48 protein-coding genes and 5 pseudogenes (1 of these 53 cut by a window edge) are annotated in these 57,050 nt (G+C 71.4%); 27 read left to right on the top strand and 26 right to left on the bottom strand.

The genetic code is table 11. The features are described from left to right. From VM636_RS30175 to VM636_RS30155, 5 genes are all read right to left on the bottom strand, one after another. On the bottom strand, positions 1-718 hold the 5' portion of the coding sequence (locus VM636_RS30175; RefSeq protein WP_053914762.1) for an NAD(P)-dependent alcohol dehydrogenase. The gene continues 383 nt to the left of window position 1, outside the view; 718 of the gene's 1,101 nt are visible here — the first part of the coding sequence; the start codon lies at positions 716-718; the stop codon falls past the left edge of the window. Between the two features lie 796 nt (positions 719-1,514). Further along, positions 1,515-1,820, bottom strand: a complete 306-nt coding sequence (locus tag VM636_RS30170) for a hypothetical protein (RefSeq protein WP_159042151.1) — start codon at positions 1,818-1,820, stop codon at positions 1,515-1,517. A 15-nt stretch (positions 1,821-1,835) separates the two neighbouring features. Continuing rightward, on the bottom strand, positions 1,836-2,546 hold the full coding sequence (locus VM636_RS30165; protein WP_053914763.1) for a hypothetical protein: 711 nt from the start codon (positions 2,544-2,546) through the stop codon (positions 1,836-1,838). 437 nt (positions 2,547-2,983) lie between these two features. Beyond that, positions 2,984-3,541, bottom strand: coding sequence for a hypothetical protein (locus VM636_RS30160; RefSeq protein ID WP_053914764.1), 558 nt, complete (start codon positions 3,539-3,541; stop codon positions 2,984-2,986). Between the two features lie 13 nt (positions 3,542-3,554). Then, positions 3,555-5,798: a helix-turn-helix transcriptional regulator gene (locus tag VM636_RS30155; protein ID WP_053914765.1), complete on the bottom strand. Its 2,244-nt coding sequence runs from the start codon at positions 5,796-5,798 to the stop codon at positions 3,555-3,557. Positions 5,799-6,459: 661 nt separating this feature from the next. Between VM636_RS30155 and VM636_RS30150 the strand changes: the two genes are divergently transcribed. After that, positions 6,460-6,648 carry a hypothetical protein gene (locus VM636_RS30150; protein WP_234340505.1) on the top strand — a complete coding sequence of 63 codons (189 nt, stop codon included), beginning with the start codon at positions 6,460-6,462 and terminating at the stop codon, positions 6,646-6,648. Positions 6,649-7,846: 1,198 nt separating this feature from the next. On the opposite strand, the gene VM636_RS30145 is transcribed toward VM636_RS30150, so the two are convergent. The 5 genes from VM636_RS30145 to VM636_RS30125 form a co-directional block, all read right to left on the bottom strand. Continuing rightward, entirely contained in the window at positions 7,847-9,268 is a 1,422-nt protein-coding gene (locus VM636_RS30145; RefSeq protein WP_053914766.1) for a VanZ family protein, read from the bottom strand. Positions 9,269-9,343: 75 nt separating this feature from the next. Then, positions 9,344-9,760 (bottom strand): hypothetical protein, encoded by a 417-nt coding sequence (locus VM636_RS30140; RefSeq protein ID WP_159042153.1) that lies wholly within the window; start codon positions 9,758-9,760, stop codon positions 9,344-9,346. 1,060 nt (positions 9,761-10,820) lie between these two features. After that, complete coding sequence (locus VM636_RS30135; RefSeq protein ID WP_159042154.1) at positions 10,821-12,785, bottom strand: ATP-binding protein; 1,965 nt, start codon at positions 12,783-12,785, stop codon at positions 10,821-10,823. Beyond that, positions 12,782-13,192 (bottom strand): hypothetical protein, encoded by a 411-nt coding sequence (locus VM636_RS30130; RefSeq protein ID WP_234312751.1) that lies wholly within the window; start codon positions 13,190-13,192, stop codon positions 12,782-12,784. Before VM636_RS30130 ends, VM636_RS30135 begins: the two co-directional genes overlap by 4 nt. Before the next feature lie 102 nt (positions 13,193-13,294). After that, positions 13,295-13,606, bottom strand: a complete 312-nt coding sequence (locus VM636_RS30125) for a hypothetical protein (protein ID WP_158786516.1) — start codon at positions 13,604-13,606, stop codon at positions 13,295-13,297. A 490-nt stretch (positions 13,607-14,096) separates the two neighbouring features. Between VM636_RS30125 and VM636_RS30120 the strand changes: the two are divergent. Continuing rightward, positions 14,097-14,312, top strand: a pseudogene (locus VM636_RS30120) (transposase); the annotation flags it as partial. 124 nt (positions 14,313-14,436) lie between these two features. On the opposite strand, the pseudogene VM636_RS30115 reads toward VM636_RS30120, so the two are convergent. Beyond that, positions 14,437-14,628 (bottom strand): annotated as a pseudogene (locus tag VM636_RS30115) (IS5/IS1182 family transposase); the annotation flags it as partial. Between the two features lie 384 nt (positions 14,629-15,012). Here VM636_RS30115 and VM636_RS30110 point away from each other — a divergent pair. After that, positions 15,013-15,345, top strand: a complete 333-nt coding sequence (locus VM636_RS30110; protein ID WP_030422250.1) for a putative quinol monooxygenase — start codon at positions 15,013-15,015, stop codon at positions 15,343-15,345. 120 nt (positions 15,346-15,465) lie between these two features. Here the strand turns inward: VM636_RS30110 and VM636_RS30105 are convergent. Further along, positions 15,466-16,008 (bottom strand): annotated as a pseudogene (locus VM636_RS30105) (IS5 family transposase); the annotation flags it as partial. Here VM636_RS30105 and VM636_RS30100 point away from each other — a divergent pair. After that, positions 16,007-16,249 carry a hypothetical protein gene (locus tag VM636_RS30100; protein WP_107091438.1) on the top strand — a complete coding sequence of 81 codons (243 nt, stop codon included), beginning with the start codon at positions 16,007-16,009 and terminating at the stop codon, positions 16,247-16,249. The pseudogene VM636_RS30105 and the gene VM636_RS30100 sit on opposite strands and share 2 nt — an antisense overlap. 390 nt (positions 16,250-16,639) lie before the next feature. Here the strand turns inward: VM636_RS30100 and VM636_RS30095 are convergent, their stop codons facing one another. The 3 genes from VM636_RS30095 to VM636_RS30085 all read right to left on the bottom strand — a co-directional run bounded on the left by VM636_RS30095 (position 16,640) and on the right by VM636_RS30085 (position 18,001). Next, a complete protein-coding gene (locus VM636_RS30095; protein ID WP_030422248.1) occupies positions 16,640-17,140 on the bottom strand; it encodes a hypothetical protein in 501 nt (166 codons plus the stop codon). Between the two features lie 106 nt (positions 17,141-17,246). After that, entirely contained in the window at positions 17,247-17,690 is a 444-nt protein-coding gene (locus VM636_RS30090) for a transposase family protein (RefSeq protein ID WP_078962855.1), read from the bottom strand. A 47-nt stretch (positions 17,691-17,737) separates the two neighbouring features. Beyond that, a complete protein-coding gene (locus VM636_RS30085) occupies positions 17,738-18,001 on the bottom strand; it encodes a metal-sensitive transcriptional regulator (protein WP_030422246.1) in 264 nt (87 codons plus the stop codon). A 493-nt stretch (positions 18,002-18,494) separates the two neighbouring features. Between VM636_RS30085 and VM636_RS30080 the strand changes: the two genes are divergently transcribed. From VM636_RS30080 to VM636_RS30050, 7 genes and pseudogenes are all read left to right on the top strand, one after another. Continuing rightward, complete coding sequence (locus VM636_RS30080) at positions 18,495-19,883, top strand: MBL fold metallo-hydrolase (RefSeq protein ID WP_053914770.1); 1,389 nt, start codon at positions 18,495-18,497, stop codon at positions 19,881-19,883. A gap of 149 nt (positions 19,884-20,032) precedes the next feature. Beyond that, on the top strand, positions 20,033-20,608 hold the full coding sequence (locus VM636_RS30075) for a rhodanese-like domain-containing protein (RefSeq protein ID WP_030422244.1): 576 nt from the start codon (positions 20,033-20,035) through the stop codon (positions 20,606-20,608). Continuing rightward, the gene (locus VM636_RS30070) at positions 20,605-21,507 is read left to right on the top strand and encodes a sulfite exporter TauE/SafE family protein (RefSeq protein ID WP_053914771.1); all 903 of its coding nucleotides are present in this window, start codon (positions 20,605-20,607) and stop codon (positions 21,505-21,507) included. The genes VM636_RS30075 and VM636_RS30070 overlap by 4 nt, the downstream gene beginning before the upstream one ends. Before the next feature lie 51 nt (positions 21,508-21,558). Beyond that, positions 21,559-22,059 (top strand): annotated as a pseudogene (locus VM636_RS30065) (rhodanese-like domain-containing protein); the annotation flags it as partial. A 107-nt stretch (positions 22,060-22,166) separates the two neighbouring features. Further along, a complete protein-coding gene (locus VM636_RS30060) occupies positions 22,167-22,532 on the top strand; it encodes a rhodanese-like domain-containing protein (RefSeq protein WP_030422241.1) in 366 nt (121 codons plus the stop codon). Further along, positions 22,529-23,255: pseudogene (locus VM636_RS30055) on the top strand (TSUP family transporter). The gene VM636_RS30060 and the pseudogene VM636_RS30055 overlap by 4 nt, the downstream one beginning before the upstream one ends. 106 nt (positions 23,256-23,361) lie before the next feature. Beyond that, complete coding sequence (locus VM636_RS30050) at positions 23,362-24,654, top strand: MFS transporter (RefSeq protein ID WP_030422240.1); 1,293 nt, start codon at positions 23,362-23,364, stop codon at positions 24,652-24,654. A gap of 634 nt (positions 24,655-25,288) precedes the next feature. On the opposite strand, the gene VM636_RS30045 is transcribed toward VM636_RS30050, so the two are convergent. The 3 genes from VM636_RS30045 to VM636_RS30035 form a co-directional block, all read right to left on the bottom strand. Continuing rightward, positions 25,289-25,831, bottom strand: a complete 543-nt coding sequence (locus VM636_RS30045; RefSeq protein ID WP_159042156.1) for a hypothetical protein — start codon at positions 25,829-25,831, stop codon at positions 25,289-25,291. A gap of 490 nt (positions 25,832-26,321) precedes the next feature. After that, a complete protein-coding gene (locus VM636_RS30040) occupies positions 26,322-27,746 on the bottom strand; it encodes a sugar porter family MFS transporter (protein ID WP_053914772.1) in 1,425 nt (474 codons plus the stop codon). Positions 27,747-28,133: 387 nt separating this feature from the next. After that, the gene (locus VM636_RS30035) at positions 28,134-29,435 is read right to left on the bottom strand and encodes a DUF1479 domain-containing protein (RefSeq protein ID WP_030422237.1); all 1,302 of its coding nucleotides are present in this window, start codon (positions 29,433-29,435) and stop codon (positions 28,134-28,136) included. Positions 29,436-29,525: 90 nt separating this feature from the next. Here VM636_RS30035 and VM636_RS30030 point away from each other — a divergent pair, with 90 nt between their 5' ends. Further along, entirely contained in the window at positions 29,526-30,665 is a 1,140-nt protein-coding gene (locus VM636_RS30030; RefSeq protein ID WP_030422236.1) for an ROK family transcriptional regulator, read from the top strand. Between the two features lie 669 nt (positions 30,666-31,334). Here the strand turns inward: VM636_RS30030 and VM636_RS30025 are convergent. The 4 genes from VM636_RS30025 to VM636_RS30010 all read right to left on the bottom strand — a co-directional run bounded on the left by VM636_RS30025 (position 31,335) and on the right by VM636_RS30010 (position 34,024). Further along, positions 31,335-32,552 carry an IS110 family transposase gene (locus VM636_RS30025; protein WP_338483161.1) on the bottom strand — a complete coding sequence of 406 codons (1,218 nt, stop codon included), beginning with the start codon at positions 32,550-32,552 and terminating at the stop codon, positions 31,335-31,337. A 283-nt stretch (positions 32,553-32,835) separates the two neighbouring features. Further along, entirely contained in the window at positions 32,836-33,126 is a 291-nt protein-coding gene (locus VM636_RS30020; protein WP_234340506.1) for a DUF202 domain-containing protein, read from the bottom strand. 44 nt (positions 33,127-33,170) lie between these two features. Next, positions 33,171-33,527, bottom strand: a complete 357-nt coding sequence (locus VM636_RS30015; RefSeq protein WP_030422234.1) for a DUF202 domain-containing protein — start codon at positions 33,525-33,527, stop codon at positions 33,171-33,173. Further along, a complete protein-coding gene (locus VM636_RS30010; RefSeq protein ID WP_053914780.1) occupies positions 33,527-34,024 on the bottom strand; it encodes an LLM class flavin-dependent oxidoreductase in 498 nt (165 codons plus the stop codon). The genes VM636_RS30015 and VM636_RS30010 overlap by 1 nt, the downstream gene beginning before the upstream one ends. 188 nt (positions 34,025-34,212) lie before the next feature. On the opposite strand from VM636_RS30010, the gene VM636_RS30005 reads away from it, so the two are divergent. Beyond that, positions 34,213-35,169 carry an ABC transporter substrate-binding protein gene (locus tag VM636_RS30005; protein WP_030422232.1) on the top strand — a complete coding sequence of 319 codons (957 nt, stop codon included), beginning with the start codon at positions 34,213-34,215 and terminating at the stop codon, positions 35,167-35,169. Positions 35,170-35,209: 40 nt separating this feature from the next. On the opposite strand, the gene VM636_RS30000 is transcribed toward VM636_RS30005, so the two are convergent. Continuing rightward, the gene (locus VM636_RS30000; protein ID WP_338486247.1) at positions 35,210-35,875 is read right to left on the bottom strand and encodes a hypothetical protein; all 666 of its coding nucleotides are present in this window, start codon (positions 35,873-35,875) and stop codon (positions 35,210-35,212) included. Between the two features lie 1,164 nt (positions 35,876-37,039). Here VM636_RS30000 and VM636_RS29995 point away from each other — a divergent pair. From VM636_RS29995 to VM636_RS29985, 3 genes are read left to right on the top strand one after another with little or no spacing between them, the layout of a single operon-like run. Continuing rightward, positions 37,040-37,948, top strand: coding sequence for an MBL fold metallo-hydrolase (locus VM636_RS29995; protein WP_051821498.1), 909 nt, complete (start codon positions 37,040-37,042; stop codon positions 37,946-37,948). A gap of 1 nt (position 37,949) precedes the next feature. Continuing rightward, positions 37,950-38,963 carry an ABC transporter substrate-binding protein gene (locus tag VM636_RS29990; RefSeq protein ID WP_051821497.1) on the top strand — a complete coding sequence of 338 codons (1,014 nt, stop codon included), beginning with the start codon at positions 37,950-37,952 and terminating at the stop codon, positions 38,961-38,963. Positions 38,964-39,006: 43 nt separating this feature from the next. Then, complete coding sequence (locus tag VM636_RS29985) at positions 39,007-39,792, top strand: cyclase family protein (RefSeq protein WP_030422227.1); 786 nt, start codon at positions 39,007-39,009, stop codon at positions 39,790-39,792. Positions 39,793-39,893: 101 nt separating this feature from the next. On the opposite strand, the gene VM636_RS29980 is transcribed toward VM636_RS29985, so the two are convergent. After that, positions 39,894-41,390, bottom strand: a complete 1,497-nt coding sequence (locus VM636_RS29980) for an aldehyde dehydrogenase (protein WP_030422226.1) — start codon at positions 41,388-41,390, stop codon at positions 39,894-39,896. A gap of 213 nt (positions 41,391-41,603) precedes the next feature. Here VM636_RS29980 and VM636_RS29975 point away from each other — a divergent pair, with 213 nt between their 5' ends. After that, positions 41,604-43,229 (top strand): AMP-binding protein, encoded by a 1,626-nt coding sequence (locus VM636_RS29975; protein ID WP_338486244.1) that lies wholly within the window; start codon positions 41,604-41,606, stop codon positions 43,227-43,229. A gap of 48 nt (positions 43,230-43,277) precedes the next feature. On the opposite strand, the gene VM636_RS29970 is transcribed toward VM636_RS29975, so the two are convergent. Then, positions 43,278-44,171, bottom strand: a complete 894-nt coding sequence (locus tag VM636_RS29970; RefSeq protein ID WP_030422224.1) for a PaaX family transcriptional regulator C-terminal domain-containing protein — start codon at positions 44,169-44,171, stop codon at positions 43,278-43,280. Positions 44,172-44,299: 128 nt separating this feature from the next. Between VM636_RS29970 and VM636_RS29965 the strand changes: the two genes are divergently transcribed. The 10 genes from VM636_RS29965 to VM636_RS29920 all read left to right on the top strand — a co-directional run bounded on the left by VM636_RS29965 (position 44,300) and on the right by VM636_RS29920 (position 55,676). Then, the gene (locus VM636_RS29965; RefSeq protein WP_030422223.1) at positions 44,300-45,160 is read left to right on the top strand and encodes an ABC transporter permease; all 861 of its coding nucleotides are present in this window, start codon (positions 44,300-44,302) and stop codon (positions 45,158-45,160) included. Next, positions 45,157-45,993, top strand: coding sequence for an ABC transporter permease (locus VM636_RS29960; RefSeq protein ID WP_234312747.1), 837 nt, complete (start codon positions 45,157-45,159; stop codon positions 45,991-45,993). The genes VM636_RS29965 and VM636_RS29960 overlap by 4 nt, the downstream gene beginning before the upstream one ends. Before the next feature lie 30 nt (positions 45,994-46,023). Continuing rightward, the gene (locus VM636_RS29955) at positions 46,024-46,830 is read left to right on the top strand and encodes an ABC transporter ATP-binding protein (RefSeq protein ID WP_051821496.1); all 807 of its coding nucleotides are present in this window, start codon (positions 46,024-46,026) and stop codon (positions 46,828-46,830) included. After that, positions 46,827-48,479: a thiamine pyrophosphate-binding protein gene (locus tag VM636_RS29950; RefSeq protein WP_199809437.1), complete on the top strand. Its 1,653-nt coding sequence runs from the start codon at positions 46,827-46,829 to the stop codon at positions 48,477-48,479. Before VM636_RS29955 ends, VM636_RS29950 begins: the two co-directional genes overlap by 4 nt. Further along, positions 48,476-49,564, top strand: coding sequence for a carbon-nitrogen hydrolase family protein (locus tag VM636_RS29945; protein ID WP_199825526.1), 1,089 nt, complete (start codon positions 48,476-48,478; stop codon positions 49,562-49,564). Before VM636_RS29950 ends, VM636_RS29945 begins: the two co-directional genes overlap by 4 nt. Beyond that, on the top strand, positions 49,561-50,670 hold the full coding sequence (locus tag VM636_RS29940) for a cupin domain-containing protein (RefSeq protein ID WP_053914777.1): 1,110 nt from the start codon (positions 49,561-49,563) through the stop codon (positions 50,668-50,670). Before VM636_RS29945 ends, VM636_RS29940 begins: the two co-directional genes overlap by 4 nt. Before the next feature lie 86 nt (positions 50,671-50,756). After that, on the top strand, positions 50,757-51,659 hold the full coding sequence (locus VM636_RS29935) for a fumarylacetoacetate hydrolase family protein (RefSeq protein WP_030422217.1): 903 nt from the start codon (positions 50,757-50,759) through the stop codon (positions 51,657-51,659). 43 nt (positions 51,660-51,702) lie between these two features. Beyond that, a complete protein-coding gene (locus VM636_RS29930; RefSeq protein ID WP_053914776.1) occupies positions 51,703-52,458 on the top strand; it encodes an Asp/Glu racemase in 756 nt (251 codons plus the stop codon). A gap of 959 nt (positions 52,459-53,417) precedes the next feature. Beyond that, entirely contained in the window at positions 53,418-54,380 is a 963-nt protein-coding gene (locus tag VM636_RS29925) for a DUF5996 family protein (protein ID WP_030422215.1), read from the top strand. Between the two features lie 978 nt (positions 54,381-55,358). Continuing rightward, complete coding sequence (locus VM636_RS29920; RefSeq protein ID WP_234312752.1) at positions 55,359-55,676, top strand: hypothetical protein; 318 nt, start codon at positions 55,359-55,361, stop codon at positions 55,674-55,676. A gap of 488 nt (positions 55,677-56,164) precedes the next feature. On the opposite strand, the gene VM636_RS29915 is transcribed toward VM636_RS29920, so the two are convergent. Then, complete coding sequence (locus VM636_RS29915) at positions 56,165-56,926, bottom strand: hypothetical protein (protein ID WP_053914775.1); 762 nt, start codon at positions 56,924-56,926, stop codon at positions 56,165-56,167. Positions 56,927-57,050: the final 124 nt, after the last annotated feature.

Here is a 57,050-nt window from a genome sequence, read left to right as displayed (position 1 = left end):
CGCTGCCGGAATTGATGGCGTGGGTGGCGCCGATCTCCAGGGCCAGGTCCAGCCGGGAGTCATGCAGGTCCACGGCGACGATCGTGGTGCAGCCTGCGACCTTGGCCGCCATGATGGCTGCCGAGCCCACCGCGCCGGCCCCGAAGACCACCAGGGACGTGCCCGCTGCAGGCTGCAGCTCGTTGAGCACCGCTCCGGCGCCGGTGAGCAGCCCGCAGCCCAGCGGGCCGAGCTTCTCCAGCGGTGCGTCGGCCGGAACCTTGACCACGCTGCGCTCCACGGCGTTGGCGTATGTCGCGAAGGAGGACTGGCCGAAGAAGTGGGACGACACCTGTTCCCCGTTCGAGGACAGAGAGGTGGTGCCGTCCGGGCGCCGGCCGCCGAACCACTGCGCGTAGGAGTTCTCGCAGTAGCTCGGGTTCCCGCTCATGCACTGCGAGCAGACTCCGCAGGACGCGGCCGCCAGGACCACGTGATCCCCGGGCACCACACTGGTGACCGCGCTGCCGACCGCTTCCACGACGCCGGCCCCCTCGTGTCCGAGGACAGCGGGCAGCGGGGTCGGGTACACCTGGTCCCTCACGATCGCGTCCGTGTGGCACACACCAGTGGCGACCATGCGGACCCGGACCTCACTCGGTCGAAGGTCGTCCAGTTCAAGTTCCTCGATCGTCAGCGGCTCCGACTTACCCCGGGCGACAGCGGCGGTGATCTTCATGGCACAAACCATCCTTTCACTCCTGCATCGTGCCGATAGTTGAATATTAATCTATTTTATGGGCGGGCGCTAACCCGGTCGTGCGGTGACACGGCCCCGCCGACACTGCCCGATCGAACCCACGGATGCCTGATGAGAATCGCACTCGCCTTCCGTCACGCGCGCAGCTGCGCGGGGGGGCCAGGCACGACGAGACCCGTGCCGGTACGTCCGGCGTAGTGGCGGTTTTCAGCTACGCGCACGAAGCGGGCCCGTGCCGTGCACTGCCCCGCAGCGATCCTCCCTCAAGTCCCTTCTCCTGGCGATTTGAGGTTCCCCCGAGATGCGGGGGTTGGTGACAGCCGGTCAGATGGGACTCATGAGAGGAGCCCAGACGATGCGCCGCGGCTGGGTCTGACACGATGTCTGCCACTGCACGCGAGGATGCCTCCGCCACTTCTCGGGCGAAGGCATCCTCGTCATGCGCTTGCTGGTCAGCAGGTGCCGGTCGGCTTCGCGCGGGTGACCAGGTCGGTGCGTGCCTGCGAGGTACTCAGGTGCACCAAACGCTCACCCTCGCCGAACGAAGGCGATAAACAGGGGTGTCGCGTGCATGAACATTCGCCCCCCCGCGGATACGCGAGCGAGCCCAGACCGATGCGGTCCGGGCTCGCGGGCTGTTCGGGGCGCGGCTGCTACAGGTCGAACTCGAGGTGCTCGATGTCCGTGAACCGGACCTCCTCCAGGGAGCCGGCGCGGCGGCCAGCGGGTTCAGTAGCGAAGCAGCAGGCCCTCACCAGTTGGTGAGGGCCTGCTCTCAGGCAGAGGGCCGGGGCCCCTTCTCTCCTGCTAGTTGCCATCGAGCGTGGCGCGGAATCACGATCCTCGCGAAGGCGAATACTGCAAGGCCTGCCGTGATGCCCGGCCATGTACTGACCAGCGCCACTGTTGCACCGACTGCCGCGCCGAGGAGGGCCGCAATCACGGTCGCATAGCGCAGAGCTGCCCGGTCGACGGCGTGCGGGTCAGATGCGAACCGCCGCCACGCCATCGGTCCCAGGTAGATCAGCCATGCCCCGACGATGAGCGCATAAACGGCGTTCGACAGTGTGTCTTCAAGCACCGCTGGGTTTCCCTTCTACTTGCAGTTGCGCTGGCCCTTCTTGTGCCGCTCTGGCTTCAGCGTAGGGCCGATCACCTTCAGCTTCACGCAGTTTCCCTCTTCGTAGTAGCGGCCCGCTGCAATCCCGATCCCGCCCGCCTGGGCCGTGATGGGAAAGCAGATGGGGAAGCCGGCGGAGCACACGCCGGCCGCCAGGGCGACGATGTAGCCGGCGTCGCGCGCGTTGCGTGTCTCCGTCCGGTTGAGATAGAGGGTGCCGGTGACGATGCCCCAGTTGAATTCCCACTGAGGCTTCAGCATTCCGTCCTCTTCTGGCCCGCTGGTTTCAGTTTGCCACTCAATGGCGGCAGCGATGTCCTCGGCGGTGATGTTCAGGATAGCGTCGATGCCAGCGTCGTCGTTCGTCAGTGCTGCCAGGGCTATGCTCAGGCGGACGTCGCTGGCGCTGAACTGGTTGCTCTGCTCAGCGGCACGGAACATCGCGTCGAACATGCCGCTATCCAGCAGCTTCTGATAGCGGGCGGCCTGTGCAGGGTCGAGGGTGTCGATGACCAGCCGGTCGGTCACCTCACCCTTGCTCTTCAGCTGCTCGAGGACGATCTGTGCCGCCTCGATGGTCTGAACCGCCGCCGGCCGAGTGGGAGCCGGCGGGACCGCCTGTGCTGCAGTCGTCGCCAGTAGGGTCGCGGCCGTGGCGGTCGCAACAGCAGTGGCGATACGCCTCATGACTGGACGCCTCGTCTTCGAGCGCGTTGCGGTAAGCAAAACGGTTCCCCCTTGGATTGATGGTGTGGCTGACGGCACCCGTGCTGATAGGTGGTCGGCATATGCGCGGATGCCGGGGCAACCGTAGATCAACACCAACGTGCACAAGCAAGATCAGCGCGGCTCCAATGGCCGGACGGTTCCGCTGTGCTGGACGGTCGTGCCCCGTTGTCCGGGCTGCTTCGTGGAGGGACACACAAAGAGCTTTGCAAGGGAACCATCAGATGGGGAATGGCTTGTTCTATTCACCTACGCCCGGAGCGGCTTGGCTGTATCAGCCAGGCTGTCTGAGCTGCCGAAGCGGCTCGTGGGCCAGACCTTGAGCCGGAATTCAACGGACATGCGCGTGGGCTCCAGACATCGGTCCCGGGGCCCACAAGCTGTTCAAGGTGCGGCTGCTACAGGTCGAACTCGAGGTGTTCGATGTCCGTGAACCGGACTTCTTCCAGGGAGCCGGCGCGGCGGCCGCCGTCCTGGAAGTAGACCTCCTTGAGCGCTTCGGCCGCGATCTCCTGGAGCTGGGCGTCGGTGGCGCCGGCCTCCTGGGCGTCGAAGAGGCGGGCCGCGTACTGAGGAGGCAGGGCGACGGTCAGGTGCCGGATGCGGTCCTGGTCCGTGGACCCGATGGGCGCGGTGTAGCCCATGCGGGCGCGGGCGTCGATGACGATGCCGCCCGTGCTCGCCGCCTTCGCCCTGGCCTTGGCCCTGATCTGGGGCTGCCACCGCTTCTTCACCTCGCGGTCCAGGCGCGCGGCGAGTTCGGGGCGGGGCTTTTTGATCTGGTCCTTCACGTACCGTTCGACGGTGCGCTGGGAGACCCGCAGCATCTGGGCGACCGCCTTCGTGCCCTTGAGCTGCTTGACCAGGTACCGCATCTGCGGGCCCGCGTTCTTGGGCGCCGGGCGGGTGAAGGCCTTCTGCACCGCGGCGTCCAGGCCGTCCCCGAACAGGCTCATCGTGGCCTACTCCCTATTCTCCGTTGTCGACGTCGGTGACGGTGCCGTCCTTGATGTACCGGGCGAGGTTGAGCTGCGGGGCGTTGAACCGCTCCCGGACTTCCTCGCCCCACAGGACGGACTGGGTGCCCTCGTGCTTGACCAGGCCGGGGTTGATGCCGAGCTTGAAGCCGCCGGGCAGCGGCTTGCCGTCCCGGTAGGGCAGGAAGTCCAGCGGCGACGTGCCGTCGGCGGCGTAGACGACGCAGTCGGACAGGACCGCGACGGGGTACTGCCCGGTGAAGGCGGCGTGCTTGAGGATCTTGCGGTGCAGGTTGATGCGGGTGCGGGAGATGACCGCTGCCCGGATGTCGGGCCGCCACGTCGGGCGGGACAGGGCGCGCCACGGCTCGCCGGGCCGCCAGCCTTCGCCGCGCGGGCGTTCGCGGAGCTTGCCCAGGCCGCCCTTGACCGTCGCCTTGATGGCCGAAGTGACGATTGCCAGCTCCGGGTCGCGGGCCTGGTAGCCGTCCATCGCGGTGAGGAAGTCGGCCGGCGGCAGGTCGGCGTCGACGCCGAGGTCGGCCATCGTGGCGAGGTAGGCGTCACGCAGCCGCTTGTACCAGCCGTCCAGGTAGCGGCCGTTGTCGTGGCGGACGTATGCCTCGACCGGGCGTACCTCGTAGCCGAGCTCTACCGCGTAGGCGACGGTGGGCGTCGCGTACCAGGCCGGCCCCTCGGGGTGTTCGCCCTTCGGCGTGAACGGGGACGGCAGCAGGCTGCCGTCCAGCTCCACCCACTCCTTGCCGACCTTCACGCGGGACAGGTCGACGTGGGACAGGTCGACCAGCCACGAGCCGGGCAGCTTCGGGTCGAACGCCGGGTTCGTGACGTGCGTCGCCTCACCGAGGCCAACCGGCAGGCCGTTCGCGCCGGCGGCGAAGGCCATGTTGACGTCGATGCCGACCAGGTGGCGCAGGGTGCACTCGGCATCGGTCATCGGCCGCGCCCAGTCGTACGCCTCCTCGAACAGCTTCTCGCCGGGGCCGCGCACGTGGAACCGCGGCAGGTCCTTGAGGACGGGGTGGCCGTCGGGGACCTCGCACGGCGGCCAGTTCATCGGGTCGATGGCGTCCTTGCCCAGCGAACCGGGGTTGTGCTCGGAGTGCCGCTTCCCCGTCGCGTCCGGCTCGGAGGCACGGGTCGGCGGGTGCAGCGCGGTCATCAGCTCCAGGCCAGTCACCGCGGTGGAGCCGCGCGGCGTCATCACGCGGGAGGCGTACACGCCCAGGACGCGGGCGAGTTCGGCCGGCGGGAGCTGCCCGGCCTCACCCCAGTGCCGGGTGTCCAGCGCGTTCCAGGAGGGGATGCACAGCTGCACGCAGGCCCGCTCCGAACCGGTGGCGGGGCGGTAGATCCGCGCCCACGGGCCGAAGCCGCGCTTGGTCAGCTTCCACTCCGCGCGCGCGAGCTGCTTGATGACCTTGTGGCCCTCCGGGATCCGCCCGGCGTGCTTCTCCTCCTCGGTGAGCGTGACGGGCAGGCCGTAGCGCTCCAGCGCGGCCTCGGTGAGCACGATCAGCGGGTCGGCGTCCTTGCCCGGCCCCGACAGTTTCGGCTGGCCGAGCTTGGCCTCGCGCAGCGTCCAGTCGACCAGGGCCGGGAGGGACTTGGCGGGCACGTCCAGGACCAGGCCGCCGGTGCAGTACGCCAGCACCTGCCCGTCCTCGACGTCGACGACCGCGAGCGGCCCGTTCTCGAACCGCGGATCGGTACCGCCTGCGGGGGTTCCGGCCGGGGCCGCCTTCTTCGCATGCGGGCGGCGTGACGTCGACGGCGGCCTGGTGGTGCGCGCCGGACGCGGCGCGGCCGCCGGAGCAGCAGCGACGGGAGCAGGGGCAGGGGCCTGGGTGTTCGCAGGTGCAGCCATGTCCGCGGCGTCGGGCGCCCGGCCTGTGGGCAGAGTCCGTGCTTCCGCCGGGGCGGGAGCGGTGAACGTGGCCGGCGCTGCGGCGTCCTGAACCGGCGCGGTGGTGTCGGCGGGGTAGAGCTCCGCGAGCTTGTCCAGCAGCCGGGCGTAGGCATCGCGCTCGGGCGGGCGAGGCTCGGTCTTGCCGGACTCCCAGCCGGACACCGTGGCCCGCCGCACGCGCAGCGCGGTGGCCACTTCGTCGATCGTCAGGCCGTGCGCGGCACGCAGCCGCTTGCGCTCCGCCGGCGGCGGCAGCACGGCGCGGGACGCGAGCAGCGTGTCGACCGCGTCGAACAACTCGGACATGAAAGCACCTCCTGACCGACACCCTACCCATAAACCGTACGAACCGCGTATGTTTGACGTACGAATCGCGTACGAAGAGTGTTCCTCGCTCGCGTAGCCCGCAGGTAGTGGCCGCAGTCAGTCTTTCGACGCGCGGACCTACGTGGCCCCCTGAGACCTTGTGGATCAAGGGGGTGGCGGCAGTTGGACAAGGCGCGCCTGTTCGAGAATGAGACGATCGGCCCGAAGGTCTTCGCGTACGAGATCGACGACGAACCCTGGTGGCGCCGCCAGAAGACCCCGTCGATCTGCGCGTTCTGCATGACGCCGGTGGTGTCCCAGCGCACCACGGTGGGCCGCGCTCCCCGCGGCGCCCTGTTCCGGCTCGCCCGGGACCGGCGGCACGAGGACATTTGCCCTCTCAACCCCGTCCAAGTGCTGCAGAAGATCGCGCACAGCTCTCAGGGCGTGGCCGTCATCGAAGGCGACGAGCTGCATCTGGTCCTGCCCGACGACGTGAACCAGATCGGCGCCACCACCCCCGTCATCGGCACCACCCCAGCCGACGGCAGCGACCAGTTCGGCGTGAACGTCTCCACCGTGCGGCCGCTGCTGCCCCCCTCTCATCAACAGCGCGGTCGTTATCGCGCGCTTCCTGCAGAAACACGACTACGACACCGACGTGGTCGCCCAGTTCAAGGTGCGCCGACCTGGCGAAAAGACAGCGGTGAGCTGGGGCGAGTTCTGCCATGGCCCCACGCCTTCCGACCAGACCCGGCTGTATACACGCCTGACCCGCGGACCCAAGCCCCAGCACCCCGTGGCCGTCTACGGCCGCATCGCCGAGATCAGAAACGACAACCAGGGCTGACCGGTCCTCCGGCTCGCCGACGGAAACGGGTTCACCGTTCGCATCCGGTCCGAGCACTCCAGCCTCCTCGCTCCGCTCGCCGCCGGCGCATTCGTCATGGCCGTCGGCGCCTGGAAGGTCTGGACACCCCGCAACGGCAGCCCCGAGCTGCAGATGTTCGCCGAAGAGCACTGGCGGCTCGCCCACTGGTCCTACGACGCCGCCACTGGCCACAGCAGCCCGCCCGCCTGCCCGCCGCCGCTCTCGCTCGCCCAGCGCACCCTCCGGCAGACCCGATCCGCCGCCACACGCAAGCCCGGCCCGGGACGGGCGACCCGTCTCACCCCCACGGCGCCGCGCCTCACCAGGCCGCCCACGTCTGCCGCACCACCAGCTGCTCCACCTCCAGCCACACCGGCCACACCGGCGCCATCGACTTCGGCCTCCCCGAGGCAACGCCGCCAGCATCACCACCCGTTCCTGATCCCACGCCGCCAGCGTCGACGGCACCTCCACTGCCGCCGCGGCCCTCAGCACCTCCCCGCCCGGAAGCCCCTCCCCGGCACCGGACGCGGCGGAGCTGGTGGCCCTTCGGCCGCCGCCTCTGACCCCGCACGCAGCCGAGCAGCGGGCGGCCGGCGAGGATTCGGTGCTCCGGCCGGATTGGCGGCCGGTTCTCACGAACGTGCACCGGCCCGAGGGGCTGGTCACTACCGTCAGGACCATGGCGAAGGGGAAGACGTCCATCAGCCCGGCGGACTGGGCGATGCGGGTGGTGCTGTGGCTGTACGCGCTCGTGAGCATCCCGCTGCACCTGTGGTTCCTTCACCACATGGGCGACCGCTGGTCTGGGGTGTGGCCTGCCCGTTTTCGCGGACTGCCAGGGACGCTTCCAGGGTCTTCGCCGCTCAGCGTACCTACGATGGGCCCACCATGCCCAGCACGCCGCCCAAGAGCATCGAGCCGTCCGACGACAAGGCCGTCATCGAGCCGATCAGCCCCGACCGGCTGAACCCCTACCCGACCGCGTGCGCCGGCTACTCCGCCGCCGCGCTCGCGCTGTACTGGTGGAACAGGACCTCGCCGCGGCAACGAGGCGAACACATCGGCAGCAAACGCCGCCAACTCACCCGAAGTCGTTCCACTTCCCCCAGCCTCACGCCAGGACGATGCCCACGACCAGGCGAGATCCCCCAAGGGGACGAAGCGCGAGTGCGGGTCAGTCCTTCACCGGCGCGTTGGTGCCGTCATAGACCTGACCATTCAACGCGTCTACCCGCCACATATCCGCCCCGCCTGACTCCTGCGGATCTGCGCCCGGTTGCTCTGCGCGCATCGACACATTAACGAGCCACTCAGGCCGCCAAGTGCCGTCTCCATCAGCGACCTTAAGGGAGAATGCTTCGATCCGGTACTGGGATTCTACTTCAGATTTGTTGAGATCACCGTCTCCATGAATCCGGTTCTGCGCGACCAGCCCCTCTCTCACCGCTTCCTCAGCCTGATTGGCGTCGAGTTTTGGTTTTGCGAACTTCACGTGCTTCGGACCGAGGGTCACATCCACCTGCGATACGCGACCGCTCCTGCCGACCTGCACGTCCAGCATCCTGGGCATCAGGACGTCGTCGTGGAGCCAGCGCCAGCTGGTTATCCACCCTAGTTCTGCCTTCTCCCCCACCTGATATGTCCGGTGCTCGACCGCATCCTTCGCCCACGGGTAGTGCGTGTTCATGTAGGTGTGCGCAATCCGGTACGCCTCCTGCTCAGTGGATGGCGCCTTCGCCCCTGCCACGGGATAACCCATGACGCTGGGACGGTCGCTGTCTTCCAAGAGCACATTCAGATGCTTCTTGTCCGGCCACGACAAGCTGCCGTTGCTGAATGCTTCCGGATGTCCCTCGTCACGGCTGAGCAGGGTGAAGGCGAGATTGGTGCATGGCGCTCCCACACACGGTTGCACGTAGACGTGTCCCAGTTTGTACCGGTTGCCGAACGCCTCCTTCACCACTTGTTCGACGGCCTGGCGCTCCGAAGCTCCTGCTGCCGACAGGCCAGTGCCGTCCACATGCGTGAAGGTCAGCATCGGGCCGGCCACGCCAGCGCCTAGCACAAGCAGCGCCGCGGAAGCGATCAGCGAGCCCTTGGCGCCTGCCTGCCAGTTGAGCGCCGCGCGCCTGGCAAGCACCCCTGCGGCGAGGGCGAGCCCAGCAAGTCCGCCGAGGATGTTCATTTCTGCGTCCGCGCTGTCGCATACACGCCCCAGGCCGTTCACCATGCCCTGGGTGAACTCGATGGCCAAGGGCAGCGCAACGACACCGACGAGTGCGGGCAGCAATCGGCGCAGGGCCAGCAGGGCAAACAGCCCGAGCGGCACTGTCATGAGGAGGTTCCACAGGCCCTGCGTGGTGCGAAACGGCTCGGTGAGATTGTGGTTGATGACGCATTGGCCGCTGGCCGGCCCGCTGCCCATGAAGGTGACACCCAGTACGCCAGTAAGTGCGCCGGCCAGCCCGGCCCACCACACGCCGTACGGGTTGCCGATGCGGCGGGAAACCAGCCATGCCGCTCCGCCCAGAACGAGGGCGGCCAGCGTACAGAGCCCCAGGTAGCCGTAATGGTTTTGGAAGATCGCGGTAAACACGTGTGAAGGTCCTTGGCAGGATGGCGGCGCAACAGGGCCCCGCCTTCGCGGACGGGGCCCATCGTGTTGCTTGTCTCAGCAGTGCGCGGCCGGCGTCTGGAAGGTGCCGCCGCTGTAGTTCAGCACGCGGGTGCTGCTGTAACACATGTAGGTGCCCGACTTCTGCCAGTGCTTCGTCACGCTCCCGCCGGAGCTGATGGTGAAGTAGGAGGAGTGGGTGGTGGAGCCGGACATGCTGTAGCCCAGGCGGACACTGACGGCGGTTCCCTTCGTCTTGTCGTACCGGGTCCACAGGTCAGTCGGGTTGTTGTAGTCCTTCTTGTGGAGCAGCACCCCGTTGGACATGGAGGTGCACCGCTCGACGGGAAGGCCGATCGCCGTGTAGCCGGAGGAACTGCAGTAGGCGGCGGCTGAGGCGGCGGGCGCGCTGAACATGACGGAACCAGCCGCGAGGGTACAAGCGATGAGCGCGGCACTGGTCTTGGAACGCACGGGAAGCCCCCATGCAGTCGGGAACATGACAGACGCCCCCGCGGTGATCACCGCGGGGGCGCGATGAGATCGCACCACGAACTGATCGCATGGTGAAGATCGCTTGAGCTCTTTATGGAATTACTCCCGGGTAAATATCCTGTTTCCAGGGTGAGTTGGCGTATTCAGGTTGCTTCTGGCCGTTCGGTGAGGTGGCCGTTTACGAAGAAGGATCTGGAACGGACGAGGCGGCGTGGCGGGGTGCGGTGACCGTCCGCCAGCGACCTGGGTGGCTTCGGCGGTCTTGAACGCCATCGCGAGAGCGGCGGCCGGGCTGTCGGCATCGCTGGCAGATCGCGCCCGTCACGGCGTACGACGGTGCCGGTGCGCTGCTTGGGCTTCTTCGTCTGGGTGGCGCCTCTTCTTCGCCGCCCGGGGCCGCGATGAGTGCCTGGCGGGCGAGGTCGACGCCGCTCAGCTCGCCCGTCATGCGATCACCGCCCCGGTGGCGTCGCCGTCCAGCGGGCGCGCGGCGAGGCTGGGCAGCCGATCCGTCCACGATGCGGGCCTCTCGGGCCGGGCGGCGGACCGCTCGTGCAGTTGCTTCTGCCGCGCCGCCGGCAGGTACTCGGCTACGCGCTCCCTCGCCGTGTCGGCGGCCTTCGTCGCGGCGGCGACGGCGTCCGCGCCGGTCGGGTTGTGCGGGAACCAGGGGCGGCCCCGCTCGGACCGGTACGCACGCCGGGCCCCGGCTCCGGCCTCCTGGGTGCGGCCCAGCAGTGCCAGGGCGTCGTCCTGGTACTCGCCGACGGCCTGCTGTGCGACCGGGAACGCGGTGAACGCGTACGCGTCCGAGCGGCCTGCGGATCAGCCTCCAGGGTGGCCACGTCGGGGATCTCCAGGAACTCCTGTCACGCGGCGGTGGTGCTGTCACCGATGGCCGTGCGGGCCCGGCGACCGCAGCCGCGATGCCGCCCGCCTCGCTCAGATCGGCGGACCCGGCCGCCGCGAGGACAGATCGCGCAGGGCCTCCACCTCATCGGAAGTCAGCCGGTCTGGCTCGGTGAACTACAGAGTCGGCTCAGTCCAGCGGGCAGACCGAACTCAGGGCCTGGAGGTTTTCGATCCCACCCCGCAGCTTCTCGCTGCTCACCAGGGCGGCCGTCACATCGGGGTGAATGTTGTCCGGAGGGGTCTCCGCCTCCTTGTTGTCGGCCTTCTCGTTGAAGGTGACGGCCTGTTGCCGGAAAACGGACTGCAGGGCCGGGTCGTCCGCCTTTCCCGCGGCGGTGGTCATGCCGCCGGCCAGTTGCCGGTACGCGGCCGCAAGGTCCTGCGGCGTCCGCGTGTCCCGCTCGTTCAGCGCGCTGTTCGCGGCGAGCGCCTCGGAGCAGCCCGCGGGCTTGCCGTCGCCCGTGGTGGCCACCACGACGGTCACGGCGGTCGCCGCGGCCACCGTGACGGCGGCGGCGGTGAGGCCGGCCTTGGTGGTGACGGTCGTGGCGAGTTTCCCGAAGAAGCCGCTGCCCTTGCCGCCGATTGCCACGGCGGATGTGGTCAACGGCGGCGACAGGATGAGCAGGGCCGCGGCCACGGCCGCCTTGTCGCCCTCCAAGAGGTTCCGGGTCTGCTCCTCGGTGTGGACGTAGTAGGCGTGGTCCTTGCTGAGACCGCCGCGCAGGGCGGCGATCCGGCCCAGGCCGTAGAGCTCCAATGCGACCGATCCTGACCCCGCGGTGAGCGCGGCGGACACCGCGACTCGGACGAAGCGCGTGGTCAGCGCCCACTGCTGGCCAGCGTTCAGTTCCTGCGCGACGGTCAGCAGGAGATGCGGGTCCGGCCAGGTGGCGACGGTCTCACGTCGCGCGAGCGCGGCGTGCAGCCCCTCGGCGGCCGCGGCGGCCGGCGCGGGGTCCCAGGCCAGGTCCCGCACCGCGGCCGCCGCGTCCCTGGTGATCGCGTAGCCATCCCCCGCGTGGACGACCAGCCTCCGGTCCAGCAGTTCCCGCTCGGTGCCCGCGTCGTCGGGGTGCCCCGTGACCGGCGCGAACCACGCGGGGCCGAGCGGCGTCCCGAACGTGGCCAGTGCCACCAGGACCCGTCGGGCCGGTTCACTCAGGGCGACCGCCAGCGCAGCCGCCTGGTGCCGGGGGCTCAGCTGAACCGGGTCGAAGGCGGGTGGCTGGTCGTGCGGTCCCCTGTCCGCGCGATCGCGCCAGTCGTCCGAGGCCTTGATGAACCGCGCGTACAGCAGCAGCCGCTGCGGTCGTCCCTCCGACATGCGGTAGGCGAGGTCGAACTGGAGGTTCCGCAGGCCTTCCGGGCCCAGTTCCAGGCCCAGTTCGGAGTTGAGCAGTTCGATGGCCGCGGCGGGGGACAGCGGCTGTACGTGGTGGGCAGCAGCAGCGTCGGGCAGTGTGCGGTACGGGGACGTGAACAGGAAGGTGCAACCAGAGAAGGTCTGCAGCAGCCGGCGCAGGTCGGCCTCGTCCAGGGCGCTGTCAACGACGGTGATGTGCACGTCGTGCACGGTGGCGACAGCTTGGCGGAGTTCGGTCTCGTCGACCTCGCGAAGGAAGCGGTGGCCGAAGAGGACGGTGGCCATCCGCTCGTACAGGGTCGCCAAGGTCCCGGTCTCCCCGGTTCTGGGGCGCAGCACATGGCCCCGCGTCCCGCGGGTGCGCAGGCGCTGGTGCACGGCGTCCGCGATCGCGCTCTTGCCGACGCCTTCGTCCCCGTACAGTTGGACGCTCGTGCCCTCGGTCAGCTGGGAGACGACGGTTTCCACGAGGGCCTGGCGGCCGAACAGCTTGACGTCGGCGGGCGCGGCCAGCACCTCGGGCTGACGCGGGGTGAGCGCCGCAAGGCTGGGGATCTGTGCGTAGCCGCCCTCCTGGAACACCAGGTTGATGGCGTTGTCACCCTGGCTGACGATTCCGTGGTTGACGTCGACCACGGCTTTGCGGGCACCTGGGACGGAGACTGCCGCGTCCACCGGAGCCAGCCTCCCGGCCGGGTCCTCCGGCGGGGTCCCGGCGGTACTCATCGGCGCACGATGTTCGTCGCGCCGTCCCCGGTGGACACGATCCCCGTCATGTCCCCGGCCACGGCCACTGTGCGCTCACCACTCGCCTCCGCTCTCGGCACGGGCAACAGGGCCGCCAGTTCCGCGTGTAGCTGAGGAGAGTCGCGCAGCGCATGCCGGATCCGTAGGCGCAGGGCGGCCACGGCGTCCGGGTCGTCGTTCGCCTCCGCCAGATCCGTCACCGCCGCGTCCAATGCCGGGCGATCCGGGTTGTTCCGGCGCAGCCGTTCGAGCAGGCGCTGCCCGAGGCGCACGGTGGCGCCGGCGGCCTCGTCCTCGGCCCGGGTCAGCACCGCAGCGCCGTAGGCGCTCACAGCCGCGCTGACCGCTGGGACGGCTTGACTCAAAAGAGTCTCGATCTCGGACACGGATACCCCCGTAGTCGTGTCGACGCATCCTGTATGCGTAGGAAAAGCGACTGCCTATCGCCGCAGTGGCCATCTTCTGTGTACCGGGAATCTCCCGACGCTTCACCTCCTTCCAGCACATTGGCGAGAAAAAGCTGAGGTGACCGCGCCCGGGTCGCGCTTGAACGCGGCCGGCAGGGCGGTACCCGTCTCGTTGTCCTCGGCCACCAGGGGCATGCCTGCCTCTTCCAGGCGGCCGATCGTGCGGCCGCAGAGCGTCTTCTCCCACTTGCCGGGCACCGCGGCATGGTCCCCGAAGGGGGCATGATCTACCTCGCCGGCCATGTCGACGTCGGTCGGCTCGCGCAGCACAGCAAAACGCACCGGGACCAGGCACTGCGTGACCCGGCTCGATGTCCCGGTGACCCTCTTCACCTGCGCGAACTGCGAGCACCCTCTCACCGGCGATCTCCGGGGATCGCAGCCCGCCCCGGCCAGCGATCACCTGTCCGACCATCGCATCGCAGACCCGCCGGGGCGCAAGGAACCTCTGCGATCACCTACGACGCCACGCTGTTCGTCCTGCATGCTGACGACGTGCCAGGCACCACTCTGCATCCCGACGCCGGACGTCGTGGCGGCTGCTGCGGACTTCACGGCCAGGACGGCCCCAACCTCGTCTGCCCGGGATGTGGCGTCGAGGTCGCCACCAAGGAATCGGACTGCTGGACCGACAACCTGGTAGCGCTGATAGCCGCCACAGTCGTCAGCAGCACGGAATCTCCCTGTGGAACCCGTTGACTCTCGGCGCCACCTCGCACACGTTCGCCGGAACATGTGCGCTTTGTCGAAGGACTCGTTGGAGGCGATGGCGACGCTGTTCTTCTCCTCGCGCTCGGTCAGCACCTGGAAGAGGAGCTCGGGCGTGCCGTTGACTGATGCGCAGTGGGCGCGGATCGAGCCGTTACTCCCGGACCGGACGCTGAAACGGGGTGGCCGCTGGAGGGACCACCGTGAGGTGCTCGACGCGATCGCCTGCAGGTTTCGGACCGTCACGCAGTGGGTGCACCCGCCGGAGCGGTACGGAAACTGGCGCGGCCTCTACAACCGGCTGCGGATGTGGGCGGTGGACGGCTCCTGGGAGCGGGTGTTCCCCGCCCTGGTGGCTCAGGCGGACGCGGACGAGGAGCTGGGCTGGGCCGTGTCGGTTGACTCCACGATCGTGCGGCCCAGCAGCACGCGGCCGGGGCCCGCCAAGAAGGCCCTCTTCGGGCGCCGGCGGCGTGCTGGTGGGCGCGCACGACGGTGGAGTAGACCGGCACACCAGCCAGTCGATGTCCCCGGCCGCGTCCGCCTGCGCCTGGGCGGCCCGGAGCATTCGCTCGAAGGTGCCGTCCAGGGGCCACCGGCGGAAGCGGGTGTGCAGCGTGGCCCACGGGCCCGTACCGCTCGGGCACGATCCCGGCCGGCGCGCTGACGAACCGGCAGGGGCGGGCTGCGGAGCGCGTCGACTCCGGCGATCGCGTCGGGGGACTCGCGGGCATTCTGCTCGCGCAGCGCGTCCAGCAGGGGCCTCGCGGGGGGAATCGCCGGTAGACGGTGACCTGGCTTTCGCCCGCGGTGCCAGCGGCGCCCGCGGCGGCGTTCACGGGGCGCTGCAGGGTTCTCGGCCCGCAGCCGGGAAGGGGCCGCGTTCAAGGTTGCGCGCGCCACCGCAATGTGCCAGACCGGCGGCGCGTACCGAAGGTGTGCTGGATCGCTGATCTTGCCTGCGATGATGGACTCCTTCAGGGCAGAACAGTCTGCCTCCGTCCGCACCGCCGTGGCGCGAAAGGGAACCCATGATCTTCATCACTGTCAAGTTCGCTGTCCGGCCCGAGCGCGCCGACGAGTGGCTCGACCTGGTCGACGGCTTCACCCGGGCCACCCGCGACGAGCCCGGCAACCTCTTCTTCGAGTGGTCCCGCAGCGTCGACGATCCCAACGAGTTCGTCTTGGTCGAGGCGTTCCGTGACGGCGAAGCGGGCAGGGAGCACGTGGAGTCCGCGCACTTCATCAAGGCCATGGAAGAGATGTCGTATGCCGTGGCCGCCAAGCCTCGGATCGTCTCGACGGAAATCCCCGGCATGGATGGCTGGGGGGAGATGGGCGAGATCACCCCTCGTGACGCCTGAGTGCCCGCCCGGCCAGGCCGCGGAGCACGCGAACTCACCGCGTTCTTCGCAGGCATCGAAGCCCGGCTCGACGCAGTCTCGGCCTCGGCCCCAAAAAACCAGCGCACCGAGTGTGACGTGCTCGGCCTTGCGCTCGTAGCGGATGGGCAGACGCTTGAACTGGTGCAGCCAGGCAAACGCACGCTCCACTACCAGCGGATCTTGCCAAGCCCGGAGCCGTGAGCGGTGCCGCGGCGGGCGATCACGGGTTTGATGCCTTGCTTCCACAACTGACGTCGGTACTTGTCGAAGTCGTAGCCGCGGGTCGGCGTACAGGCGGCAGGGTTTGCGGCCGGGGCGCCCTCGCAGGCCACGGATCGGTGGAATCGCGTCGAGCAGCGGTAGGAGCTGGGGGTCGTCGTGTCGGTTGCCGCCAGTGAGCGGGACGGCCAGCGGCGTGCCGTGGCGGTCGACGATCAGATGGTGCTTGGAGCCGGGCCTGGCGCGGTCAACGGGCGAGGGGTCAACGTGATTTTCCCGCTTTGAGAGCCCGAATATGCGAGCCGTCCACGGCCAATCGTCCAGGTCCGGCAGGTCGGCTCGGCGCAGTTCGGTCAGCAGTGCGTCGTGCAGGCGGGGCCAGACGCCCGCCTCGGTCCAGTCCCGCAACCTGCGCCAGGCCGTGTTCGGTGAGCACGCCGACTGCGATTCCGCGTACGCGCTGCGGCAGCCGGTGACGGTGACGGTGGCGAGCCGGTACCTCAAGCGGTGGTGCCTCGCGAGCGGGGCCGGGTCGCACACCGCGTGGTTCGCGGCCGGGTTCCTGATCGCGCGCATGCAGGAGGTCGACCAGGTGTCCCAGTTCCTCGACGACTTCCGCGGCAACGGCAGCGCGGGATTTCGGAGCGGCTGCGGCCTGGACTGAGTCGGAAGCCGGGCAGCGCCCGGGGACGGAGACTTCTCCTCCCCGGGAACTGCCCCGTTTCAGGCTGCATGCCGCAGGCAGCGGACCTGGACAAGGGGTGGCGCGAGCGGCGCGGGGAGAGGATCTCTCTTCCCCGCCCGGCGGCCGGACTCTGTCCACAGGGCCGCAGTTCGAAGGTGGTTTCGAGGTCGCCGCGATCGGCGGGGCGGCCCGTATGTGAGGGGCTGTCATGCCCGAGAACACCGTCACTGAGCCTCCGCCAACTTGAAACCGCAGGTCAAAGGGCTGGTGTGACCGGCTCTCGGGATGCTCACGCTGGTCGTCGGCGGCAGTCTGCGCAGTAGATCATCCGTCAGGCTGTGTTGCCGGCGGCAATCGGAGCGGGTGTGCTCACAGCGGCAGGTGGGCTTTGTCCGCCTGGCCGAAGATGTCTCCGCACGTGGGGGACGGTACCGACTCGCGGGCGGCGAGGACGGTCAGCGTATGGCGCACTTCCGTGCCCAGCCGAAAGAGCTGGAGACTGGTCTGGCCGCCCTTATAGGCGTACAAGCGGAAAGCCTTGACCGCAACGTCGTCGCGGTCGTCGGCGAAGGTGTCGGGGAGCCCGGCGAGTAGTGCGAAGTCTTGCTTGCCGGTCGCCGCGTCGGCCACGGCGTTGAGGGGCAGGTTCTCGAACTCTGCAGCGGACAAGGAAGTGTCCACCGCGACAGCGTGAGCGGCCAAGGACGCGAAGACCTCCATGAGTCGTTCCCCCACCGCCACGGCAATGCCCCAAGAGTGCAACCGCTCTCGGCGGCGATCCTGACGCCATGGCTCCTGGTCCAGCAGTGGGAGCAGGACGCGACCCAGGTACGCGCAGCGACTCCACAGCATGTCGTGGTCCGAGGTCATGATCGATCCTCTCTGCAGCAGTTGGAGGGCCTGCGGCCCGAGCGGCGCGGGCCCTCCAACGTCCCACTCCACGCAGGCTGGATACAGGACGGGGCCGGACGCTGTCTCAGCGGTTGACTTCGAGGTTCGTCAGGACGAGCAGGGCGCGCAGGAGGTGCGTGGCGCGGGCGGGGTCGGTGCGGAGCTTGGTGAGGGTCCGCCGGTTCTTGAGGTGGGCGAAGCCGTGTTCGCCGGGGGCGCGTCCGACGGCGAGGACGCGGTTGGCGGTCTTCTGGCCGGGGGTGAGCTTGTGGGTGCGGCTGGCGTGGAAGCCGGTGACGCTCACAGGGTCGAGTACGTCGTTGTCGAGGCCGCGGAAGCCGGGGTCCGCCGGGGCCCCGAGGCCGACGGCGCGCAGGTGGGCCAGGACGTGATCCTGGCGGCGGGCGGCGGTGTTGTCGTGGGTGCGGCCGGGCCGGGCGGTGGATATCCAGATCAGCCGGCCCTTCTCATCGGTCAGGGCGAGGAATGGGGCCTCGGTGACCTCCTCACCCGGCGCGAGTCCGAGCACGGCAAGGCCGCGGCCCGTCCAGCGCCCGAGCGGGAGCGGAACGGGAATCAGGCGAGGGCGAGGAACAGCTTCTCCAGTTCTTCCTGCGACATCGGAGGGGCGTCGGAGTCCCCGGCAAGGCACTGCCGCATTCCGCTCGCCACGATCTTGAATCCGGCCCTGTCCAGCGCCCGGGAGACCGCCGCGAGTTGCGTCACCACATCCTTGCAGTCGCGGCCGGCCTCGACCATCGCAATCACGGCAGCCAACTGCCCCTGTGCCCGCCGCAAGCGGTTCAGCACGGGCTGCGTCGATTCGTCGTCCACCTGCATGGGAATCCTCCTCTACTTCCCCATCATAATACCCCGGGGGGTATAAACGCGGACTCGCCTCGCACCCGGGCGGCCGACGCGATCGCCGCGCGCGAGGGAGCGGCACCGTCCGCCCTCAGCGCTGACGCCTTTGCGCCGGGGCGCCGCAAGGTCCCGCACGCGCCGATGGGGCGGGCGGGGGCGAGCCGGCGGCCCGCCTCCCCGCCAAGCACCCCAAGAGATACCCCCCGGGGTATTTGACAGCCCGACCGGCGACCCTTTACGGTCAATGACGTGATACCCCAGGGGGTATGGAGGCATCCGGTCGCAGCAATCAACACGACCGGACGGCCCTCAGGCCCGGCCTGACGTCACGGCCCGTCGTCGACACTCGGCTCCAGCGCCGTCGCCCCGCTCTCCCCCGCCGCCTGCTCCCGCTCTTCCCAGGGGGGCACCTCATGGCCGAAATAATACCCCCGGGGGTATAGGCCCCCTTCTCGTGACGGAGGTTTCCGTGTTCTTCTCGCAGTACTACCTCGAGTGCCTCTCCCAGGCGTCGTACATGATCGCCGACGAGTCCACCGGCCACGCGGTGGTCGTCGACCCCCGCCGGGACGTGTCCGAGTACCTGAAGGACGCCGAGGCTCGCGGCTTCACCGTGGTCGGCGTCATCAACACCCACTTCCACGCGGACTTCGTCGCCGGTCACCTGGAGATGGCCGCCCGCACCGGCGCGTGGATCGGCTACGGGCGCCGCGCGGAGACCGAGTACGCGATCCGCAAGCTGGCCGAGGGCGACACGATCAGCCTCGGTGACGTCACGCTGAAGATCATGGAGACTCCCGGGCACACCCCGGAGTCGATCAGCGTGCTCGTCTACGAGCGCGCCGAGGACACCGTCCCGTACGGTGTCCTCACCGGTGACGCCCTCTTCATCGGTGACGTCGGCCGCCCCGACCTGCTGGCCTCGGTGGGCGTGACCGCCGAAGAGCTCGGCGCGATGCTCCACGACAGCGTGCAGAACAAGCTGATGAGCCTGCCCGACGAGGTGCGCGTCTTCCCCGCTCACGGTGCCGGCTCCTCCTGCGGCAAGAACCTCTCCACCGAGCGGCAGTCGACGATCGGTGAGCAGCGCGCCACCAACTACGCATGCGCGCCGATGAGCGAGAAGGACTTCGTTGCCATCGTGACCGCCGGGCAGTCGGCCGCGCCGGGCTATTTCGCCTATGACGCGGACCTGAACCGCCGGGAGCGGAAGCTGTTCGACCCTGCGGGCCCGCCGCAGGCGCTGGGCGTGAAGGACTTCCTGGCCCGGCGCGCGGCGGGCGCCGTGGTGGTCGACGCCCGTGACCCGCAGGAGTTCGCCGCCGGCCACCTGCGCGGAGCGGTCAACGTCCCTGCCGACGGCCGGTTCGCCGAGCAGGCCGGCACCGTCCTGCCGCCCGGGGCGGAGCTGCTGGCCGTCGTCCCGGAGGACCGTGAGGAGGAGATCGTCACCCGCCTCGCCCGGATCGGCTTCGACCGGGTGGCCGGCTGCCTGGCCTCCCCCGACGAGGCGCTGGAGACGGTGGCCGACGAGGTCACCCCGGCCAGCCGCCTGACCGCAGCCCGGCTGCGTGCCGAACTGGAGGGCGACAACCCGCCGGTCGTGATCGACGTCCGCAACTGCGGCGAGCGCGGCGAGAACGGGTTCATCGAGGGCGCCCTGCACATCGCGCTCGGCGAACTCCCCCGCCGTCTGGACGAGATCCCGCGCGACAAGCCGCTGGTCCTGCACTGTGCCGGCGGTCACCGCTCCTCCATCGCCGCCAGCCTGCTGCGCCGGCAGGGCTTCGACGACGTCTCCGACGTGCTCGGCGGCTGGGCCGCCTGGGCCCTGCTGAACACGCCCGCCGCCGTCTGACCCGGCGAGGCGTAACGAGCTGCCGGTGCGCCCGCGGCAGGCGACTTCTGCCCTGACCGCCCCCGGTGCGGGCGCACCGGCCCCTCCCCCGCGTCTCCCCCGTTCTCCGCCCGTGCCTGGTACGGGTCCGCATCACCCATGGAGTTTTCATGACCGCCAACGCCACCGCTTTCACCCCCGCCGCTCTCCAGCACCTGATCAAGACCGGCCAGGCCCCCCGCCTGCTGGACGTGCGCACCCCGGGCGAGTTCCAGACCAGTCACATCCCCGGCGCCTACAACGTGCCGCTGGACACCCTGCGCGAGCACCGCATGGAGCTGGGGCGGCACCTCGACGAGAACGTGGTGCTGGTCTGTCGCTCCGGCGCCCGCGCCACGCAGGCCGAGGAGGCCCTCGCCGGCGCGGGCCTGCCCGACCTGCGGGTCCTCGACGGCGGCATGATGGCCTGGGAGGCTTCCGGCGCCCCGGTCAACCGCGGCCCGCGGCGCTGGGAACTGGAACGCCAGGTCCGCCTCATCGCCGGCTCGGTCGTCCTCGTCAGCGGTGTCGTGGGCTTCTTCGTCCCCGGCGTGCACCTGATCGGCACCGCGATCGGCGCCGGACTGGCCTTCGCCGCCCTCAGCAACACCTGCGCCATGGGCATGATGCTCTCCAAGCTTCCCTACAACCGCGGCCCGCGCACCGACATCCGCACCGTCGTCACCTCCCTGCGGGACCGGTCGTGATCACCCTCGTCCTCGCCGCCTCCGTCCTGATCGGCATCAGCCTGGGCATCCTGGGCGGCGGAGGATCGATCCTGACCGTGCCGATCCTCGTCTACCTGGCCGGGCAGGACAGCAAGGAGGCCATCGCCACCTCGCTGTTCGTGGTCGGCGTGACCAGCCTGGTCGGCCTGATCCCACACGCCCGCGCCCACCGGGTCCGCTGGCGCACCGGGCTGGTCTTCGGCGCGGTCAGCATGGCCGGCGCCTACGGCGGCGGACGCCTCGCCGAGTACGTCCCCGGCACCGTCCTGCTGATCGCGTTCGCCCTCATGATGCTGGCCACCGCCGTGGCCATGCTCCGCAAGGGCGCCGGCCGCAGGAAGGGCGGGCACAAGGCCGCCCACACCGAGATGCCGGTGAAGCTCGTAGTGGCCGAGGGCTTGGTGGTGGGCGCGGTCACCGGGCTGGTCGGCTCCGGCGGCGGCTTCCTGGTCGTCCCCGCCCTGGCTCTGCTCGGCGGACTGCCCATGAGTGTCGCGGTCGGCACTTCGCTGCTGGTCATCGCGATGAAGTCGTTCTCCGGGCTCGCCGGTCACCTGGCCGGCGTCCAGATCGACTGGAGCCTGGCGTTGATGGTGACCGCTGCGGCGGTCGTCGGCAGCCTGGTCGGCAGCCGCTTCGCCGGACGCATCCCCCAGGACACCCTGCGCAAGACGTTCGGCTGGTTCGTCGTCGTCATGGGCGTCTTCGTCCTCAGCCAGCAACTCCCCGCCGCAGTGTGGACCAGCCCCTGGACCTGGATCGGTGCCGGCCTCGCAGCGACCGCGGCCGTGGGCCGGACGCTGGCGCGCAAGCACCGGCCGGAAGACACCGACGAAACGACGCCGGAGAACACCCACCGACTGAGCATGCGCTCCTGACACCGCGCACAGAGGGGGAACCGCACGCTCACACGTCATCACACGAAGGACTTCGAGGCGGACGGCAAGATCGCCACCTATCTCGCCTGGATGATCCCGTGGGGCAAACCGGTCACCCTGCTCGCCGAGTCCGCGGAGCAGCCGGCCGCCGCCCAGCGCGAGCTGGTCCGGGTCGGTATCGACCGGCCCGCGGCCGCCGCGACCGGCGCTCCCCGGGAGTGGGTCGCCGACGGCGCCCGGCTGGCGTCCTTCCCCCGTTCCACCTTCGCGGGCCTGGCCGAGCAGGGCGCCGACGGGATCGTCGTCCTGGACGTACGCCGCGACTCCGAGCGCGCCGCCGGGCGCATCGAGGGCTCCGTCCACATCCCGGTCCACGAGCTGCACAAGCGGCTCGGCGAGGTTCCGGCGGGCACCGTGTGGGTGCACTGCGCCGGCGGTATGCGCGCCGGGACAGCCGCCTCACTGCTGGACGCCGCGGGCCGTGACGTGGTGGCCGTCGACGACGGATCCGACTCCGCCACCACCGCCGGACTGCCCCTCGCCACCGGCTGAGTCCTCACCGGCTCCGCTGGTCCGTCCCTCGACACCGAACCCGGGCCCCGGCCACCCCACGACCGGCCCCACAACCCCGCGCGACCACTTCTTCGAAAGGCCTTGCAATGCCCCTGTTCTCCCGAAACACCCGACGCGTCACCGTGGAGGAGGCCCGCCGACGCACCCAGGGCACAAACGCTCCGTCCGTCCTGCTGGACGTACGCGAGAAGAGCGAGTGGAACGCCGGACGCGCGCCCGCCACCGTGCACGCGCCTCTGTCCGGCCTGGTCGCGGGGGCTGCCCTGCCGCAGGCCGCCCAGGGCCGGCCGCTGGTGGTGATCTGCCGCAGCGGCAACCGCTCGCAGAAGGCCGCCGCACTGCTGTCCGGGCGCGGTCTGAACGCGGTCGACGTCAAAGGCGGAATGCGGGCGTGGGCCGCCGCCGGGCACCCGGTCGTCGACGCCCGCGGCAACAACGGCTCGGTGGCGTGACCGCCCTGGTCCTCGCGCTCGCCACCCGAGCCGTCGTCGGGCCCGCCCCCGGCGGACTCGGCGGCGGGGGGCAGCGTCCTGGCGGGGCCCGCCCTGACCCGCCTGCTCGGCCTGAGTCCGGCAGACGCGGTCACGGCCAGCCCGGTCATCGTCACTGTGCCCTCCGTGACCGCGCTCACCGGTCACGCCCGCGACGGCGACGTGGCCCGGAGAACCGGCCTGCTGGTTCACGGCGGCGGGGCGTGGCCACCGCGACGCTCACCGGGGCGGCCGCCGGGCGCCTGCCCCAGGCCGCGCTGACCGCCTCCTTCGCGGCCGTCGCCTTTGTCGCCGCCGTGGGCATGCCGCGGCCCGCACGCGCCCAGGCCATCGGCGAGGTGCGTCCCGCGGGGGCGGGCACCGCCGGCGCAGCGCTCGGCACGATGACCGGGCTGCTGGCCGTGAAAGGCGGCTTCCTCGCCGTCCCCGCCCTGGCCCGGGGTGCTGAACCTCCCGGCTCTGGGCACCAGTCTCCTGGTCATCACCGTCAACTCACTCGCCGCCCGCGCCGGAACCGCCGCGGACCTGGACCGGGCCGTCATCGCACCGTTCGCCGCAGCCGCGATCCCCGGCGCCCGGGACGGCAAACGCCACGCGCAACGGCTCGCCACACAACTGCGGCGGATCTTCGCCCACGTACTTCTCGCGGTCGCCGCCCGCATGCTCGCCAACGCCTTCGTCTGACCCCTCCGGCGGCTCCCCCGCCAGCTCCCTTCCGCCCGACCCTCACAGCAGGCCGGCCGGAACCTTCCCCTGCCACCGCACCCGCACCGTGCAAGGACACCGACGCATGACCACGACCACGCCCACGACCACGACCACCGCGACGAAACGGCCCGCCGGACCCGCCGTGCGCCTCGGGCTCCGGGAGAACTGGCTCCAGTTCACCCTCCTCGTCGTCGTCAACATGGCCGTCGGCGGCCTGGTGGGCCTGGAACGCACCACCGTGCCACTCATCGGCACCGACGTCTTCGGCCTGACCAGCAACCTGGCGGTCTTCTCCTTCATCATCGCCTTCGGCGCCACCAAGGCCCTGACCAACCTCGCCGCCGGAGCCCTGACAGCACGCTTCCGCCGCCGCCGGCTCCTCCTCACAGGCTGGCTGATCGGCGTCCCGGTCCCCTTCATGCTCGCCTGGGCGCCTTCCTGGGGCTGGATCGTCGCCGCGAACGTCCTCCTCGGCCTCAACCAGGGACTGGCCTGGTCGATGACCGTCAACATGAAGATCGACCTCGTGGGCCCAACCCGCCGCGGACTCGCCACCGGGCTCAACGAAGCCGCCGGATACACCGCCGTCGGCGCCACCGCCCTGCTCACCGGCTACCTCGCCACCGGCTACGGCCTGCGCCCCGTCCCGGAACTCCTCGGCGCCGTCTTCGTCGCCGCCGGACTCGCCCTGTCCCTCACCGTCCGCGACACCGCCGCCCACGTCGCCCTCGAACTCGCACAGCACCCCAAACCCGCGCCTGCCGGCGAGAAGCCCGGCCTCGCCGCCACCTTCGCCCGCACCTCCTGGCGCGACCGCTCCCTGCGCGGCGCCAGCCAGGCCGGCCTCGTCAACAACCTCAACGACGGCCTCACCTGGGGCGTCTTCCCCCTCCTCTTCACCCACCACGGCCTCGGCCTGGCCGCCGTCGGCCTCATCAAGGGCCTCTACCCCATCCTGTGGGGCCTCGGCCAGATCCCCACCGGACACCTCGCCGACCGCATCGGCCGCAAACCCCTCATCGTCACCGGCATGCTCGTCCAGGCCGCCGGCCTCGGCATCGCCCTCATCCTGCTCCAGTGGCCTCTTCTCGCCGGTGTCCTCTCCGCCGTCGCCCTCGGCATCGGCACCGCCATGGTCTACCCCGCCCTCATCGCCTCCGTCTCCGACCACGCCCACCCCACCTGGCGTGCCAACGCTCTCGGCACCTATCGCTTCTGGCGCGACATCGGCTACGCCAGCGGCGCCCTCATCGCCGGCGTCCTCGCCGACACCCTCGGCCTGAACGCCACCGTCATCGCCGCCGCGGTCCTCACCGCCGCGTCCGGGCTCCTGGCCGCCCGCTGGATCACCGAGCACCGGCCCGACACCGGCTGAGGAACCCCGGGCCCAGAGACACCACCACCCCGGTGGCTCTTGGAAGCCGTGGGCCCCGATCCCGCGGTGGCTGGTCGACAACGGACAAGACGAAACCCCGTCCACAACTCGGGCTCCGCCGCCGACCCGGGCGGCAGGCCGGGTCGGCCACCGGCCGGTTCTGGATGCCTCGCTGCCGCTCCGTCTCCCGCTGCTCCGCCAGATCGATCGCTGCCCCAACCTCCTGGAGGAGCAGCACAAGGCATGCCTCCAGGGCGCGAAGCCGGGGCAGACCCTGCGCAGCATCCGCCCCGGACAGCCCCGCGGGGTCCGGCTCGCATGAACTCTGGCCGCCACCGCCTCACCCTGGCTACCGACGGCCGGCCGATGCTGCAAGGCTGAGGGAAAAGCGAGACCGTGGCACGCGGGAAGTTCTCCGCCTGTGCAGGGCGGCACGGCGACCGGCCCGGCGCGCAGATCACCCTCATCGACGAGGAGACGGACAGCGCGTTGGCGCAGTGGCCAGAGGGCCAGTGATCGCCTCCAGCCTCCAGCGCCTCTCCCCCGTTCAGCGGTCGCCGGCATGAGGGTTGGCCCTCAAGTGAGGGAGCACGGCAAGGACGCGCTCCCTCAGGGCTGTGGGCAATGGCTTTGTTCACGAGAACCGACAGCACATGTTCACCGCTTCGGAAGGCACTGGAGTGATCCCTGGATTCGAACAGACTCTGTGCGGAGGTGAGCCGGTCTCCCTCTCTGAAGGAGCACTTCGATTCATGTGACTGTTGATCCCGACGGTCGGGTCCGGGAGGGTGGCCGCGCCCGCCGCGCACGCCTCCTGCGGTAGTTCCCGGATGGCGGGCTGCGGCGCCCCGGAGGCCGGGGGCGGCACTTCGAAGGCGTAACAGCCTGTCACAAGCCGCTCATACACGAAGACAAAGGCCCGTGGCGGCCCCTGACCGAGCACTTCCGCGACCACGGTGACCGCCTCGCCCTGCCGCCTCACGCCGACGAAGCCCTTGGCGGGCTTCGAGGGAGGGAAGATGTGGACGATCTCCGTATCGGGAAGGCTGCCGTCGGCCGCTGCCTCGCCCAGCCGGTCGCGGAGCACTTCGACGTTCTCCCGCAGGTTCTCGCGCGCCTGGGCCTCATCACGCGCCGGCTGGGTCTCCAGCCAGATACACACGCCGACGACGGCCACGAGCAGCAGTCCCAGAACGGTCAGGCATCCGTTGAGAAGGCAACCGCCCGGCGTACCCGTCCGGACCTGTGATCGTCTCGCCATCGGCACAGCGTCTACCGCAGGTACACGACATGCCTATCCGCTTCCCCAAGTCGTGACCGAAGTGCGTCATCACCAGCGAAGTGCCTCGCGGCCGAATCTCATCGGTACACCCTTCGAACACTTTCGGACTCACCGCCTGAAGTGGCGAACATGTGCTGTCGGTTCCCGTGAACAAAGCCAGACAGAGCTGTGCCGTCGACGCCCGACGGGTGAACAAGCACGTGAAGCCTCTGGTGGGGAGGGTGCTCTTAAGCGCCCTGTGCACCTGCCTTCGGCCGCACCACGGCCCCCGCCCGAGCAGCAGGCCGACGGTCGTCGGCCTGCTCGAGGCGGGACTGCGCGGGCATCCGTGGACGGGCTTGGCCGTTCTCCGCCGGGCGGGGCAGCCGGGCGGGAGGGCCTGGGCTCAGCCCATCTCCTCCAACGTCCTGCCCTTGGTCTCCGGCACCCACTTGAGGATGAACGGGACCGCCAGCGTGGCGAAGACCGCGTAGATCACGTACGAACCGGACAGGTTCCACTCCGCCATGCTCGGGAACGTCGCGGTGACCAGCCAGTTGGCGACCCACTGCGCGCAGGCGGCGACGCCGAGCGCGGCCGCGCGGATGCGGCTGGGGAACATCTCGCCCAGCAGCACCCAGGCCGCCACGCCCAGCGACATGGCGAAGAAGAGGACGAAGGTGTGGGCGGCGACCAGCGCGACGGCGGCCTGGGTGTCGGGCAGCGAGATGTCGTCACCCGTTCCGGTCTTGTAGGAGAAGGCCCAGGCGACGGTCGCGAGGGAGACCGCCATACCGGCGGAACCGGTCGCGGCCAGCGGCTTGCGGCCGACCCGGTCGATGAGCACCATCGCGATCGCCGTGCCCACGATGTTGATGACCGAGGTGGTGAACGAGTAGAAGAACGAGCTCGACGGGTCGACGCCCACCGACTGCCACAGCGAGGAGCTGTAGTAGAAGATCACGTTGATGCCGACGAACTGCTGGAAGACCGACAGGCCGACACCGACCCAGACGATCGGCAGCAGGCCGAAACGGCCGCGGAGGTCCTTGAACCGCGGTGCCTTGTCGCTGCGCGCGGCGTGCTCGATCTCGGTCACCCGGGCGTCGAGATCGACGTGCGCGCCTTCGAGGGTGCGCAGCACCTCCCTGGCCTCGCCGGTCCTGCCGGCTGAGATCAGGTGGCGCGGCGACTCCGGGATGCGCAACGCCAGCAGACCATAGACCAGGGCGGGAACGGCCGCGATGCCGAGCATGACCTGCCACGCCTCCAGGCCGAGCAGGCTGCCGCGCTGGTCCCCGTCGGCGAGGGAGAGCACCATCCAGTTGACCAACTGGGAGACGGCGATGCCCAGCACGACGGCGGCCTGCTGGAAGGAGACGAGCCGGCCGCGGTACTCGGTGGGCGCGACCTCGGCGATGTACGTGGGGCCGATCACGGAGGCCATGCCGATGGCCACGCCGCCCACGATGCGCCAGAAGGACAGGTCCCACGCGGTGAACGGCAGCATCGAGCCGATACTGCTGGCCAGGAAGAGCAGGGCGGCCAACTGCATCACCCGGAGGCGGCCGACGCGGTCGGCGAGCCGTCCCGCGAGCATGGCGCCGGCCGCCGCGCCGAGCAGGGCGATGGCGATGACGGCTCCGAGCGTGGCGGCGCCGACGCCGAACCGTCCCCTGATGCCCTCGACGGCGCCGTTGATCACGGCGCTGTCGTAGCCGAAGAGGAAGCCGCCCATGGCGGCGGACGCCGCGACGAAGACGACGTGACGCAGCCGGTTCGGCCGGGCCGCGAGGCCCACGGCGGCAGGTTGTTGTGCTGTGCTCGTCACCTACGGACTCCTGTGGTGATGTGTGTCGTTGCCGTCTGCCTCGGGTGAGGAGCGAGGAGCAAGGACAAAGAGCGCCGCAGCGGGTGCGCGCATGGTGGAGGGCGGCGCTCGGTTCGGAAGGGAACTGGGGCCCGGCTTCCGGACGCGGGGAGCCGGGGGTGTGGTCGATCGGCCGGCCGGGGCGCTTGAGCGGGACCGGGCCCGGAGGGCGCCCGGTCCGTCCGCCGTCCGGGAAGGACCGGACGGCGGGCGGGCCGGGGCGGAGGACCGGGGCGGAGGGCCGGACTGCGGAGGGCCGGGCGGCGTCCGTCCGTGTCATGTGGAGGCACACCGGGTCGCGCCGGCCGAGGGGTCGCGGCACCGGCCCGGTGCCCGGCGGCGGGTCCGTCAGCCGTCGAGGCCCAGGCCGCGTCGGCCCGTCTCGTTGAGCCGGTCGACGCCGAAGCGGTCGCTCCAGTCGCGCTCGTAGTGTTCCTCGGGGAAGTCACTGGGGCTGGAGCCGGTCAGGAACGCCTCGCGGACCTTCGCCGAGTACGCCTCGTTGCGGGGGCACCAGGGGGCGGCGGGGATGTACATGACGTTGCCCCAGCCCTTCTGGTCGGTGACCGGCGCGACGCTGTGGATCATGTCACAGTGCCACCAGACGGAGTCGCCCGCCTTGACGTCGGGGATGCCGGTGAGGGCCTCCATGAGGAGCGGGTGCCACTTGTCGTTGGCGGGGAAGACCTGGTTGGTGGTCACCCCGCACATGTCGTCGTCCGGGACGTCCGGGAGCAGCGGCCGCAGCATGAGGTAGGCCATGGCCTCGGGGATCGGGACGGTGTGCAGGACGCCTTGGTCGTGGTCCATGTCGGACAGGGCGGTCCAGCCCTGGAAGGTGCGGAACGCCGAGCACATGGTGGAGCCGGGGTACTGGGGGCCGGCCGTGCGGTGGGCGGCGTCCCAGGGGTCGTACTCCTCGACGCTGCCGTCGAACAGGTGCCGGAAGGCCTGCTGGTAGGCCCGCGTCATCCACAGGTCGAGGGTGCCGGGGTCGAGGTGGGTGCCGAGCCCGTTGGAGTCGGCGCCCGGGGGGCGGCGGCGGATGCGGTCGGGGTACAGCGCGTCGCGGTCCGGGTCGAACCACTGCACGCCCTCGGACTCGTGCTTCCACAGAGAGTTGAGGAAGGACTGGACGTTGGCCATCCGGTCGCTCTGGCGGGCCTCCATCTGGGCCGGCGACCAGTAGACGGGGTAGATCTCCGGCTTGGAGCCGACGCTGCCGAAGAAGTCGTCGCCGGGGCCTCTGTAGTTCTCGAAGAACGCGTTGCGCTCGACGTAGTCCACGATCGAGGCGTCCCAGCCGAGGGCCTGGGCGCGCTCGAAGTGGCCGCGGACGACGAGGCAGCCGCGGCGGCGGAGCTTGTCGAGCTGCTCCGGGGTGACGGTGCCGTTCGCGATGTCCGCGTAGTCGATGACCGGCCACACGCTCTCGCCGCGCTCCTTGTCCGCCCGGATCTCGGCCAGGCGGGCGCGGACGCGCTCCTCGACGGCGGCGAAGACCTCCTCGACGGTGCGTCCGGAGGACGCGATGCGGGCGCGCAGCGCGGGCTTGATCTCGCGGATGGCGGCGGCCAGGTCGTCGGGGGTGGTCTCCCAGTGCGGCAGGGCGGGGAGAGCGGCCTGCCGCGTCTCGGTTGCCAGCGTCATGGCTCGACTCCTTTGGTCAAGACTCCTAACTAGATGGCAACCTAACCGTCCGCCCACGTTTGGGCAAGAGTCCTGACTAAAATCCCCGGCATGTCACTGGCCAAGCCCTCACTCGAAATGCTGCGCGCGCTGACCGACGAGAACGTGCTGCGCGCGCTGATGGAGGAAGGACGCCTGACCCGCGCGGAGATCGCCGCCCGGACCGGGATCTCCAAACCGACGGTCTCCGACAGCGTGCGGCGGCTGAGCGAGGCAGGCCTGCTCGCCGACACGGGCGAGCGCACCACCGGCCGCGGCCGGGTCGGCACCTACTACTCGCTGGCCGCGGACACCGGGGCGGCCCTGGTGGCGAGCATCAGCCCCGAAGGCGTCGTCGTGGAGACGGTCGACGCCTTCGGCACCGCCACCGCCCGCGCCGAGGCCGGCCTGGGCCGCACGCCGGGCCCGCACGCGACCGCACAGGCCCTGACCGAAGCGGTCGGGCTGGTCCGGCCCCGGGTGCGCGGCCCACTGCGTACGGCCGTGGTCAGCGCGGCCGATCCGGTCGACCGGATCACCGGACGCCTGGTGCACCTGCCGGACGCCCCCTTCCTGGTCGGGGATCTGGACCCGGCGGCGGTGCTGGCCGGCGCGGTGGAGGGGACGGTGCTGGTCGACAACGACATCAACTGGGCCGCCCGCGCCGAACGCGCCACCGGATGCGCCCTCGGCGTCGACGACTTCGTCTACGTCCACCTCGGCGAGGGACTGGGCTGCGCGGTGGTCACCGACGCGGAAGTCCGCCGCGGGCACCACGGACTGGCCGGCGAGATCGCCCACCTCTACACCGCGGGGCCCCGGGGCGCGGCGCTGCCGCTCATCGAGGTCTTCGCCGAACTCGGCCTGCGTCGCGCCAAGTCCACCGCCATCGACGTCGACGCCCTGCGCGCGGCCGCTCTCGGCGACTCGGCGACGGCGCGGCGGACCCGCGGCGCGCTGGCCCGCGCGGTGGGCGGCGTACTGGCGGCTGCGGTCGCCCTGGCCGACCCCCGGCTGATTGTCCTGGGAGGCGCCTGGGGCGCCGAGCCGGGCATCGCCGAGGCGATCCGCGCGCACTTCGCCGAACTGCCCCGCAGCGTCCCGGTCGCCGCGGCCCAGGTCTGCGAGCCCGAACTCGCCGGAGCCCGTACCCGGGCCGTGGAGGCCCTGCGCACCGCCATCATCACCACTCGCCCGGAGCCGTCCGTCTGACCCGAGGAGTCCGGGTCCGAAACGGACGCCGCCGCTGAGCGGCTTCGGCCGCATCACCGGCTCCTGACCTGCCGTGGTCAGGCGGCGGTCCGGGTGGTGACGGGGCTACCAGCGGCACGGTCCACTCGCTGCCGTTGGACCCGGCGGTGGTGCTCAGGCGCACCGGCTCGTTCGCGTAGTGGCGGGCGCCAGGCGTCCGTGGTGGTCGTCGGCCACGGCGCGGGTGGTGGGGTCGGGCCGGATCGCGTCCACTCGCCGCTCGCCAGATGCCGCGGGGCGACCGTCCGGCCGGTGTCGTCGCGGCCGCCCGCGCTGCACTTCCACGGTCCCTCCTCGGCGGCGACAAGGCGGGAACCCGGGATCGTTGGCACCGCACACCCTTCCTGTGGCTGAGGTGACCAGGGCAGCGCAGCGGCGCGGTGCTTGGCGTGGGTTCGCAGGTCGGCGGCGCGCACTGGCGGCAGGAGCAGTGGCCGGCCGATCTCCACCAGGCGCCCGTACCGGCCGCGCAGGCGCCGACGGGGCTTGCGCGGCCGGGCACACACACCCCGTACCTGCTCTGGTGCCGGCGTCTCGGCTTCCGCCTGGGCGAGCTCTTGAAGGGGGGGTGCCTCTATGTCTTTCGTCAAGGCGCCTAGGTTTGGTTTGGGATGGTTTGGCTTGCCGGGGTCATGCGGCGAGTTCGACGTCCCTGGGGACGCGGGGTTCGTAGAAGGTGCCGTCGCGGAGCATGGCGAACAGGACGCTGATGCGTTGGCGGGCGAGCCGGAGAAGGGCCTGGGTGTGGGTTTTGCCGCGGGCTCGCTGGCGGTCGTAGTAGGTGCGGGAGGCGGGATCGGCGTTCATGCAGGCGAAGGCGGAGAGGAACATGGCCCGCTTGAGCTGACGGTTTCCGCCTCGGGGTGCGTGCTCGCCGTGGATCGAGGTCCCCGAGGATCTCGTGGCCGGGGCGAGGCCGGCGTAGGAGGCGAGGTGGGCGGCGGTGGGGAAGCCGGTGCCGTCGCCGACGGTGACCAGCAGGACGGCGGCGGTCCTGACGCCGACGCCGGGCATCGACGTCAGGACCGGGGAAAGAGGGTGCGCCTCCAGCAGGGCGTTGATCTGGGTTTCCAGGGCCCGGCGCTGTTCGTGGACGGCTCCCAGCGAGCGGGCCAGGGTGGGGATCACGATGTCGAGGGTGCCGGTGCCCGGGACGACGACGGTCTGCTCGTCGAGGGCGTCGAAGACGTCGTCGATCAGCCGCTTGGCCATGCGCGGGGCCTTGGGCCGGATGGCCTCGACGAGTCTGCGGCGGCCGGCTTTGCGCAGGGCGGCCGGGGAGCCGTGGCGTTCGAGCAGCCAGGTGACGGCCTGGTGGTCGAGGCGGGGGCCCAGGACGCGTTCCAGGCTGGGGTGGAACTGGGTGAGCAGGCCGCGTATCCGGTTGCTGGTGCGGGTGGCCTCAGCGGCGAGGTCCTGGTCGAAGCCGACAAGCACGGTCAGCTCGGCGGTGATCTCGTCGGTGAGTTCGAGCGAGCGCAGAGTGTGCGGCATGGTGCGGGCCGCGTCCGCGATCACGGCGGCGTCCTTGGCGTCGGTCTTGGCCTCGCCCGGGTAGAGGTCGGCGATCCGGCGCATCGCCAGTCCGGGCAGGTAGGCGACCTGGCAGCCCGCGTCCCGGGCCACGGTGAGCGGCAGGGCGCCGATGGAGGCGGGCTGGTCCACGATCACCAGCACGGTGCCGAACTTCGCGGCCAGCTTGTCGAAGACGGCCCGCAGCTTCGGTTCGCTGTTGGGCAGCTGCTTGTCGAAGACCTTCTTGCCGGCCGGGGTGAGTCCGTGGCCGTGATGGGCACTCTTGCCGACGTCCAGGCCGAGGAACACGCCCGCGTCTTCGGTGTCGAACATCGCACCCTTCCAAGGTGTTGACGGTGCCGGCCTCGGCTTCGGTGTCGTACGCGCGCATCCACGTTATGCAGACCTGCCGCCCGCGAGCTGCCCGGCATTGCGCCGGACCGGACGGTGGCCGGACCTCTGATCAGCGTCTCCGACGGCACCTCCCGGGCCCGGTGACACCACCCCCCAGGTCATCCGATCGACAGGGGGACACAGTCATGCCGGGCCCGGAGGCCAGCGGCCCTCTTGCAGGACCGCGAAAAACATAACGGGGAGCCAGGATCCCCTTTCCGGTTCACACCTGAAGCAGGAGACACCAGATGGTGGCGGCTCCACACGCGGCAACCGCGGCCGAGACGGCGAGGAGCGAGTGCGCGGCCGGGGGTGAGTCGGCGCGGACTGCCAAGGCCCGGCGGCGGGCGGCAGCGTGCAGTTGCAGAGCGGCGGCAAGGGCCGCGATCAGCAGGCCGAGCACGGTGATCGCCGGCTGGCCGCGAGTGAGGCCGGTCCGGACGACCAGGGCGGCGTCCGCCGCCAGCACCAGTACGGTGCGGCTCCAGGCGAGCAGCGTTCGCTCGGGCTGCACGCCGGGATCGCGCGGCGGACCGAAGCCGGGGCCGTGGCCACCCGTCACCGGGGGATCCCCACGAGGGCGCAGACGACCGCGGCGGCTGCGGCGGTGCCGAAGGTGACGATGAGCAGGAGCCGCGTGTGTGGCAGCGGCGCCGCGTGGCGCATCGCCCGTTCGTTCCGTTCCCAGCGCCGGTAGGCGGAGCAGCCCAGGAGCGCGCCGCCCAGCGCCAGCAGGACGCTGAGGGCGACCCGGATCCGCTCCGGGGCCAGTTCCGGGGCCAGCTGGTGGATCGCGATCGCACCGACCACAAGGGCCAGCGCCGTGCGGATCCAGGCCAGGAAGGTGCGCTCGTTGGCCAGGGAGAAGCGGTAGTCGGGCTCGTCGCCCTCCTGCCGCCAGCCGGGTTCGGGCATCAGCCGGCCTTCCGGTTCGGTGTGCGGGCGGCGGTCAGCGCCGCGGCTGTCCGGCTCGCCGCGGCGGCTGCCGTCCGCAGCCGCGCCGTGGGGGCGGCGATCGTCTTCTTCTCGCACACTCCCGCGGGTCCGTGGGCCGTGCGCGCGAGGGCCGCCTGGCTGGCCGTCACCAGCGGGTGGCCGAAGGCGGTGTGGAGGGTGGCGGAGGCCGAGACGCGGGTGGTGGGCGCCAGGATCCCGGCCGCCCAGGTGATGGGTTCGGGCACGCCCCCGTGGAAGTCGGTGTCGCCTCCGCGGCCGGGCCGGCGGGCGATCGGCAGCATGAGGTCCACGCCGGCCTCGTCCGCGGTCCGGGTCCGCGGGAGGCCGTCGTCCCGGCTGCCCGGCCGGTGCTCGGGCAGCCGGGTGACCGCGAGTCCGCTGCCGCAGGCGCAGGCGCAGGCGGCGGAGAAGGTCCCGGTCTTCCTGCCGGTGTCCGTCGGCACGGGCCTGGCCATGAGCACCCCCCTCCACTGCGCACGCATCACCTCGGTGGCATGTTGGGTTTTGAACCTAAGAGCGAGCCGGAGTCACCGTCAAGGGGGAAGCGGGCAGGCCCGACAAACCGTTGACACCTCTCCTCGGTGATGCGTAATTTGTCTCGCGCCGAGTTCCATCACCGCGCACTTGCTCATCAGGAGTCACCATGCGCAAGTTGACTGTCGCCGCGCTCTTGCCGCTACTCGCCCTCACCGCATGCGGCAGTGGCCAGGAGACCGCCGCTTCCACGGACGGCGGAGTCACCACCGTCAACGTCGGTGTCATTCCGACGATCGATGTCGCCCCGCTCTACCTGGCCCAGAAGAAGGGCATCTTCGAAAAGCACGGCCTGAAGCTGGAACTCAAGGAGGTCCAGTCCGGCGCCGCCGCCACGGCCGCCGTCATGAGCGGCGAGTACCAGTTCGGCTTCGCCGCACCCGTGCCCGAGATCCAGAGCCAGGCGAAGGGGCTGCCCATCACCGTGGTGGCCGGCGCCATCTCCCAGGGTCCGGCGCTCAGTCAGGCCCTGGTGGTCAAGGGCGGCAGCCCGATCAACTCCGTCACCGACCTCGCCGGCAAGACCGTCGCCGTCAACGCCCTTCAGGGCATCAACGACCTGGTCACCCGCGCGACCGTGCAGAACGCCCACGGCAACGAGAAGGACCTGAAGTTCATCGCCCTGCCCTACCCGGACATGCAGGCCGCGCTGGACACCGGCCGGATCGACGCCGCCTGGCTGATCGAACCCCTGCTCAGCAGCGCGCTCGCCGCCGGCGACAAGGTCATCTCCGAGAACCCCCAGGGGGCGCTCGTCGGCCCGGACACGAGCTTCTCCTCGTACTTCACCACGCGGTCCTACGCCAAGGAACGCGCGTCCACGGTCGACCGCTTCGTCGAGGCCGTCAACGAGGCCAACGAGTATGCGGAGCAGCACCCCGACGAGGTCCGGCGCATCATCCCCGATTACACGGCGATCAAGCCGGACATCGCCGCCAAGATGGCGATCGGCCGTTACATCACCACGCTGGACGAGCCCACCTACAAGGTGCTGGGCGACTACATGCTCCAGTACGGCTGGATCGACAAGGCTCCGGACCTGAACACGTTGCTGCGCCGGCCCTGACCGCGCGGACGGCGGCACAGGCCACCGGCCGGCCCCGCTTTCACCCCCGCACGCGCTCAAGCAGGCCGGCCAGCTTGCCGAGGTCGATGCCGCCGCGGCCGTCGCCGATGCCGGTGGAGACGAGAATGTGGTCGACCAGCCCGACGTAGTCGGCGACGTTGCCGGGCGTCACCCCGCTGGCGAGGGCCAGCGGGTGGTCACCGAGCCCCTGCCGCAGGGCGTGCAGGCGGCCGAGGTCGGCGGCCTGGCCCGTACCCGGGCCCGAGGTGGTGGCGACGTCGGCGATCCGGCGGGCCGCCGCGCCGAGGGCGGGCAGCTCCTCCAGGGGCACCGGCTGCTGGTACTTGAAGGCCACGCCGCCGAAGTGCAGGCCGTGCCAGCCGGTGCGCTCCCGCATCCGCGTGAACGCCACGGCGGCCTGCCCCGGGTCACCGAAGCCCGCGCCCGCGTCGTCCGTCCACAGGGCGTGCAGGCAGATGCCGTCCGGCAGCCCGCGATGGAGCAGCGCGAGCGCCTGGACGGGCTCCCGGCGGAAGACGCTCGCTCCCAGGAACAGATCCGGATGGGCGGCGCTCACCGCCTCGATGGAGCGGACCAGGCGATCGTCGTCGGCGTCGTGGTCGATCAGGAAGACGCCGTCGACGCCGTGGGAAACCGCGAGGCGCACCTGGTCGAGAAGGCGCACCTCGTCGCTGAGCTGGATCACTGGGTGGATCCGAGGAATGTGCCCGCGCATCTCTCGCTCCCGCCTTGCCGCCGACCCGGCCGGGAGACAGACATACAACATCTCTGCCCGCTCACCTGTCCACTGTTGGAGGAGCATGGATGAGGTCCGCCCCCGCCCCGGGCCCGGCCGCCCCACCGCCCACCACCTCGGCCTGACCACCCCGGATCTCGACCGCGGTGTCGCCTTCCGCGTCGCCGCCTTCGGCATGCGGCTCGTGCGCGGACCCGAGACGGTGTCCGCCGGCCCCGCCGGTCCCGCCGGCCCCGCCGTGGCCGCCGTGTACCGCGACCTGTTCGGTCCCGGCCGGTCCAAAAGCCGGCTTGCCCGGCTCGGGGGAGGCGGCAGCCTACGCCTGGAACCGTCCGAGTCCGCCGCGGGCAGCGACGCGCCGCGAACCGCCGCGCCGAGGACGGCCCCGCCGGAGGCGCTCACGCGGAGGGCGGCCACACCGGGCAGCCGGCGGGGCCGTTCGGCCGGCGCCGGCCCGGCCCCGCCCACCTGGCGCCGGCCCGCGACGGCGTCCCCGCGGCCGCCGCGCGGGGCAAGACCGCGGGCGGTCGCCGGGTGAGAGCCGTGCACACCGTCGCCCGGGGCACGCCCTGCCGCTGCCTTGACCCGGGCGGCACCGTGCCGGAGTCGGCGGACGCCCGCTTCGGGGGCGGCTTCGACACCTCCGGCTGCGGACACCCGCCGGGCGGCGCGGACCGGGAGCGGCGATGAGCGCGGCCGCCGACGCGCCGGCCGTCGGGAGCGGGGTCAGCGGCCTGGTGGCCGCGGCGCTGCCGGCCCGGACGGGCCCGCGCTCACCGTGCTGGAGCGGCGCCACGCCGACCTGGCCGGCGGCGACCCCTACGGCGGGTCCACGGAGCCGGACCAGTGCCTGGTGTGGCGTCCGCTGCCCGGCCCCCGGTCGCGCCGGTCCCCGCGCGGGGGCTGTGGCACATCGGTGCGGGCACCCGCCCGGGGCCCCGGGCCTGGCGGCGGCCCCGGGGTACGCGGCAGCCGCCGCGCCGACCGGCGGCGAGCGGCTGCCGCCGGCACGGATCAGAGGTCCGCGCGATACCGGAACACGATGCTTTACACATCACCTCAGCAAGGTGTAGATATTTGCCATCGACGCCCCCCTGCCTCAGGAGAGAGCACATGTCCACGACGCCGGAGGGCCGCGAGGCTCCTGATTCCCGGCCCGCCCGACGCAGCAGGCTCGTCCTGCTCGGCACCGGCGGCGGCCCCACCATCCACAAGAACGCGACCCGGTCGGGGCCGGCCAACGCGGTCCTGGTCGACGGGGTCGCCTACCTGGTGGACTGCGGCGAGGGCGCGCCCCGCCAGTTCGTCCGGGCCGGGCTCTCGCTGACCGACATCGACAACATCTTCATCACGCACCAGCACTTCGACCACAACAGCGACCTGGGCAACTTCCTCGCCTACACCTGGTTCGCCGGACGCCGCGCCCCCGTCCACGTCTGGGGGCCACCCCGTCTCGAAGGGCTGCTCGACGACTACATCCGGCTCAACGAGTTCGACTTCCGGCTGCGGGAGAAGGAGACCGGCCGGCCGCCGTTCGACCCCGTCCCGCGCGCCCACGAGCTGGAGATGGAGGGCCGCATCGAGCACGAGCCCGTCCAGGTGATCAGCGACGAGCGGGTGACCGTGACCGCGATCCGGGTCAACCACGGCCTGGTGCCGTCGGTCGCCTACCGGTTCCGCACTCCGGACCGGGACATCGTCTTCAGCGGCGACCGCGGCGGCGAGGACGACATCGCGGGCTTCGCCCGGGGAGCGGACGTCCTGGTGCACGAGGTGCTGCACTACGAGGCGATGCGGCAGACGCACCCCAACGCCCCCGAGGCCGTACTCGCCCACTATCGCAACGACCACACCTCCCCCGAGGACGTCGGCCGGGTCGCCACCGAGGCCGGGGTGCGGACCCTGGTGCTCAACCACGTGCTCCCCGACAACGACCTGGTGGACGAGAGCGAGTGGATCCGGCTGGTGAGCCGGACCTTCGACGGCGACATTCTGCTCGGCACCGACCTACTGGAGGTCTGACATGGCACACACGGCACACCCGGTGTGGCTCAGACGGCTCACCGCCCTCGCGGGAGCGGCCGCCCTGACACTGACCGCCGCCGCGTGCGGCTCCTCCCCCGCCGGCGGGGACGCGAAGAGGGCCGACGGCCGGACCAAGGTCCGGATCGCGGTCATCCCGACGGTGACCAAAGCCCCCATGTACCTCGGCATCGAGAAGGGCTTCTTCGCCGAGGAGGGGCTGGATGTGGAGCCCACCGTCGTTCAGGACGGGGCGGCGGTCACCGCTGCCGTGGTCAGCGGCCAGGCCGAGTTCGCCAGCAGCGCGCTGGCGCCGACCGCGGTGGCCGCCGCCAAGCAGCTGCCGATCAAGATCGTCATGACCGCCGCCTCGACCTCGGCCCCCGACTCCGCGACCACGCCCTACGGCGACGCCGTGCTCGTGGTCCGCGAGGACAGCCCGATCACGTCGGTGGCCGACCTCAACGGCAAGACGATCGCGGTCAACGCGCTCAAGGCCGGCCTGGAGCTGGCGGTGCGCGGAGCCGTCGACCGGCTCGGCGGCGACTCCTCGACGCTGAAGTTCCTGACCCTCCCGTTCCCCGAGATGGCCACCGCGCTGGAGCAGAAGCGTGTCGACGCCATCGCCCCGGTGGAGCCGTTCGTCAGCTCCGCGGTCGCGGACGGCGCCCGCGTCTTGCACCACACCTACCCGTTCGACCCGGCCCAGCAGCCGGAGTTCGTCAACTCCGTCTACTTCACCGGCAGCCGCTACGCCGCCGAGCACGGCGACGTGGTGAAGGCCTTCGCCCGGGCGATCGCGAAGTCCAACGCGTACGCGGCGGACCACCCCGACGAAGTACGCGCCGTCCTGCCGAAGTACACCGGCGTCAAGGCCCAGGCAGCCAAGACGTTCGCCCTCCCGGACTACCCCGCCACCTTGAACAAGGCGGCCTACCAGTCCGAGATCGACCTCATGGTCAGGTACGGGTTCATCGACAAGCCCCTCGACACCTCCTCGCTCTACACGCAGTGAGCACCGTCGGCGGCGACAGCGGACACAGGGACCGGAGTCAGACATGAACCAACCTCTGCTGGACGAACTGCTCGGCGCGCTGGCGGCGGGTGAGGTCGAACTCGTCGACCTCACCCAGCCGCTCTCCGAGCGGACACCCGTGATGCGCGTGCCCGAGCCCTTCGTCAACACCCAGGGACTGCGCGTCCGGGAGATCTCCCGCTACGACGAGCGCGGAGCCCGCTGGTACTGGAACCACCTGGAGCTCGGCGAGCACGTCGGCACGCATCTGGACGCCCCCGTCCACTGGTACACCGGCCGGGGGCGCGAGGACGTGGCGAGCGTGCCGCTGCGGCGGCTGGTCGGGCCGGCGGTCGTCATCGAGTGCGCGGAGCAGGCCGCCGCGGACCCCGACTACCTGCTCACCCTCGACGAGCTGCGGGAGTTCGAGAAGGAGCACGGCGCGCTGCCCGAGGGCGGCTGGCTGCTGATGCGGACCGGCTGGGACGCCCGCGTGCACGACCCGGCGCTGTTCCTCAACAACGCCTCCGGCCGCCCGCGCACTCCCGGCATCGCCGCGGACTGCGCCCGCTACCTGGCCCAGGAGACCGGGATCGTGGGGGTCGGCGTCGAGACGGTGGGCACCGACGCGGGCGCCTCGCCGGCCTTCGACCCGCCCACGCCGGTGCACCACTACATGCTCGGCGCCGGCAAGTGCGGCGTCACCTCGCTGACCAATCTCGACCTGCTGCCGGTCCGGGGCGCGATGGTCGTGGTGGCCCCCCTGCGCCTGGTCGGCGGCAGCGGCAGCCCGGCCCGGGTGATGGCGTTCGTTCCGCGCGGCACCTGAGACGCGGCCGGGCGGACGAAAGCGGATCGCCCTTCGGAACCCGCCTCGGGCGGGACATCCGAAGGGCGATCCGCTTTCAGGCGTCCCCGCGTCGCGCGGGCTCAGCGCACCGAGAACGGGTCGCGGGTCTTCCCGCTCAGCTCGACCCAGACCGCCTTGGTCTCGGTGTACGCCCTGATGCCCTCGATGCCGTTCTCCCGGCCGATTCCGCTGTGCCCGAAGCCGCCGAACGGCACCGCGGGCGAGAAGGCGCGGTAGGTGTTGACCCAGACCGATCCGGCCCTGACCTGGTTGGCGACCCGCAGCGCGCGGTGTACGTCCCGGCTCCACACGCCGGCCGCGAGGCCGAACCGCGTGTCGTTCGCCAGCGCCACCGCCTCCTGCTCGTCCTTGAAGGCCGTGACGGCGAGCACCGGGCCGAAGACCTCCTCACGGGCGATCCGCATCCCGGGGCGGACCCCCGTCAGGACCGTGGGCTCGACGAAGAGGCCCTCGACGCCGGCGGGCGCACCGCCGCCGCAGACCACGGTGGCGCCCTCCTGCCGGGCCGCCTCGATGTGGGACAGCACGTGGTCGTGCTGGACCTGGTTGACCAGCGGGCCCATCTGGGTCTGCTCGTCGGTCGGGGAGCCGAGCCGGATGGCACGGGCCCGCTCGCTGACCTGGCGCACGATCTCGTCGTGCAGGCTCTCATGGACGATCAGCCGCGAGCCGGCCATGCAGGTTTGCCCGGAGCCCAGGAAGATCCCGTTGATGACACCGTTGACGGCGCCCTCGACATCGGCATCGTCGAAGACGACCTGGGCCGACTTGCCGCCGAGCTCCAGGGTCAGCCGGGTCAGGTTGCCGAGAGCCGCCCGGCCCACGGCGACGCCGGTGGTGGTGGACCCGGTGAAGGCGATCTTGTCGACGCCCGGGTGAGCGGTCAACGCCTGCCCCACCGCGGGGCCGAAGCCGGTGACGACGTTGTACGCACCGTCCGGCACCCCGGCCTCGGCCAGCCGGTGGCCCAGCTCGATCGCGGTGACCGGGGTGTAGTCGGACGGCTTGACCACGATGGTGCAGCCGGCGGCGAGCGCCGGGGCGAGCTTCCAGGAGAGCAGGAGCAGCGGCGCGTTCCACGGCACGATCGCCCCGACCACCCCGACCGGCTCGTGCCGGGTGTAGACGAGCATGTCCGGCCGGTCGGTGGGGATGGCCTCGCCGGCCAGCTTGTCGGCCATCCCCGCGTAGTAGTGGAACCACTGCGCGACGAAGCGGACCTGCGCGCGGGCGTCGCGCAGCAGCCGGCCGCTGTCGCGTGCCTCCAGGAGCGCCAGCTCCTCCAGGTCGCGCAGCAGCAGGTCGCCGACGCGGCGCAGGACGCGGGCCCGGTCGAAGCCCGTGGTGGCGCCCCAGGCGCCGTCCAGGGCGCCGCGGGCCGCCGCGACGGCGGCGTCGACGTCCCGGGCGTCGCCGTCGGGGACGGTCGCCCAGGGCAGGCGGGTCGCCGAGTCGGTGCTGTCGAAGGTCGCGGCGGACGCGGCCGGGCAGGGCCGGCCGCCGATGAGCATCGGGAAGGACTGCGGCGCCACGGGCTCGCGAGCAGGGGAGGTCATCAGGGCCCCTTTCGGGCGTTCGGCGGAGGTGTCGCGCTGCACGGCAGCGCTCCGACCACATTAGTAAACACATCACCATGGTTCGACGTCCACCATTTCGTGGTGCGGGTATCCTCCGGTTCACGCAAGCCTCGGCGGTCCCCCTGGCCGCGGACATGCCCTGGTTATCATCGGCGGCAGTGATCTGTTCGGGGCCGGGACGCAGGAGTCGTAATGTCGGAGTACAGCGCTCACGTCGACCACTTCGTCCAGGATCACCTTCCGCCGCGCGAGCAGTGGCCCGAGCTGGTCTACGACCTGCCCGACCTCCGGCTGCCCGACCGGCTCAACTGCGCCGTCGAGCTCCTGGACGGCTGGAGCGCGGCCGGGCGCGGCGCCGCTCCCTGCCTGATCACCGCCGACACCACCTGGACCTTCGCGGACCTGCGCGAACGCATCGACCGGATCGCCCATGTGCTGGTCGAGGAGCTCGGGGTGCGGCCGGGCAACCGGGTCATGCTGCTCGGCTACAACTCCCCCATGCTGCTGGCCTGCTGGTACGCGGTGGTGAAGGCCGGTGCCGTGGCGGTCACCGTCGTTCCCTCACTGCGCTCGCGCGAGCTGGCCGAGGTGGCCCGGCGGGCACGGGTGGCCTTCGCCCTCTGCGACCACCGGCTGGCCGGCGAACTGCGGGCCGCCCAGCGGGATTCGCCGCTTCGCACCGTCCTCACCTGGGGCGGGCCGCTGCCGCAGAACCTGGACGGGCGGATGCGGGCCCACCCGGCCGCGTTCGAGGCCGTCGAGACCGCGGCGGACGACCCGTGCCTGATCGCGTTCACCTCGGGGTCGACCGGCGTGCCCAAGGCCGCGGTGCACACCCACCGCGAGGTGCTGGCGGTCTGCCGCTGCTTCAGCGGCGCGGCCCTCCACCCCACCCCCCGGGACATATTCATCGGCAGCCCGCCGATCGCCTTCACCTTCGGACTGCTGGCCCTGGCCTGCTACCCCGTCTACGTCGGGGCCTCGGTCGTGCTCCTGGAGCGGGCCGGCCCCGAGGAGCTGGTGGCCGCGATCGAGCGCCATGGCGCCACCATGTGCTTCAGCGTCCCCACGGTCTACCGCACCTGGCTGCGCTCGGGCGCCACCGAGCGGCTGTCGTCGCTGCGGGTGGCGATCTCCTCGGCGGAGCCGCTCCCCCGGGCCACCTGGCTGGAGTTCCATCAGGCCACCGGGCTCGAGCTGGTCAACTGCCTGGGCTCGACCGAGATGCTGCACGCGTTCATGACGACGGGCACCCGGGCGCCCCGGCCCGGCTCGGTCGGCCGCCCGGTCCGGGGCTACCGGGCCGTGATCCTCGGGCCGGACGGGCAGCAGCTCGGCGACGGGGAGGTCGGCCGGCTGGCGGTCAAGGGCCCCAGCGGATGCCGCTACCTCGACGACCCGCGCCAGGCGGAGCAGGTGCAGGGGGGCTGGAACCTGACCGGCGACCTGGCCCGCCGCGACCCCGACGGCTACTACTGGGTCGAGGGCCGGCGCGACGACATCATCGTCTCGGCGGGCTACAACATCTCCGCGGCGGAGGTCGAGGAGACCCTGCTGGAGCACCCGGGCGTCGCCGACTGCCTGGTCGTGCCGGTACCGGACGCGATGCGCGGCCAGGCGGCCAAGGCGTACGTCGTGCCGACGCCGCGGGTGGCCTCGAACGAGGACGGCGCCCGGGCCCTGCAGGACTTCGTCCGCCGCCGGATCGCCGCCTACAAGTGCCCGCGAGAGGTCGAGTTCATCGACGCGCTGCCCCGGACGGCCACCGGCAAGGTCGCCCGGCACCGCCTGAAAGCCTCCGCCCGCGACGCCCGCTGACGTACCGCCGCCCGGGCGCCGGCTCCGCCGCCGAGGGGCGGCCGGCGGTCAGCCCCCGCCGGCGCCGACGACCGCGTCGAAGTGCCGCTGGGCGGGCTCCCGGAGCGTGGCGTAGGCCCGGTCCAGGAGGCTGATCGCGGCGGCGCGCGCGGGGTGCTCCGGCATCAGCGGGGGCGGCAGCCCGGGGTCCAGGGCGGGAAACTGGCGGAAGTTGTGCATCAGCTGCGTCCGGACCCGGAAGGCCGTGGCGTCGCCCTGGCCGGCCGCCTCCTGCGCGGCACCGAACTCGCGCACGAACGCGTCGTAGCGGTCGTTCAGCGCGGGCAGGTCCCACGCGCGCTCCACGATCGGGCGCAGGCTGAAGGCCGTGGACAGCCGCCCCGTCACCAGGCTGCAGAACTCCCCCACGCCGAGTTCGGTGACGAGCCGGACCACCTCCTCCTCGTGGTCGCCGACCGAGATCCAGTTGCCGTCCTGGACCGAGCCGAACCCCAGGAACCGCAGCCGGCGGGCGAGCTGCCCCCGCTCCAGGCGGCGTTTCTCGGGCAGGGTGTGCCACAGGACGGTGAACACGTCGCCCCGGCCCCGGTCGCCGCCGAGGTGGAAGATCCTGCGGTCGCCCTCGGCCAGCAGCCGCTCGGCGCGGTCGGTGAGCCGGTAGGAGACCAGCCGGCCCTCCTTGACCCGCGAGATGAGATCACGGCGGACCAGGCGGGCCAGGGCCACCCGAGAGGCCCCCGTGGAGAACCCGAACTCGCCGATCAGCTGAACCAGCCCGCCCGACCAGACGCTCTCCAGGCGGTTGCGCACGTTGTCCGCGAGCAGGGTGAGCACGAGGTCCTGCGGCTGCGGCGGTTCGAGCCATCCCTGCGTGGGGAGTGCCGCCGCCGCTTCGTCCGACGCCTTGCCCAGCTCCCTCAACTCGTTGCCACTGCTGGACATTTCGCTCCGCCACCTCTTCCGCCGACCGCCATGAATTGTAGGCCCTTGACAGGGCGCGAAGCCTCGGGCAAGCATGTGCAACACATCACCACGGTGATGAGTCTACTGAAATTCTCAGGAGGAGCGAGATGGCTTTGCCGCGCACCGCGCAACCCCTCGCCCAGCGTTCTGGGGCGCCGCCCGTCCGCCGGTCCGCGGTGGCCCGCCGCGGTGCGAAACGCGCGGCGCGGCCCTGGCCGCTCCCGCTGGGCACGCTGGCCGCAGTCCTGCTGGCCGTCGAACTGATCATCCGCAGCGGCGCGGTCGGGAACCAGTTCCCGACGGTCACGGCGGTCGTTGCCGCCCTGGCCGGCCAGCTCGCCGAGGGCGGGTTCTGGGCGAGCATCGGGGAGACCGTGCAGAGCTGGCTGCTGGGCTTCGCCATCGCCGCGCTCCTCGCCGTCCCGCTGGGCCTGGTCCTCGCGTCCACGCGGTTCCTGTTCCGCAGCACCCGCCTGGTCATCGACTTCCTGCGCCCCATCCCCCCGGTCGCGGTCCTCCCGCTCGCCGTTCTGCTCCTGGGCACCGGCAGCGAGATGAAGATCTGGCTGGTGGCCTTCTCGGCGCTGTGGCCGGTGCTTTTCCAGACCGTCTACGGCGCGCAGGACGTCGACCCCGTCGCGCGGGACACCGCACGGGCCTACGGGCTGAACCGCCTGTCACAGTACCGCCACGTCGTACTGCCGGGCGCTGCCCCCTACATCGCCACCGGCCTGCGGCTCGCCACCACCGTCGCCCTGGTGGTGACCATCGCCACCGAGCTCATCGTCGGCTCCTCGGGGCTGGGCTACCGGATCAACCAGGTCCGCTACGCGAACGAGATCCCGCAGATGTACGCGCTGATCCTGGTCGCCGGCGTGCTCGGCTGGCTGAGCACCGTCGTCTTCCGGGCGCTGGAACGGCGCGTCCTGCACTGGCACCCCTCGCAGCGGCAGGAGGCCGTCCGGTGAAGCGCCGACTGACAGGCCTGCTCGTCGAGGCGTGGCTGCCCGTGACCATCCTGGTCACCTGGTGGCTCGCCTCGGCCTCCTCCACCTCCGTCTACTTCCCCTCGCTGCAGACGATCCTGACGTCGTTCAAGGACACCTGGCTCTTCGCCCGGTTCGGCAGCGACGCGCTGCCGAGCCTGGCCCGGTTCGGCGCGGGGTTCCTCATCGCCATCGTCCTGGGCGTCGCCCTCGGCACCGTCCTGGGCCTGACCCCGGCGCTGCGCCGGGCGCTGGACCCGCTGCTCGACTTCTTCCGCTCGCTGCCGAAGCCGGCCCTGCTGCCCATCGCCATCGTGGCGTTCGGTGTGGGCGACGGAATGAAGATCTTCATCATCGCCTTCGGCACCCTGTGGCCGATCCTGCTCAACACCATCGACGGCGTCCGCGGCGTGGACCCGCTGCTGCTGCAGATGTCCCGCGTCTACGGCCTCTCCTCCTCCCAGCGCATCCGGCAGGTGGTGCTGCCCGCCGCCGCTCCGCAGATCTTCGTCGGCGCCCGGGTCTCGCTGTCCATCGGCATGATCCTCATGGTCGTCTCGGAGATGGCGGGCTCGACCAACGGCCTGGGCTATTTCGTCCTGCTGTCCCAGCAGACCTTCGCCATTCCCGAGATGTGGGCGGGCATCATCCTGCTCGGCCTCATCGGCTACGTCACCAACCTTCTCTTCGTCCTCGCCGAGCGCCGGCTCCTGGCCTGGCACGCCGGCTGGCGGGCCACCGCCCTCGGCGAGCCGGCCGCGCCCGCCGCGCCGAAGAAGCCCTCCGCGTCCGGCGCCACGACGCCGTCACGCTGACCCTCGCGACCCGCCCGATCGGAGGAGCACATGCTCGAGGTCACCGGCCTGTCCAAGAATTACGGCGACGTCCGTGCCGTCGCCGACCTCACCTTCACCGTGGACCCGCACGAGTTCGTCTGCATCGTCGGACCGTCGGGGTGCGGTAAGACGACCCTGCTGAAGTGCCTGTCCGGCCTGATGCCGCCCAGCGGCGGCCAGGCGGTCCTGGACGGCGCCGTCGTCGACGGCCCGCCGGAGACGCTCGCCCTGGTCTTCCAGGAGTACACCCGCTCGCTGCTGCCCTGGATGACAGTGATCGACAACGTCATGCTCCCGCTGCAGGCCAAGAGGGTGAGAAAGGACGAGCGCCGCCGGCTGGCCGAGGAGTCGCTGGCCGCGGTCGGCCTGGCCGACTTCACGCGGGTGTACCCGTGGCAGCTCTCCGGCGGCATGCAGCAGCGCGTCGCGATCGCCCGCGCGCTCGCCTACCAGCCCAAGGTCCTGCTGATGGACGAGCCGTTCGCCTCGGTCGACGCCCAGACCCGGGCCGAGCTGGAGGACCTGATCCTGCGGGTCCGCACCGACTTCGGCGTCACCGTCGTCCTGGTCACCCACGACATCGACGAGGCCGTCTACCTCGCGGACCGGGTCGTGGTGCTCTCCCAGCGCCCCACCGTCGTGCGGGAGGTCGTCGAGATCGACCTGCCCTCCCCCAGGGACCAGGTGGCCACACGTGAGCTGCCGCGCTTCGCCCACCTGCGCGCGCAGGTCGCCCGGCTCATCGTCAACGCCCTCCCGGGCGACGGGCCGGGCGGCGCCGACGGCGCGTCGAGTTCCGTGGCGGTGGCCTCGTGACACTCGTTCTCCAGGCGATGGGGCAGGCGCTGCACGAGCTGCGCGTGCCGGTGATGTTCGGTCTCCCGGGCAGCGGGAATTACGAGCTCGTCCATGCGGCGCGGGCGGCCGGCGTCAGCTACTACGGGACCAACCACGAAGCCGGCGCCGTCGGCATGGGCGACGCGTGGGCCCGCGTCAGCAGCCAGACCGGCCTGGTGATGCTCTCCCAGGGCCCGGGCCTGACCAACGGGCTCACCGCGCTCACCGAGGCGGTCAAGAGCGGCACGCCGCTCGTGGTCATCGCCATCGACAGCCCCCGGACCTCGCTGCACGGCAACCTCAACATCGACCAGGCCGGCGTCGTCGGCGCGCTCGGCGCCGGCGTGGACCGCGTCCGCGCCGCCCGCACCGCCGTCGAGGACCTCAGCCGCTCACTGCGCCGGGCCGCCATCGAGCGCCGCCCGATCGTGCTGATGGTGCCGCTGGACCTGGTGCACGCAGCCGTCCCGGAGGGCTCCACCAGCCCGGCCGCGGCCGTCCTGCCGGCGGCACCGTGGCCGGCCCCGGCATCGGTCACCGCCGCGGCCGGCCTGGTCACCGGAGCCGAACGCCCGGTGATCGTGGCCGGGCGGGGCGCCGTGCGGGCCGGCGCCCGCGACGCGCTGATCGCGCTCGCCGAGCAGACGGGCGCGGTCCTCGCGGTCTCGGCCCCGGCCAAGGGATTCTTCGCGGGCGACCCGTACGACCTCGGCATCGCGGGCAGCTTCGCCTCGCCGCTGACCGCCGAACTGCTGTCCGAGAGCGACCTGGTGCTCGCGTTCGGTGCCGGCCTGAACGCCTGGACCACCGGCAACGGCCGGATGATCGGCTCCCATGTCCCGGTGGTCCAGGTCGACGTCGACGCGGCCGCGATCGGCGCCCACCGGCACGTCACGGTGGCCGTCCAGGCCGACGCCAAGGCCGCCGCCGTCGCACTGCGCGGCGAGCTGGAGCAGCGGGGGTGGCGCCAGGAGGGGTGGCGCAGCGAGGCACTGGCCAAGCGCCTCGCCGCCCACGACCCGGCCGACGAGTTCACACCCGTGGACGGCGCCCAGGGCCTGGATCCCCGGATGTTCACCCTGGCGCTCAACGCCCTGCTCCCGGCCGAGCGCACGGTCACCGTCGACTCCGGCCACTTCATGGGCTGGCCCGCCAAGTACCTCGACTCCCCCGACGCGAGCGGCTTCGTCTACCCGCAGTCGTTCCAGTGTGTCGGGCTCGGCCTCGCCGGCGCCATCGGTGCGGGCGTCGCCCGGCCCGACCGGCTCAGCGTGCTCGCCATCGGCGACGGCGGCATGATGCTCAGCCCCCAGGAGCTGGAGACGGCGGTGCGTCACCACATCCCGCTGCTGCTCGCCGTCTACAACGACTCGGCCTACGGCGCCGAGGTGCACCGGTTCGAACCCATCGGGCTGGAGGTGGACCTGGTGCGGTTCCCCGACCGCGACTTCGCGGGCATGGCCCGCTCCGTCGGCGCGCAGGGCGTGACCGTGCGGACCCTGGAGGACCTGGAGGCGCTGCGGCCCTGGCTGGCCACCCCGCAGGGACCGATGGTGATCGACGCGAAGATCGACCCGACCGTGCGCGGCGGATGGGTCGCCGGAAACTCGAAGGCGGCACTGGCATGACCTGGACGATGCCCGACTCCCCCGGGATCAAGCAGTACCCGGCGTTCCTCGCCGCCGCGGTCCAGGCCGCCCCGGTGTTCCTGGACCCGGACGCGACCGTCGCCAAGGTCCGCTCGCTGATCGCCGAAGCCGCCGGCAACGGCGCGAAGCTGGTCGCCTTCCCCGAGGTCTTCGTCCCCGGATACCCGTACTGGAACTGGACGATGACGCCGGTCCAGGGCAGCCCGTGGTTCGAGCGGCTGTACCGGGCCTCGGTGGAGGTGGACGGCCCGCACGTGGCCGCCATCCGTGCCGCCGCCCGCGAGCACGGCTGCCACGTGGTCATCGGCATCAACGAGCGCGGACCGCGCGGCGTCGGCGTCCTCTACAACACCGTGCTGGTCATCGACGACCAGGGCGTGCTGCTCGGCGTGCACCGCAAACTGGTCCCCACCTGGGCCGAGAAGCTCACCTGGGCTCCCGGCGACGGCAGTTCGCTGCGCGTGTACGACACCGCGGTGGGCCCGCTCGGCGCGCTCGCCTGCGGCGAGAACACCAACACCCTCGCCCGGTTCACCCTGCTCGCGCAGGGCGAGCTGGTGCACGTCGCCAACTACATCGCCCTGCCGGTCGCGCCCGAGGACTACGACATGGTCGAGGCGATCAAGGTCCGGGCTGCCGCGCACTCCTTCGAGGGCAAGGTCTTCAGCATCGTGTCGTGCTCCACGGTCTCGGCGGAGATCATCGACGCGGTCGCCGGCGAGGACCAGGCGGCCCGCACCATGCTCAGCCGTCCGCACAGCGCCTTCTCCGGCATCTTCGGCCCGGACGGCCGGCTGCTCACCGAGCCACTCGTCGACGACGAGGGCATCGTCTACGCCGAGGTGGACCTGGCGCGCTGCATCCAGCCCAAGCAGATGCACGACATCGTCGGCCATTACAACCGCTTCGACATCTTCGAACTGCGGGTCGACACCCGGCGGCACACGCCGCTCGACCTGCACGACACCACCGCGCAGGGCGGCACGCACCCCCTGACCGCGCGCCCCGCACCGGCCGCCGCGGACACCAACGAGTTCGCCCACGAGTCCAAGGAGGACAGGTGAAGGAAGACATCATCGGCCGCTCACGCGTCGACGACACCGCGAAGCTCAAGGAGTACTACGAGCGGCTGGGCACACTGGACGCGGGCGCGCTGTGGACCGTCGCCAACGACATCGAGCCGTGGTACCCGCAGCCCCGCTCGGTGCCGACGCACTGGCGCTACCGCGAGCTGCGCCCGCTGGTGCTGGAATCCGCCTCGCTGGTCAGCGGCGACGACGCGGGCCGCCGCGTGGTCATGCTGGTCAACCAGGGCCGCAAGGAGCTCAGTGCCGCCGTGGGCCTGCTGTACACCGGCCTGCAGATCATGAATCCGGGCGAGGCGATGACCGCCCACCGGCACGCCGCCGCGGCCCTGCGATTCGTCATCGAGGGCGAGGGCGCCTGGACGATCGTCGACGGCGACCGGCTCAAGGTCGGCGCGCGCGACTTCGCCATCACCCCCAGGGGCACCTGGCACGAACACGGCAACGACTCCGACAGCACCCCGGTCATCTGGCAGGACGGCCTGGACATCCCGCTGGTCAACGCCCTCGACGCGAACTTCTACGAGGTGCACCCCGACCTGCACCAGGTGCCCGGCAAGGTGGTCAACACCTCGCTGCTCGCGCACGGCTCCGGCATCCTCAAGCCGGACGGCCGCGGCTGGAGCAAGCGCTACTCCCCGCTGCTGGCCTACCCGTGGGAGAAGACCTACGAGGCGCTGCTGAACCAGGCCAAGGTCAGCGACGGCACCCCCTACGACGGCGTGATCATGGAGTACGTCAACCCCGTCACCGGCGGCTCGGTCATGCCGACGATGGGCGCCCACATGCAGCTGCTGCAGCCCGGCCAGGCCACCCAGGCGCACCGGCACACCGGATCGGTCGTCTACCACGTGGCCAAGGGCCGCGGCCACTCGGTCATCGCGGGCCGGCGGTTCGACTGGCAGGAGAACGACATCTTCGTCGTGCCCTCCTGGGCCTGGCACGAGCATGCGAACGACGACCAGAGCGAGGACGCCTGCCTGTTCTCGTTCAACGACTTCCCGATGATCCACTCGCTGGACCTGTGGGCCGAGGCGGCCTACACCGAGGACGGCGGCCACCAGCCGGTCCTCGGCGGCGCCTGACCACACCTCACCCCCTCCCGTTCCCCATTTCCTCGCGGCCGCGCCCCCCGCGCGGCGCGGCCGCCCACCCGTTCCGGAGCACTGACATGCGACTGCTGACCTTCCAGCCCGCCGACGCCGCGCCCCGCGCCGGCCTCCTCGTCGACGGCCAGGTGGTCGACCTTCCCGCGCTCGCCGCCGCCGCCGGGACGTCGCTGCCCGCCGACGCCCTCGCCTACGTCGCGGACGAGGCGTACCTGAGCACGGCCCGCCGCCTGGCCGAGGCCCACCAGGACGACTGGCCGCAGGGCACCGCCCACGCCCTGGAGGCGGTCACCCTGCGCGCCCCGCTGCGCCCCGGCAAGATCATCGGCGTCGGTCTGAACTACGTCGAGCACGTCGAGGAGTCCAGCCGGTCCCTGGACACCGACAAGGAGCTGCCGGCGCGGCCGGTGCTCTTCTCCAAGCCGGCCACCGCCGTCATCGGACCGGACGAGCCGGTCCTGCACAACGCCGCGCTCACCTCCCAGCTCGACTGGGAGTGCGAACTGGCGGTCGTCATCGGCAAGAAGGCACGCGGGGTGAGCCGCCAGGACGCGCTGGACCACGTGTTCGGCTACGCGATCACCAACGACATCAGCGCCCGCGACCAGCGCCGGGCGGGGCAGTGGTTCTTCTCCAAGGGCCAGGACTCCTACGCGCCGTTCGGCCCGTGGATCGTCACCGCGGACGAGATCGGGGACCCCCAGGCACTCGACCTGTCGCTGCGGGTCAACGGCGAGACCAAGCAGAAGGGCAACACCCGCAACATGCTCTTCCCGATCGCCGAGCTCATCGCCGACATCACCTCCGGCATGACCCTGGAGCCGGGCGACGTCATCGCCACCGGCTCCCCCGAAGGCGTCGGCGCGGCGCAGAACCCGCCGCAGTTCCTGCGGCCCGGTGACGTGGTCGAGCTCGCTATCGAGCGGATCGGCCGGCTGTCCAACCCCGTCGTCGCCCACCCGTGACCGCCGGCCACCCCGTCCGCCCCGTCCGCGAGGAGCTGCTGCCATGACCGCACGCCCGTACCGCATCGGCCAGATCGTGCCGAGCTCGAACGTCACCATGGAGACCGAGATCCCGGCGATGTTCCGGGCCCGGGAGGCGATCGAGCCGGAGCGCTTCACCTTCCACTCCAGCCGGATGCGGATGACGGAGGTGACGAAGGAGCAGCTGGAGGCGATGGACGACGACTCCGAGCGGTGCGCGGTCGAGCTGACCGACGCGCGCGTCGACGTCATGGGGTATGCCTGCCTCGTCGCCATCATGAGCCGCGGCCGGGGCTACCACCGCGACGCGCAGAAGCGGCTGCAGGCCAGGGCCGCCGAGGCCGGCGCGGAAACCCCCGTGGTCACCAGCGCCGGCGCGCTCGTCGAGGGGCTCAAGGTGCTGGGGGCGCGGAAGACCGCCCTCATCGCGCCCTACCTGCGCCCGCTCACCGAGTCCGTGGTGGACTACATCGAGCACGAGGGCGTCCAGGTCACCGACTACATCGCGCTGGAGATCCCGGACAACCTGGAGGTCGGCTCACGCGACCCGCGTGCGCTGGTCGACATCGTCAAGGATCTGGACCACGGCGAGGCCGACGCCGTCGTCCTGTCGGCCTGTGTGCAGATGCCGTCACTGGCGGCGGTCCAGGAGGTGGAGGACGCCATCGGCAAGCCGGTGGTCTCCGCGGCGGTCTGCACCACCTACCAGATGCTGAAGCAGCTCGGGCTGAAGACCCACGTGCCGGGGGCGGGAGCCCTGCTCTCCGGGCGGTACTGACCCGTCCTGCCCGCGACCGCCGCTGCCCTCACGACACTGGTGCCCGTCAGAAGGCGGGAGCGGTCCACCCGTGATCCGCCCGGCGGCGCGGGCGGGTGAGCGGGCCGTCAAGGGCGCCTCCCCCGCCGGGCATCCGGCGCCGGCGACGGGCCGGGGGGCGGGGCCCGGTCCGCCCGGGTGGGGGCGGGGCCGGGGCGGCGCAGTCCGGGGGTGCGGGCCTGTGGCGTGGGGCCGTCCACGACCGTCGTGTTCCACGACGGGACGGGCCGGATGCCGGGGGCGTCCCTGTGCCGCTCGCCCCGGTGACGGCACCGGGTTCCTCGTGTGGTCGGGCCGCCGCGAGGACGAGGCCCTCGCCCAGGCCCCGGTCACCCGCTTCGAAAAGGGCACGGTGGCCCCGGCGTCGGCGCCCTGACCCCGGCAGGCCGTACCCCGGGGGTGGCGCGGGGCAGCGGCCGGTGGCTCGCGGGCGGAGCCGTGGGCGGACGGTGTGTTCGCCCGGGCCGGCCAGTCGTCGTAGGTGCCCGCCGGGGCGGATGGCGCCGGGGCCGAGAACGGGCACGATCGGGGGCCCGCACGGACCAAGGTGTGGCCTGGGGTCCTGAGCCGGCCGTGGAGCGCGGCGGTCGCGTGGTCGGCGGCCGGTGACCGTCCCCGGCGTGGGGGGACACCGGTGGAGGGGGGACACCGGTGGGGGGACACCGGTGGGGGGACACCGGTGGGGGGACACCGGTGGGGGACGCCGGTGGGGGGGGACGCCGGTGGGGTGCGCCGGGCCGGGACGGCGCGAGGGGCGTGGCTTTCCGGTGGACGGGGACGCCCCTTGAGGGGGTGTGGTGCCGTGGCGGGGCTCTTTGCCCGCGGCGGCGTGCCGCCGTCGGCGGCAGTGGCCATCATGGTGCCGCAAGGGCCCTCGTCCGGGCCGTCATCAGCGGGGGGACGGGAGGGAAGGGAGGATCATGGAACTGTTTCCGCCGATCCCGCTCGCCGAGTGGCGTGACACCAAGGAAACCCTGCACCGTTTCGCGCAGGTCGTCGGCAAGATCCGTCTCGCCGCGAGCGTCCAGCGCAACCACTGGTGGAACGTGCCGTTCCGGCTCACGGGGCGTGGCATCACGACCTCTCCCATGGGGCAGGTGGGCGGCGATCCGATGTTCACCATCGACTTCGATTTCGTCGCGCACCGGCTGGCCGTGTCGGTGCTGGACGGGCGGGAGGTCTCCTTCCCGCTGGCCGGGCGGTCCGTGGCGTCGTTCTACGCGGCGGTCGAGGACGCGTTGTCCTCGCTGGGTGTCCGGGCACGGCCCGCGGTGCCCAGGCCGTTCGACCTGCCCGACGCTGGGCGGCCCTTCCCCGAGGACACGGAACACGCCGTCTACGAGCCCGCGCACGCCAACCGTTACTGGAGGGTGCTGAGCCAGGTGGCGTCGGTGCTGGAGGAGTTCGCGGCGGGGTACTCCGGGAAGGTCAGCCCGGTGCACCACTTCTGGCACACGTTCGACCTCGCGCACACCCGGTTCTCCGAGCGTCACGTCCCGCAGCCCGAGCAGGCGGACGCGGTCACCCGGGAGGCGTACTCCCGGGAAGTGATCAGTTCCGGTTTCTGGTTCGGCGACGACACCTTCCCCGAACCCGCGTTCTATTCGTATACGGCTCCGGAGCCCGCCGGTCTGGCCGGTGAACCACTCGAACCCGCCTCCGCCCACTGGCTCTCCCGTGACAGCGGCCACCTGGCCGTACTGCGCTACGACGACGTCCGCGCCGAGAACGACCGGCGCGCGGCCGTGCTCGCCTTCTACGAGAGCGCCTACCGGGCCGGTGCCCGGCGGGCCGGCTGGGACATCGAGGCGCTGGCCTGCCCCGGCGGAGTCACCGACCCTCACCTGCGGCCACACTCCCCCGGCGACGGCATCCCGGGCTGACCGGCCCCCGCCCCCGGCCCGGCAACCGCCCCGCCCCGCCCGCCGAACCAGAAACCGGCAACCGCCCCGCCTCTGGCCCGGCAGCCGCCCCGACTCTGGTGCGGCAGCCGCCCCGACTCTGGTGCGGCAGCCGCCCGGCCTCTGGTGCGGCAGCCGCTCCGCCTCTGGTGTGGCTCCGGCGGGGCGCGGGCAATGGCGTCAGGCCGGCGGAACCCGGAAATGGGGCACCTACCGTCCCGGTGTCCCCGCCCGCACGACGCTTCACGTTTCTTACGGGGCGTCAGTGCCGTGTGCGCAGGCGGGGGGTGGGGTGTGGGGGCCGGGGTGGTCCGGCTCCGTACCGGTGTTCTGTTTTGCCGGGCACACTCGGTGCACGAGCCCGTTGCCTTGATCGGCGCTGCGCCCGGCCCCTGAACCGGGCCGGCCGGGGGCTGGGCTCACCCGGGCCGGCCGCGACGACGACCCGCGCCCACCGTGATGACGACGAACCCGGCGGCGGCGTGCGCGGTGGGCGCGGCCATCCGTGGTGCGACCAGGCGGACGTATGCCAAGGTCGCCCGGTTCCCCTTCACCCGCGGTTCCCCGCGCCGGGCTCGTCGCGTCGGCCACCGCCCGTGCCGGCGGGGCGCGAACGATCACGGCGACCGTCCCCGCCGGGGACGCGGGCCGGGGATGATCGCACCCGGCCGGCACGGGCGGCGGATGCTCTTCGACCACCACTGCGGGGATCCGTGTGCTGCTCCCCATCCGGAACGGAGGGTGCGTGCGGTGGCCATCGCAGCGCCCAGCTCCCGCTCCCGGCCGGGGCACCCGGCACCGGGCCCCAGGCGTTCGACGGAACCGACCGCCCGGGGCGCGAAGCTGTGGGGCTGCCGGGGGCGGGAAGGGGTGTTCCGGGCCGCCGGGTCGCGGTCCTGGTCAGGCGTTGTGCGCGACGTGGGGCGAAGAGGGATCGGCTAGGGTCGCGGTGTGCGTCAGATGCCGTCGGCCGACATGGTCAGCCTGATCTCTTTCCTCGCGGTTCTGCTGATTTTCTTCAGCATCGATGTGCGGTCGAGGGAATCGGCCCAATCCCAACCATGGCACGCTCACCTCTTCGAATGGGCTTCCCGGCTCGGAGGGATCGCCGCTGCTCTGGCGTTGACACTGGGCTGGGTGGACCTCTTCCTGCCGGACGAGCACAGTCCGATCCATGTGGCACTCGTGGCCGGGCCCGGGTCCGTGGCGGTGCTGTGCGCGATCGTGCTGGGGCTGGAGATGCTCTGGCAGCGGGATTCTCCTGACGCCGGCTCATGACGGAGCCAGGCAACACCAAGGCCGGGACAAGACAAGGCCAGGGCATGACGAAGGCCGGGGCATGACGAGCGCGATGGCCGTTCTTTCGACGGCATGGTGATCGGGGTCGCGCGGTGGCCGTCGTGGCGCGGCGTGGTGGTCGTGGCGCGGCGTGGCGTCGCGCGGCGTGGTGGTCGTCGTGGTCGTGGCGCGGCGCAATGGTGGTGGTCGTGGCGTGGCGTGGTGGTGGTTCGCCGTTCTCCGGTGGCCGGCGGGGCGTCTGCGGGCGGAGGCGGGCCGCGTCTCGTGCGGCCGGCGGGGCGTCTGCGGGCGGCGGGTGGGCGAGGGGCGGGCCGGTGATGGTCGCGCGGTGACCGGCCGGGGCTGCCGAGGTCGTCAACGGTGTGCGCGGGGTGGGTTGATGACCGTTGTGTTCCCGGGACCGGGTGTGGGTGGGCCCGGCTCCGCAGGGGTTTTCGGTGGCGGAGCCGGGCGGGAGGGGCCCGGGGTCAGGTGAGGGGGGTGATGTGGACGGGTTCGCCGAGGTCGTAGAAGTGCTGGGTGTGGGTTGCCTGGGCGCCTGCGACCTCGACGGTCGCCTGGTCGCCGACGGGGGTCCAGTCCTCGGCGAACCAGAGGACGAAGTCCTTCACCGGGAAGCCGTTCCAGGTGAAGGCGCCGTCGCTGGTGATCCGGTAGGGCTCGGCGGTTTCACCGTTGGGCAGTTCGATGGTGTCCTTCGCGTCGTCCACCTTCCACACCGGCTGTGACCGCACCATTTCGGCGGTGTAGGTGACGTCGGAGAAGACTCGGTAGAGTTCGCCGGTCGCCGCGACGAGTTGTTCCTGGGGGTCGTCGGAGTCCTCGTCGCCCTTGACGGGGCCGTCGCCCTGGTCGATCCACATGGTTCCGTCGAGGAACACCATCGTGACCGGGCCGTCGGGGCCGGTCAGTTCGCCCTGGAAGTTGTACGCGGGGTCGTAGGTGAACTCGACGTCGCCGTAGGTGTCGGCGGTGATGTGCATCTTTCCGGAGCCGTGGCTGGACAGCGCTTCGGAGACACACTGTCCAAGCGGTGTGCCGTCGAGGGTGGCGCCGGGTTCGAGCGTCAGGCCGGTGCAGGACTGCGGCGCCTGCCACGCCTGCTTCGACGGCGGGGCCGCGGTGGTCCCGGTGCCCGGCTTCTCGTCGGCCGCCGGGGGCTGCGCCGTGTCCGCCCCGCAGGCCGTGAGGCCGAGCCCGAGGCTGACCACCACGGTCAGCGCGGCCATGGTTCTCTTCCGCGTGCTCACTTCGTTCCCCCGCCTCTTTCGTCTCGTCCCCGCGCCCGCCGCGCCGGGGACCCGTCGTGCCCGTCCCGTCGGATTTGCCGGGTGGCGTGCGTTCGGTCTCGTG

Source organism: Streptomyces sp. SCSIO 75703, from assembly GCF_036607905.1.
GTDB lineage: Bacteria > Actinomycetota > Actinomycetes > Streptomycetales > Streptomycetaceae > Streptomyces.
Note: the sequence above shows the minus strand (reverse complement) of the source record. Positions and strands in the feature narration are given on the sequence as shown.

What these genes read in the sequence shown, in the direction of transcription:
- VM636_RS30165 (WP_053914763.1), bottom strand. Translation starts at nt 2,546, where the DNA reads ATGAGGCGTATCGCCACTGCTGTTGCGACCGCCACGGCCGCGACCCTA.
- VM636_RS30160 (WP_053914764.1), bottom strand. Translation starts at nt 3,541, where the DNA reads ATGAGCCTGTTCGGGGACGGCCTGGACGCCGCGGTGCAGAAGGCCTTC.
- VM636_RS30155 (WP_053914765.1), bottom strand. Translation starts at nt 5,798, where the DNA reads ATGTCCGAGTTGTTCGACGCGGTCGACACGCTGCTCGCGTCCCGCGCC.
- VM636_RS30135 (WP_159042154.1), bottom strand. Translation starts at nt 12,785, where the DNA reads ATGAGTACCGCCGGGACCCCGCCGGAGGACCCGGCCGGGAGGCTGGCT.
- VM636_RS30110 (WP_030422250.1), top strand. Translation starts at nt 15,013, where the DNA reads ATGATCTTCATCACTGTCAAGTTCGCTGTCCGGCCCGAGCGCGCCGAC.
- VM636_RS30095 (WP_030422248.1), bottom strand. Translation starts at nt 17,140, where the DNA reads ATGACCTCGGACCACGACATGCTGTGGAGTCGCTGCGCGTACCTGGGT.
- VM636_RS30085 (WP_030422246.1), bottom strand. Translation starts at nt 18,001, where the DNA reads ATGCAGGTGGACGACGAATCGACGCAGCCCGTGCTGAACCGCTTGCGG.
- VM636_RS30075 (WP_030422244.1), top strand. Translation starts at nt 20,033, where the DNA reads ATGACCGCCAACGCCACCGCTTTCACCCCCGCCGCTCTCCAGCACCTG.
- VM636_RS30060 (WP_030422241.1), top strand. Translation starts at nt 22,167, where the DNA reads ATGCCCCTGTTCTCCCGAAACACCCGACGCGTCACCGTGGAGGAGGCC.
- VM636_RS30050 (WP_030422240.1), top strand. Translation starts at nt 23,362, where the DNA reads ATGACCACGACCACGCCCACGACCACGACCACCGCGACGAAACGGCCC.
- VM636_RS30035 (WP_030422237.1), bottom strand. Translation starts at nt 29,435, where the DNA reads ATGACGCTGGCAACCGAGACGCGGCAGGCCGCTCTCCCCGCCCTGCCG.
- VM636_RS30030 (WP_030422236.1), top strand. Translation starts at nt 29,526, where the DNA reads ATGTCACTGGCCAAGCCCTCACTCGAAATGCTGCGCGCGCTGACCGAC.
- VM636_RS30025 (WP_338483161.1), bottom strand. Translation starts at nt 32,552, where the DNA reads ATGTTCGACACCGAAGACGCGGGCGTGTTCCTCGGCCTGGACGTCGGC.
- VM636_RS30015 (WP_030422234.1), bottom strand. Translation starts at nt 33,527, where the DNA reads ATGCCCGAACCCGGCTGGCGGCAGGAGGGCGACGAGCCCGACTACCGC.
- VM636_RS30010 (WP_053914780.1), bottom strand. Translation starts at nt 34,024, where the DNA reads ATGGCCAGGCCCGTGCCGACGGACACCGGCAGGAAGACCGGGACCTTC.
- VM636_RS30005 (WP_030422232.1), top strand. Translation starts at nt 34,213, where the DNA reads ATGCGCAAGTTGACTGTCGCCGCGCTCTTGCCGCTACTCGCCCTCACC.
- VM636_RS29995 (WP_051821498.1), top strand. Translation starts at nt 37,040, where the DNA reads ATGTCCACGACGCCGGAGGGCCGCGAGGCTCCTGATTCCCGGCCCGCC.
- VM636_RS29990 (WP_051821497.1), top strand. Translation starts at nt 37,950, where the DNA reads ATGGCACACACGGCACACCCGGTGTGGCTCAGACGGCTCACCGCCCTC.
- VM636_RS29985 (WP_030422227.1), top strand. Translation starts at nt 39,007, where the DNA reads ATGAACCAACCTCTGCTGGACGAACTGCTCGGCGCGCTGGCGGCGGGT.
- VM636_RS29980 (WP_030422226.1), bottom strand. Translation starts at nt 41,390, where the DNA reads ATGACCTCCCCTGCTCGCGAGCCCGTGGCGCCGCAGTCCTTCCCGATG.
- VM636_RS29975 (WP_338486244.1), top strand. Translation starts at nt 41,604, where the DNA reads ATGTCGGAGTACAGCGCTCACGTCGACCACTTCGTCCAGGATCACCTT.
- VM636_RS29970 (WP_030422224.1), bottom strand. Translation starts at nt 44,171, where the DNA reads ATGTCCAGCAGTGGCAACGAGTTGAGGGAGCTGGGCAAGGCGTCGGAC.
- VM636_RS29965 (WP_030422223.1), top strand. Translation starts at nt 44,300, where the DNA reads ATGGCTTTGCCGCGCACCGCGCAACCCCTCGCCCAGCGTTCTGGGGCG.
- VM636_RS29955 (WP_051821496.1), top strand. Translation starts at nt 46,024, where the DNA reads ATGCTCGAGGTCACCGGCCTGTCCAAGAATTACGGCGACGTCCGTGCC.
- VM636_RS29945 (WP_199825526.1), top strand. Translation starts at nt 48,476, where the DNA reads ATGACCTGGACGATGCCCGACTCCCCCGGGATCAAGCAGTACCCGGCG.
- VM636_RS29935 (WP_030422217.1), top strand. Translation starts at nt 50,757, where the DNA reads ATGCGACTGCTGACCTTCCAGCCCGCCGACGCCGCGCCCCGCGCCGGC.
- VM636_RS29930 (WP_053914776.1), top strand. Translation starts at nt 51,703, where the DNA reads ATGACCGCACGCCCGTACCGCATCGGCCAGATCGTGCCGAGCTCGAAC.
- VM636_RS29925 (WP_030422215.1), top strand. Translation starts at nt 53,418, where the DNA reads ATGGAACTGTTTCCGCCGATCCCGCTCGCCGAGTGGCGTGACACCAAG.
- VM636_RS29920 (WP_234312752.1), top strand. Translation starts at nt 55,359, where the DNA reads ATGCCGTCGGCCGACATGGTCAGCCTGATCTCTTTCCTCGCGGTTCTG.
- VM636_RS29915 (WP_053914775.1), bottom strand. Translation starts at nt 56,926, where the DNA reads ATGGCCGCGCTGACCGTGGTGGTCAGCCTCGGGCTCGGCCTCACGGCC.